General features: G+C 57.8%; 44 protein-coding genes and 1 tRNA gene (1 of these 45 running past the window's edge). 28 read left to right on the top strand and 17 right to left on the bottom strand.

From position 1 onward, the window contains the following. On the top strand, window positions 1-919 hold the final stretch of the coding sequence (locus tag J122_RS15655; RefSeq protein WP_061333138.1) for a DUF349 domain-containing protein. The gene continues 1547 nt to the left of window position 1, outside the view; the window shows 919 of its 2466 coding nt (coding positions 1548-2466); its start codon lies off the left edge, out of view; it ends in the stop codon at window positions 917-919. A 2-nt stretch (window positions 920-921) separates the two neighbouring features. Here the strand turns inward: J122_RS15655 and J122_RS15650 are convergent, their stop codons facing one another. Continuing rightward, a complete protein-coding gene (locus J122_RS15650; protein WP_058090209.1) occupies window positions 922-1185 on the bottom strand; it encodes a late competence development ComFB family protein in 264 nt (87 codons plus the stop codon). Between the two features lie 190 nt (window positions 1186-1375). Between J122_RS15650 and J122_RS15645 the strand changes: the two genes are divergently transcribed. The 4 genes from J122_RS15645 (at window position 1376) to J122_RS15630 (ending at window position 7969) form a co-directional block, all read left to right on the top strand. After that, window positions 1376-2584: an acetyl-CoA C-acetyltransferase gene (locus J122_RS15645; RefSeq protein WP_058090210.1), complete on the top strand. Its 1209-nt coding sequence runs from the start codon at window positions 1376-1378 to the stop codon at window positions 2582-2584. Between the two features lie 29 nt (window positions 2585-2613). Further along, the gene (locus tag J122_RS15640; RefSeq protein ID WP_061333137.1) at window positions 2614-4764 is read left to right on the top strand and encodes a 3-hydroxyacyl-CoA dehydrogenase NAD-binding domain-containing protein; all 2151 of its coding nucleotides are present in this window, start codon (window positions 2614-2616) and stop codon (window positions 4762-4764) included. 266 nt (window positions 4765-5030) lie between these two features. Then, complete coding sequence (locus tag J122_RS15635) at window positions 5031-7205, top strand: carboxy terminal-processing peptidase (RefSeq protein ID WP_061333136.1); 2175 nt, start codon at window positions 5031-5033, stop codon at window positions 7203-7205. Between the two features lie 5 nt (window positions 7206-7210). Then, window positions 7211-7969 (top strand): helix-turn-helix domain-containing protein, encoded by a 759-nt coding sequence (locus tag J122_RS15630; protein ID WP_061333135.1) that lies wholly within the window; start codon window positions 7211-7213, stop codon window positions 7967-7969. Here the strand turns inward: J122_RS15630 and mtnA are convergent. Continuing rightward, on the bottom strand, window positions 7958-9013 hold the full coding sequence (gene mtnA, locus J122_RS15625) for an S-methyl-5-thioribose-1-phosphate isomerase (protein WP_061333134.1): 1056 nt from the start codon (window positions 9011-9013) through the stop codon (window positions 7958-7960). The genes J122_RS15630 and mtnA overlap by 12 nt on opposite strands. A gap of 194 nt (window positions 9014-9207) precedes the next feature. Between mtnA and J122_RS15620 the strand changes: the two genes are divergently transcribed. The 8 genes from J122_RS15620 to rdgC all read left to right on the top strand — a co-directional run bounded on the left by J122_RS15620 (window position 9208) and on the right by rdgC (window position 15018). Beyond that, complete coding sequence (locus J122_RS15620) at window positions 9208-10536, top strand: TRZ/ATZ family hydrolase (RefSeq protein WP_061333133.1); 1329 nt, start codon at window positions 9208-9210, stop codon at window positions 10534-10536. Between the two features lie 23 nt (window positions 10537-10559). Further along, window positions 10560-11276 (top strand): bifunctional 2-polyprenyl-6-hydroxyphenol methylase/3-demethylubiquinol 3-O-methyltransferase UbiG, encoded by a 717-nt coding sequence (ubiG, locus tag J122_RS15615; protein ID WP_061333132.1) that lies wholly within the window; start codon window positions 10560-10562, stop codon window positions 11274-11276. Next, window positions 11266-11931, top strand: coding sequence for an HAD family hydrolase (locus tag J122_RS15610; RefSeq protein WP_061333131.1), 666 nt, complete (start codon window positions 11266-11268; stop codon window positions 11929-11931). Before ubiG ends, J122_RS15610 begins: the two co-directional genes overlap by 11 nt. Window positions 11932-11996: 65 nt before the next feature. Then, window positions 11997-12749: a YciK family oxidoreductase gene (locus J122_RS15605; RefSeq protein ID WP_061333130.1), complete on the top strand. Its 753-nt coding sequence runs from the start codon at window positions 11997-11999 to the stop codon at window positions 12747-12749. After that, the gene (locus J122_RS15600) at window positions 12749-12982 is read left to right on the top strand and encodes a glutaredoxin family protein (protein ID WP_058090219.1); all 234 of its coding nucleotides are present in this window, start codon (window positions 12749-12751) and stop codon (window positions 12980-12982) included. The genes J122_RS15605 and J122_RS15600 overlap by 1 nt, the downstream gene beginning before the upstream one ends. Window positions 12983-12994: 12 nt before the next feature. After that, window positions 12995-13765, top strand: coding sequence for a peroxide stress protein YaaA (gene yaaA / locus J122_RS15595; RefSeq protein ID WP_061333129.1), 771 nt, complete (start codon window positions 12995-12997; stop codon window positions 13763-13765). Between the two features lie 26 nt (window positions 13766-13791). Then, window positions 13792-13992 carry a DUF2788 domain-containing protein gene (locus J122_RS15590; protein WP_058090221.1) on the top strand — a complete coding sequence of 67 codons (201 nt, stop codon included), beginning with the start codon at window positions 13792-13794 and terminating at the stop codon, window positions 13990-13992. A 99-nt stretch (window positions 13993-14091) separates the two neighbouring features. Then, window positions 14092-15018, top strand: coding sequence for a recombination-associated protein RdgC (gene rdgC, locus J122_RS15585; protein WP_061333128.1), 927 nt, complete (start codon window positions 14092-14094; stop codon window positions 15016-15018). Between the two features lie 15 nt (window positions 15019-15033). On the opposite strand, the gene J122_RS15580 is transcribed toward rdgC, so the two are convergent. Next, window positions 15034-17781 (bottom strand): GNAT family N-acetyltransferase, encoded by a 2748-nt coding sequence (locus J122_RS15580; RefSeq protein ID WP_061333127.1) that lies wholly within the window; start codon window positions 17779-17781, stop codon window positions 15034-15036. Window positions 17782-17988: 207 nt separating this feature from the next. Between J122_RS15580 and J122_RS15575 the strand changes: the two genes are divergently transcribed. Further along, window positions 17989-18915 carry a histone deacetylase family protein gene (locus tag J122_RS15575; protein ID WP_061333126.1) on the top strand — a complete coding sequence of 309 codons (927 nt, stop codon included), beginning with the start codon at window positions 17989-17991 and terminating at the stop codon, window positions 18913-18915. 15 nt (window positions 18916-18930) lie between these two features. On the opposite strand, the gene J122_RS15570 is transcribed toward J122_RS15575, so the two are convergent. Continuing rightward, window positions 18931-19857: a flagellar protein MotY gene (locus J122_RS15570; protein WP_061333125.1), complete on the bottom strand. Its 927-nt coding sequence runs from the start codon at window positions 19855-19857 to the stop codon at window positions 18931-18933. 159 nt (window positions 19858-20016) lie between these two features. On the opposite strand from J122_RS15570, the gene pyrC reads away from it, so the two are divergent. Beyond that, complete coding sequence (pyrC, locus tag J122_RS15565; RefSeq protein ID WP_061333124.1) at window positions 20017-21048, top strand: dihydroorotase; 1032 nt, start codon at window positions 20017-20019, stop codon at window positions 21046-21048. Between the two features lie 37 nt (window positions 21049-21085). After that, window positions 21086-21751, top strand: a complete 666-nt coding sequence (gene rnt, locus J122_RS15560; RefSeq protein ID WP_072676981.1) for a ribonuclease T — start codon at window positions 21086-21088, stop codon at window positions 21749-21751. A 57-nt stretch (window positions 21752-21808) separates the two neighbouring features. Here rnt and J122_RS15555 read toward each other — a convergent pair whose 3' ends face one another. Further along, window positions 21809-23794, bottom strand: a complete 1986-nt coding sequence (locus tag J122_RS15555; RefSeq protein WP_061333123.1) for an SDR family oxidoreductase — start codon at window positions 23792-23794, stop codon at window positions 21809-21811. A 378-nt stretch (window positions 23795-24172) separates the two neighbouring features. On the opposite strand from J122_RS15555, the gene J122_RS15550 reads away from it, so the two are divergent. Then, entirely contained in the window at window positions 24173-24472 is a 300-nt protein-coding gene (locus J122_RS15550) for a hypothetical protein (RefSeq protein ID WP_061333122.1), read from the top strand. Window positions 24473-24508: 36 nt separating this feature from the next. Beyond that, window positions 24509-27361 carry an insulinase family protein gene (locus J122_RS15545; RefSeq protein WP_061333121.1) on the top strand — a complete coding sequence of 951 codons (2853 nt, stop codon included), beginning with the start codon at window positions 24509-24511 and terminating at the stop codon, window positions 27359-27361. Here J122_RS15545 and J122_RS15540 read toward each other — a convergent pair. Further along, complete coding sequence (locus tag J122_RS15540) at window positions 27358-27999, bottom strand: TIGR04282 family arsenosugar biosynthesis glycosyltransferase (protein WP_061333120.1); 642 nt, start codon at window positions 27997-27999, stop codon at window positions 27358-27360. The genes J122_RS15545 and J122_RS15540 overlap by 4 nt on opposite strands. Then, the gene (locus J122_RS15535) at window positions 27986-28705 is read right to left on the bottom strand and encodes a TIGR04283 family arsenosugar biosynthesis glycosyltransferase (RefSeq protein ID WP_061333150.1); all 720 of its coding nucleotides are present in this window, start codon (window positions 28703-28705) and stop codon (window positions 27986-27988) included. Before J122_RS15535 ends, J122_RS15540 begins: the two co-directional genes overlap by 14 nt. A gap of 94 nt (window positions 28706-28799) precedes the next feature. On the opposite strand from J122_RS15535, the gene J122_RS15530 reads away from it, so the two are divergent. Then, window positions 28800-28876, top strand: a tRNA-Arg gene (locus J122_RS15530). A gap of 77 nt (window positions 28877-28953) precedes the next feature. Here J122_RS15530 and J122_RS15525 read toward each other — a convergent pair. Further along, complete coding sequence (locus J122_RS15525) at window positions 28954-29508, bottom strand: PEP-CTERM sorting domain-containing protein (protein ID WP_061333119.1); 555 nt, start codon at window positions 29506-29508, stop codon at window positions 28954-28956. Window positions 29509-29723: 215 nt separating this feature from the next. Here J122_RS15525 and J122_RS15520 point away from each other — a divergent pair, with 215 nt between their 5' ends. After that, a complete protein-coding gene (locus J122_RS15520) occupies window positions 29724-30398 on the top strand; it encodes a spermidine synthase (RefSeq protein WP_061333118.1) in 675 nt (224 codons plus the stop codon). 64 nt (window positions 30399-30462) lie between these two features. Here J122_RS15520 and J122_RS15515 read toward each other — a convergent pair whose 3' ends face one another. Next, complete coding sequence (locus J122_RS15515) at window positions 30463-31494, bottom strand: hypothetical protein (RefSeq protein ID WP_061333117.1); 1032 nt, start codon at window positions 31492-31494, stop codon at window positions 30463-30465. Window positions 31495-31708: 214 nt separating this feature from the next. Between J122_RS15515 and J122_RS15510 the strand changes: the two genes are divergently transcribed. After that, entirely contained in the window at window positions 31709-33553 is a 1845-nt protein-coding gene (locus J122_RS15510; protein WP_061333116.1) for a diguanylate cyclase domain-containing protein, read from the top strand. A gap of 6 nt (window positions 33554-33559) precedes the next feature. Here the strand turns inward: J122_RS15510 and J122_RS15505 are convergent, their stop codons facing one another. From J122_RS15505 to J122_RS15490, 4 genes are read right to left on the bottom strand one after another with little or no spacing between them, the layout of a single operon-like run. Beyond that, window positions 33560-34183: a condensin complex protein MksE gene (locus tag J122_RS15505; RefSeq protein WP_197463858.1), complete on the bottom strand. Its 624-nt coding sequence runs from the start codon at window positions 34181-34183 to the stop codon at window positions 33560-33562. Next, on the bottom strand, window positions 34176-35603 hold the full coding sequence (locus tag J122_RS15500) for a hypothetical protein (protein WP_061333115.1): 1428 nt from the start codon (window positions 35601-35603) through the stop codon (window positions 34176-34178). Before J122_RS15500 ends, J122_RS15505 begins: the two co-directional genes overlap by 8 nt. Then, window positions 35596-38538 carry a hypothetical protein gene (locus J122_RS15495; protein WP_061333114.1) on the bottom strand — a complete coding sequence of 981 codons (2943 nt, stop codon included), beginning with the start codon at window positions 38536-38538 and terminating at the stop codon, window positions 35596-35598. The genes J122_RS15500 and J122_RS15495 overlap by 8 nt, the downstream gene beginning before the upstream one ends. Continuing rightward, window positions 38531-39313, bottom strand: coding sequence for a Wadjet anti-phage system protein JetD domain-containing protein (locus J122_RS15490; RefSeq protein WP_061333113.1), 783 nt, complete (start codon window positions 39311-39313; stop codon window positions 38531-38533). Before J122_RS15490 ends, J122_RS15495 begins: the two co-directional genes overlap by 8 nt. Window positions 39314-39372: 59 nt before the next feature. On the opposite strand from J122_RS15490, the gene J122_RS15485 reads away from it, so the two are divergent. Beyond that, window positions 39373-40020, top strand: coding sequence for an MBL fold metallo-hydrolase (locus J122_RS15485; protein WP_061333112.1), 648 nt, complete (start codon window positions 39373-39375; stop codon window positions 40018-40020). Window positions 40021-40044: 24 nt separating this feature from the next. On the opposite strand, the gene J122_RS15480 is transcribed toward J122_RS15485, so the two are convergent. Then, window positions 40045-41661, bottom strand: a complete 1617-nt coding sequence (locus tag J122_RS15480) for a methyl-accepting chemotaxis protein (RefSeq protein ID WP_061333148.1) — start codon at window positions 41659-41661, stop codon at window positions 40045-40047. A gap of 267 nt (window positions 41662-41928) precedes the next feature. Between J122_RS15480 and J122_RS15475 the strand changes: the two genes are divergently transcribed. After that, complete coding sequence (locus tag J122_RS15475) at window positions 41929-42591, top strand: hypothetical protein (RefSeq protein WP_061333111.1); 663 nt, start codon at window positions 41929-41931, stop codon at window positions 42589-42591. A gap of 27 nt (window positions 42592-42618) precedes the next feature. On the opposite strand, the gene J122_RS15470 is transcribed toward J122_RS15475, so the two are convergent. Together J122_RS15470 and J122_RS15465 are read right to left on the bottom strand one after the other, a co-directional pair. Further along, a complete protein-coding gene (locus J122_RS15470; protein WP_061333110.1) occupies window positions 42619-43242 on the bottom strand; it encodes an L-threonylcarbamoyladenylate synthase in 624 nt (207 codons plus the stop codon). Then, on the bottom strand, window positions 43239-43595 hold the full coding sequence (locus J122_RS15465) for a BolA family protein (RefSeq protein WP_061333109.1): 357 nt from the start codon (window positions 43593-43595) through the stop codon (window positions 43239-43241). The genes J122_RS15470 and J122_RS15465 overlap by 4 nt, the downstream gene beginning before the upstream one ends. Before the next feature lie 148 nt (window positions 43596-43743). On the opposite strand from J122_RS15465, the gene J122_RS15460 reads away from it, so the two are divergent. The 4 genes from J122_RS15460 to J122_RS15445 all read left to right on the top strand — a co-directional run bounded on the left by J122_RS15460 (window position 43744) and on the right by J122_RS15445 (window position 50979). Then, a complete protein-coding gene (locus tag J122_RS15460) occupies window positions 43744-45888 on the top strand; it encodes a DNA topoisomerase 3 (protein WP_061333108.1) in 2145 nt (714 codons plus the stop codon). Window positions 45889-46019: 131 nt separating this feature from the next. Continuing rightward, window positions 46020-46748, top strand: a complete 729-nt coding sequence (locus J122_RS15455; RefSeq protein ID WP_061333107.1) for a response regulator transcription factor — start codon at window positions 46020-46022, stop codon at window positions 46746-46748. Further along, window positions 46741-48378, top strand: a complete 1638-nt coding sequence (locus J122_RS15450; RefSeq protein ID WP_061333106.1) for a FecR domain-containing protein — start codon at window positions 46741-46743, stop codon at window positions 48376-48378. Before J122_RS15455 ends, J122_RS15450 begins: the two co-directional genes overlap by 8 nt. 33 nt (window positions 48379-48411) lie before the next feature. Next, window positions 48412-50979: a CHASE2 domain-containing protein gene (locus J122_RS15445; protein WP_061333105.1), complete on the top strand. Its 2568-nt coding sequence runs from the start codon at window positions 48412-48414 to the stop codon at window positions 50977-50979. Window positions 50980-50993: 14 nt separating this feature from the next. On the opposite strand, the gene J122_RS15440 is transcribed toward J122_RS15445, so the two are convergent. Then, window positions 50994-51287: a fibronectin type III domain-containing protein gene (locus J122_RS15440; RefSeq protein ID WP_227510239.1), complete on the bottom strand. Its 294-nt coding sequence runs from the start codon at window positions 51285-51287 to the stop codon at window positions 50994-50996. Between the two features lie 547 nt (window positions 51288-51834). On the opposite strand from J122_RS15440, the gene J122_RS15435 reads away from it, so the two are divergent. Next, window positions 51835-57303: a hypothetical protein gene (locus tag J122_RS15435; protein ID WP_061333104.1), complete on the top strand. Its 5469-nt coding sequence runs from the start codon at window positions 51835-51837 to the stop codon at window positions 57301-57303. The last annotated feature ends 368 nt before the right edge of the window (window positions 57304-57671 follow it).

Here is a 57671-nt window from a genome sequence, read left to right as displayed (position 1 = left end):
TCACCAAACCGCCCGTCAGGAATGGAAAAGCGCCTGGCCGGTGGATTTCAAAGACAATCGCCTGGTTCAGAAGCGTTTCGACGAGCTTCTCAAAAAACTGGAACGTCCTCTTGACGATGAACGCCTGAAGAACGAAGCCCTGAAGCAGACCATTGTTGACCGCGCAAGGGCACTGATCGAGCACGAACCCCTGCAGGAAGCCATGGAGCAGGCGAAGGCACTGCAAACCGAATGGAAAGCCATCGGCATTACCCGCCACCGGGAAGATCGCAAAATGTGGCAGGCATTCCGCAAAGCCTGTGACCAGATTTTTGCGCGCCGGGATGCCCAACGTTCAGCACGTCAGCAGGCGACAGAAGAGGCGGACCAGGCCGCACAGGCCGTGCTGGCCCAATACCAACACCTGGGCGCAGAAGCCGATGACGCCGTGCTGAGTGACGCCCGGGGTGCGGTAAAGCAGATTGCCGGCGGCGCGCTTTCGGGTGAGGTTAAAGAACAGGTTCAACAGCTGCGGCAACGGCTGGACAGGATTACCCAGGCCAGAGCAATGGCCAATACTCTCGAGTCCTGGAAAACGCTGATCACCGACAAGGCCCAGGGACGCCTGGCCGACGATGCCCTGCCATCCCATTGGGCCAAATTGTGCAACGGGACCGACCGATTAGCTGGCAGAGATCTGGCCATACGGGCCGAAATTCTGGCGGGTGCACCCACTCCGGAACAAGACCAGCAGCGCCGGATGGAAATTCAGGTTCAGAGGCTGGCAGAGGGGCTTGGTAATGGTGAGACCGAAACGCCGCTCAAAGAGCTGGAACGACTGGTGGCCCTATGGTGCAGCCAGCCTGGCGGCGATGATGTAACGCCGGAAAATGCCGACCGTCTGAACCGGGCGCTGGATGCCATGCTTGCGTCAGACTGAACTCAGTCCCGCTGGTGCTCACTGACAAAATCCCTGGCCTGCTTCACCGCGGCCAGGGATTTTTGTTTCATCTCTTTCAACTCTTCATCCGCCAGATAAAACATCATATCAATCGTGTGCCGATAGTAGCGGGCGGGCAACCGGTTCAAAGCCACACACATCACGTCTGTCAGGTAATCCGCCGTGTCCGTTTCCTGCCGAGTGGCATCAATGGCGTCCAGCACCAGCCGTTCGTAGAAGTTGTCGATCGCGTCTCTCAGTGACATAACCACACCTATGCCTGCTTGCTGATGATCTACTCTTCAACATAGAAGGCGAACCGCCTGCTGTCATTGTGACTGAGCAATTTAGCCAATGGGATTGGCAGCGCCTGTCATTACCCAGCGCAGCGAGTAACCGCTATGGTTACTGCTCTGAATCTAACGTGCCCGGAAAACAATCAACAGAGGAACAACCATGACAACCGAGGCGTACATCTTCGATGCCGTCCGCACGCCACGCGGCCGCGGAAAGAAAGACGGATCTTTGCACAGCGTCAAACCCATCTCCCTGCTGACCACCGTGCTCAAGGCGCTGCAGGAGCGTAACCAGCTCGATACCGCCCAGGTAGACGACATTGTGATGGGTTGTGTCACCGCCGTGGGCGATCAGGGTGCGGATATCGCCAAGACCGCAGCCCTGGCCGCCGACTGGGACGAAAAAGTGGCCGGCGTCACCTTGAACCGTTTCTGCGCCTCCGGCCTGGAAGCCGTTAACCTGGCTGCCATGAAAGTGCGTTCCGGATGGGAAGACATGGTGGTTGCCGGTGGTGTAGAGGCGATGTCTCGCGTTCCGATGGGCTCCGATGGCGGCGCCTGGGCCACAGACCCGGAAACCAACCTGCACACCGGTTTCATGCCTCAGGGCATCGGTGCCGATCTGATCGCCACTCTGGAAGGCTTCAGTCGCGAAGATGTCGATGGCTTTGCTGTGAAATCCCAGCAAAAAGCGGCCAGCGCCTGGGATAAGGGCTACTTTGCGAAATCCATTGTGCCGGTCACCGACCAGAACGGCGTGGTCATCCTGGACCGGGACGAGCATGTACGCGGTAACACCACCGTAGAATCCCTGGCCGGCCTCAAGCCCTCGTTCCAGATGATGGGCGAAATGGGCTTTGATGGCGTCGCCCGAGAGAAGTATCACTACGTAGAGAAGATCAATCACGTGCACCACGCCGGCAATTCCTCCGGCATTGTCGACGGCGCCACCGCCATGCTGATCGGCAGCGAAGCCAAAGGCAAAGAACTGGGCCTGAAGCCCCGCGCCCGCATTGTCGCCACTGCGGTTACCAGCACCGACCCCACCATCATGCTCACCGGCCCTGCCCCCGCCGCCCGCAAGGCGCTGGAGAAAGCCGGTATGACGGTGGACCAGATCGACCTGTTTGAAGTGAACGAAGCCTTCGCCTCGGTGGTGATGCGCTTCCAGAAAGAACTGTCCGTTCCGGACGAGAAAGTGAATGTAAACGGCGGCGCCATCGCCATGGGCCACCCGCTGGGCGCTACCGGCGCCATCATCCTTGGCACTCTGCTGGATGAACTGGAACGCCGTGAACTGCGCTACGGCCTGGCCACCCTGTGTGTGGGCGGCGGCATGGGCATTGCCACCATCATCGAGCGCGTCTGAACACCACTTTCAAAAAAAAGGAACCGACCATGAGTGCCATCCAATACGACCTGGGTTCAGACCAGATTCTGACCCTGACCATCGACATGCCAGGCCAGTCCGCCAATACCATGAATGGCGAATTTCGGACCGCCCTGACCGACACCGTCAATAAAGTCAAAGGTGACCTGGACAACATCAAAGGTATCATTCTCGCCTCCGCCAAGAAGACCTTCTTTGCCGGCGGCGACCTGAACGAACTGTACAAAGTCACCCGCGAGCAGGCCAAAGAATTCGAAGATATGGTCAACGGCCTGAAAGCCGACATGCGGGTGCTGGAAACCTGTGGCAAACCTGTGGTGGCTGCCATCAACGGCACCGCTCTGGGTGGTGGCCTGGAACTCGCCCTGGCCTGCCATCACCGTGTAGCCATTGATGACGACCGCACCCAACTGGGCTTGCCAGAGGTGACCTTGGGCCTGCTACCCGGCGGTGGCGGTACCCAGCGCCTGCCCCGGATGATCGGCCTGGAAGCCGCCTTCCCGTTCCTGATGGAAGGAAAGAAGGTGAATCCCAAAGCGGCCCTGAAAGCCGGAATCGTGAACGAGCTGGCCAGTTCACCGGAAGACATGATCGCCAAGGCGCGGGCCTTCATCGAAGCCAACCCCAAGTGCCAGCAGCCCTGGGACCAGAAAGGCTTCCGATTCCCCGGCGGCGCCCCGCACCATCCTGCCATGGCGCAGAAGCTGGCCATCGCACCCGCGATGCTCAAGCAAAAAACCAAGGGCTGTTACCCTGCCCCTGAGCGGATTCTGGCCGCCGCCGTGGAAGGCGCCCAGGTGGACTTCGACAACGGCAGTCTGATTGAAACCCGTTACTTTGCCGAGCTGGCCACCGGTCAGGTGGCCAAGAACATGACCGGCACCTTCTGGTTCCAGCTCAACGCCATCAAGGCTGGCGGCAGCCGCCCGGACGGTGTTGAAAAAGAAACTTTCAAGAAAGTCGGGGTATTGGGTGCCGGCATGATGGGTGCCGGCATTGCCTACTCCACCGCCAGCCGCGGCATTGAGGTGGTGCTGAAGGATGTTTCCGTGGAAAACGCGGAGAAAGGCAAACGCTACTCCGAAAACCTGCTGGCCAAGAAAGTCAGCCGGGGCCGCATGACCGAAGCCCAGAAAGACGAGGTGCTGGCCCGCATTAAAGCCACGGGTTCCGCCGACGATCTGGAAGGTTGCGATCTGATCATCGAAGCAGTCTTTGAAGACAGCGATCTCAAAGCCAAGGTAACCCAGGAAGCCGAGCCGAAAATGGTGGCCAACGGCATCTTTGCCTCCAACACCTCCACCATTCCCATTACCCAGTTGGCCAAGGCTTCTGCCAAGCCGGACAACTTCATCGGTCTGCACTTTTTCTCCCCGGTGGACAAAATGCAGCTGGTGGAAATCATCGTTGGCGAGAAAACCTCCGATGACACCCTGGCTCGGGCGTTCGACTACGTGCAGCAAATCGGCAAGATCCCCATTGTGGTGAACGACAGCCGCGGCTTCTTCACCTCCCGAGTGTTCGGTACGTTCGTGAACGAAGGCATCAGTATGCTGGCTGAAGGCATTCATCCCTCAAGTATCGAGAATGCAGGGCTTCTGGCCGGCATGCCGGTGGGGCCACTGGCCATCTCCGACGAAGTCAGCATGACGCTGATGCAGCACATCCGCGCGCAGAGCAAGAAAGACACCGAAGCCGCCGGCGGCACCTGGCAGCCACACCCGGCCGAAGCGGTCATCGATGCCATGGTCGACACCCATGGTCGCAAGGGCAAAGCCGCCGGTGCCGGTTTCTACGAGTACCCGGAGAAAGGTAAAAAGTACCTGTGGCCGGAACTGGAGAACCTGTTCGTAGACCAGGCCAAGGCTCGCAGCGCCCAGCTGCAGGACCTGAAAGACCGCATTCTGTTCATGCAGGCGATCGAGACCATCCGTTGTCTCGAGGAAGGCGTGCTGAGAACCGTGGAAGATGCCAACATTGGCAGCATCTTCGGCATCGGCTACGCCCCCTGGACGGGCGGTGCCATCCAGTTCGTCAACCAGTATGGAGTTCGTGCTTTCGCTGAACGGGCACAGCAGCTGGCGGACCAGTATGGTGAGCGCTTCACGCCACCAGCACTGCTTCTGCAAAAGGCAGAAAACAACGAGTCCTTCGCCTGACCCAACCGGCCGGAGGGATTCCTCCTCCGGCCATTTTACGCCCCCTCCTCTTTACTTCCTGCAACCTGCCCCAATCTGAAAAGATAGGCAGCAACGTATATGGACATATTGTCACGAAGCGATACCCATGGCCTATGGCAACAGGTGTAGCGGTTGCCTACAATAAATTCATTACGGGTCAGAGCCGTCGTCACAGTCATCGGCGTCTGAACATGTTAGGCTGAAATCCGATTGTTCAGCCGTCCAGTATCGTCAGGTATGCATTTATGGCCATTGCGGAAAAACTCATGCAGCGTCACACCAAGCCATCCAGAGCCAGCAGGGTGGGCGCTTGCACAGCACTGACACTCTCTTTGCTGATGTCTGGCATGTCCGTCGCGCAGGCAAAAATTGACGACACGGCGGTTTACCAGCCTGTGGCCCCAACCATTGACCAGGCCCGGGCCAACATCCTGATCGCCCGCCAACTGCAATTCACACATTTTCGTAATCTTGGCATCAGTGATGAGCTGTCTGGCGATGTATTCGATGCGTACCTGAAATACCTGGATGGCCAGCGCATCTATCTGTCCCAACAGGATATCGACCTGCTCGCCAAGGCAAAATCCCGGCTCGGTTCCGCCCTGAAAACAGGCCAGCTTCAGCCAGGGTTCGAGATCTACAACCTGGTCCAGCAGCGCATCATCGAGCGGCTTCAGTTTGCCCTGAACGTTATTGATAACGGCCTGGATGAGCTTGATTTCAACACCGATGAGCGCATTCGGGTGGATCGCTCCAAGGCCGACTGGGAACCAGACCAGGAAGCCCTCGATGCCCTCTGGATCAAGCGAATCAAGAATGCCGTACTGGCCCAGCGCCTGAACGGTACGGAAGACGACACCATCAAAGACAACCTGCGCCGCCGGTATGAAGGTCAGCTGAAACGCGCCTACCAGGCCCGCAGCGAGGATGCGTTTCAGGCGTATATGAATGCCTTTGCCAGCATGTGGGACCCGCACACGTCCTATTTCTCACCGCGCACGTCTGAAAACTTCAACATCAATATGAGCCTGTCACTTGAGGGCATCGGTGCGGTCCTGCAATCCGACAACGAATACACCAAAGTGGTTCGCCTGGTGCCGGGTGGCCCCGCCGCCAAGCAGGGCCAACTGCAAACGGCAGACCGTATTATCTCCGTGGCTCAGGAGGGCGAAAAGCCGGTAAACGTCATTGGCTGGCGTCTGGACGAGGTGGTTGACCTGATACGTGGTCCCCGTAACTCCACCGTTACCCTGGAAGTGATTCCTGCCAACGCCGCCGACGAGAGCGTCACCCGCACCATTGCCATCAGCCGGGATGAAGTCAAACTGGAAGAACAAAGCGCCAGCAAGGACATCATCGAGCTGGACCGTTCCGGCGAAACCTACCGTGTTGGCGTGATCACCATTCCGACCTTTTACGCCGACTTCCAGGCCATGCAGGCCGGCGACCCCAACTACAAGAGCACGACCCGTGACGTTCGCAGGCTTCTGGACGATCTCAAGGAACAAGGTGTTGACGGCGTCGTCATGGACCTCCGCAACAACGGTGGCGGTGCCCTGCATGAGGCCAATGACCTGGTAGGCCTGTTTATCGACAAGGGCCCCACCGTGCAGATTCGTAACGCCAATAATGATGTGCAGATTCTTAACGACGAAGACCCCTCGGTTGCCTACGACGGCCCCCTGGTGGTTTTGGTGAATCGCATGAGTGCCTCGGCCTCGGAGATCTTTGCCGGCGCCATTCAGGATTACGGCCGCGGCCTGGTGGTGGGCTCTCAGACGTTCGGCAAGGGTACGGTTCAAGCCGTGCGGCCACTGAACCACGGCCAGCTGAAGATCACCCAATCCAAGTTCTATCGGGTGTCTGGTGGTTCTACCCAACATAAGGGTGTCATTCCGGATATCGAGATTCCGTCACGGGTCGACACGTCGCGAATTGGCGAAGACGCGCTGGATCATGCCCTGCCCTGGGACCAGATCGAAGCCGTGCCCCACACCCGGTACTTTGATTTCAGCGGTGTTATTGACGAGCTGCGCAGGCGCCATGAAGCCCGTTTCTCGGCCAGCCCCGAATTCAGCCTGCTGGAGCAGGAAATTGAGTTCCTGACCAAACAACGTGAAATGACCTACGTCAGCCTCAATATGGATGAACGCAAGGCACACCACGAACAGATTGAGAGAACTCGGCTGACCATTGCCAACGCACGTCGGGAACTGCGCGGAGAAGAGCCTTTCAAGACCCTGGATGAGCTGGAACAATGGCAGGACGAACAGGCCGCAGATCTCGACAGCACCGATGAAGAGCTGGACTTCGTGATCCGCGAGGGTGGTCATATCATGGCCGACCTGCTCGAGCTTGATCAGCGTACCGCGTCTATCCTGAAGCCAACACAATTTGCCGCCAAGGCTGAAGCCAGATAATCGCCATGGCTGACCGGGCAACGAAGGATCAACCGGAAAGCAGCCAACGGGCCCGCGTCCTGCAGGACATGCTGCTGGACGCCCTGCATGCCATGCGTTCCATGGAGCAGGTGGAAAGCATTGAACAGCCCGGCGGCCGGAATAAAACCTCCGACGGCATTATCGATCGCATCGTGGGCTTTACCGGCTCGGCACTCCGCCTGGGTGCCCGGGCCACCGACACCTCATTGCGGGTGGGACGGGCCCTGGTCAATTCCCAGGACCAGCTGCGAACCATGCTCGCTGCCGGCCAGTCCCTGAAAGACATCCGGGAGGTGGCCGGCCTCACCCTGTCTGAGATGAGCGAGGCGCTGAACCTCAAGGATAAGTCCCTGCTTGAGGCCATCGAAAACGGCACCTCTACCCTGTCTTTCGAGCTGATTCTGCGCCTGGCGGCGCTGATCGCCAGGAACGACCCCATTCCGTTCATCATGCGTACCACCCGGAACTATAATCCGGAGGTGTGGCAGATTCTGAACGATTGGGGCATCGGCCGCATTCCCCTGCAGTTCGAGCGGGAAAGGGAATTTATCAATATCTTCCGGCGCCACGATGACGCCCGCAATCTCTCGGACGAGGGGTTCCGCAAGGTATTGGAGTTCACCCGCCATAGCTTCGAGATGTCGATGCACTTTATCGAACAGCAGGAAGCCGAGATGGAGGAGCTGAAGGCAAGCCTGCAGCCCTCCGGACCTACAGAGAAAAAAGCGCCCTCAGGCAAATAATGCACGCATACCGGTGATGTTCGGATTCCTGACAGCGCCTTTTTCTGTAACAATCGCATCAATCAGGCTGGCTGGCGTCACATCAAACACCGGGTTGAACACCTCCACGCCAGCCGGTGCCAGCGGAATTCCCCGAATTTCCCGCACCTCGGTGCCATCACGTTCTTCGATAGGAATATCCTGGCCGGACTCCAGCGCCATATCCACTGTGCTGGAGGGTGCCACCACCATGAAACCGACCTTGTGATGGCGGGCCAGAACGGCCAGATTGTATGTACCTATCTTGTTCGCCACATCGCCATTGGCGGTAATCCGGTCGGCCCCAACGATCACCCACTTAACTCTGCCGGAAGCCATGATGGCCGCCGCTGCGCCATCGGCGTTCAGGGTGACCGGAATTTTGTCGCGGGTGAGTTCCCACGCCGTCAGCCTGCTGCCCTGCAACCAGGGCCGGGTTTCGTCCGCGTACACCCGGCTCAGCAGCTTTTCCTCGTGCAACCGGCGTATCACGCCGAGCGCCGTGCCATAGCCGCCGGTTGCCAGGGCACCGGTGTTGCAGTGCGTCAGCACCGACATGGCCTTTTCAGGCGCCATGACTTCCAGCGCATGGTCCGCCATGGCAAGGTTCGCCGCCAGATCTTCCTCATGAATGCGCACTGCCTCGGCGGCCAGCTGACGGGTGGCTTCGGCCAGGGATTCACAGCGCTCAAACACGCCTTTCATGCGTTCCAGGGCCCAGAACAGGTTTACCGCCGTTGGCCTGGATTGCGCCAGCTCGTCAATGGCCTTGTGCACCTCTGCCCGCCAATCGCCTGCGCCCGCATGCCTGGCGGCCAGGGCAACACCATAGGCGGCACTAATCCCGATCGCAGGGGCTCCGCGCACCACCATATCGGTAATGCACTGGGCGACACCGGAAGCGCCTTCCGCTTTAATCCAATGCTCTTCTGCAGGCAGCAGGCGTTGGTCCAGCAACTCGAGGCTATCGCCATGCCAGCGCAGGGCCACGGTGCCCATCGATCGATTGGCGGTGTGTTTTGCCATAGTCAACTCCATTCCGGTGGCTGAAAGCCGCCAGTATAACGCCAAGGCGCCCGTTTGCCTGCCCGGTTTGAGCATCAATGCCCTTCTGGCAAGGCATGACCTTGCCGTCGGGGTAGTTCTGCCATCGGCAGCTGGTTATACTTTGCAGCTGAATTTCAGGGCTTGGCCAAGCCCCTCAACACAAAGGCAGGTTAATGACGGCAGACACCATCACCGCAGCCGATATTCGAATCAATGCCCGCTGGCTGATTCCCGTAGAACCCTTCGGCATTGTGCTGGAGCACCAGGCGGTGATCCTGCAGGGCTGCCGCATTGCAGATGTGCTGTCGCAATCAGAGGCAGACCTGAAATACCGCACCCGCGAGACCGTCAACCTTGACCGGCATGTGGTCCTGCCCGGGCTCATCAACCTGCACGGCCACACCGCCATGTCTCTGTTCCGGGGCCTGGCAGACGACCTGCCGCTGATGACATGGCTGAACGACCACATCTGGCCCGCCGAAGGCAAGTTCGTCAGCGAGCCGTTTGTGCTGGACGGCACGCGGCTGGCGATGGCGGAAATGCTGCGCACCGGCACCACCACCTTCTCCGACATGTACTTCTTTCCGGAAGTGACTGCCCAGGTGGCCCACGATGCTGGTATGCGTGCCCAGGTCTGCTTTCCGCTGATGGATATGCCCACGGTCTGGGGTTCCGGGCCGGACGAGTACCTGCGTAAAGGGGCGGCCCTGATCGAACAATGGCAGGGTGACGACTACATCATGCCGACGATTGGCCCCCATGCCCCCTACACGGTTTCTGACCAGCCACTGAAAGACGCCGTCAACCTGGCGGAGAAAACGGGCGCGGCGATCCAGTTGCACCTGCACGAGACTGCCTTTGAAGTTGATGAGGCAGTGAAAGCTTCAGGCAAGCGACCTGTCACCCGGATGGCGGAACTGGGAGTTCTTGGCAGGAACACCCAGTGTGTGCACATGACCCAGATTGACGATTCCGACCTGGAACAACTGGTGCGCTCAGGGGCCCACATCGTGCACTGCCCGGAATCCAACCTGAAGCTGGCCAGCGGCCTGTGCCCGGTCCAGAAACTCATGGACCACGGTATCAATGTCACCATCGGCACGGATGGCGCCGCCAGCAACAACGACCTGGACCTGTTCGGTGAGCTGAAAACCGCAGCCATGGTCGCCAAGGTGGTGGCCGGGGATGCCTCGGCGTTGTCGGCCCACCGGGCGCTGGAAATGGCCACCCTGAACGGTGCACGGGCGCTTGGACGGGATCAGGAATTGGGTTCCCTGGTGCCCGGCAAGCTGGCAGACCTGATTGCCGTGGACCTGAGCGACCCCTTCCTGCAACCGGTTTACGACCCGGCATCTCACCTGGTTTACAGCAACCATGGTCGGGCAGTAAGCCACAGCTGGATTCACGGCGTACCTCAATTACAGGACGGTCGCCTGACCCGTATCGACGTGCCTGACCTGATGCTTCGGGTCAGTGAATGGCGGCAACAGATTCTCAGTTAACCTTTTCACCCAGGTGTAGCACCATGAGCAACCAGAACGTAGACCAGAACGAGATTGCCAAGTTTGAGGCTCTGGCCAGCCGTTGGTGGGACCCCACCAGCGAATTCAAGCCATTGCACGACATCAACCCTCTGCGCCTGAATTACATTGACGAGCGGGTAGCCCTGGCCGGCAAAAAGGTGCTGGACGTCGGTTGCGGCGGTGGCCTGTTGTCGGAAGGCATGGCCCTGCGCGGCGCCCATGTAACCGGTATCGATATGGGCGAAGCACCCTTGTCAGTCGCCAAACTTCACGGTTTGGAATCGGGCGTGAACGTTGATTACCGGCAAACCACCGTCGAAGAGCTGGCGCGTGACCCGGAACATGCCGGCCAGTACGACGCCGTCACCTGCCTGGAAATGCTGGAGCATGTGCCGGACCCAGCTTCGGTTATCCGCGCCTGCGCCGCCATGTTGCGCCCGGGTGGCCACATGTTTGTCTCCACGATTAACCGGAACCCGAAGTCTTTCCTGTTTGCCATCGTGGGCGCGGAATATGTGCTCAACATGCTGCCCAAGGGCACCCATGAGTGGAAAAAGTTTATCCGGCCTTCGGAGATGTCCGACCACTTGCGCCATGCTGGCCTGGAAGTCCAGGAACTCACCGGCATGACCTACAACCCGCTAACCAAGGTGTACAAACTGGGCCGGGATGTCGACGTCAACTACCTGATGCACGCGCGGGATATTCGTGAAGACTGACGCTCTCCCTTCAGCCGTACTGTTCGATCTGGACGGCACGCTGATTGATACCGCCCCGGATTTCATCCGCTGTCTGAATATGCTGCGGCAACAGCACAAGCTGGAGGCCTTACCGGCGGAGCATATCCGGCGTTCGGTATCTAACGGCGCCCGGGCGATGATCCGGGTCGGCTTTGGCCTGGAGCCGGAACACCCGGATTACCTGGAAAAGCACACGGCGTTTCTGGACCTGTATGAAGCAGGTGTCGCCATCGAAACCACCCTGTTCGAAGGCATGGACGAGTTGCTGCTTGATCTGGAAAGCCGGTCTATTCCCTGGGGCATTGTCACCAACAAGCCCGCCCGGTTTGCCATTCCCCTGATCGAAGCCCTCGGGCTTGCAGAACGATGCGCCACGCTGATTTGCCCGGACCATGTGACCGAGCGTAAACCTCACCCCGAACCGCTGTTCCTGGCATGCCGTGAGATTGGCGCAGAGCCGAAACAAGCGATCTACGTGGGTGACCACGAACGGGACATTGAAGCAGGCCGGAACGCAGGTATGCGTACCATCGCCGTTCGCTACGGCTACATCGAGCAACCGGAATCGGTTGACCTGTGGCAAGCCGATATCATCGTTGATACCGTCAGCGACCTGGCAAAGCTGTTACAATAGCCGCCGATTCATTTTCATCACCGGCCCCAAGCTGGCCAGTAACCGCCTGAACACGGAGACAGGTTATGCAAGATTACCAGGCACCCGCCGATCTTCTGAAAGACCGCATTGTCATGGTAACCGGAGCCGGTAGCGGCATCGGCCGCGCCGCTGCCAAAGCCTATGCTGCCCATGGCGCCACCGTCATTCTGGTTGGCCGCACCGTAGGCAAGCTGGAAGAGGTGTACGATGAAATTGAAGCCGCCGGCCACCCGCAACCGGCCATCGTGCCGATGAACTTCGAGGGTGCGGCGGTCAAGGAATACGAAGAGCTGGCGATGACCCTGGAAGAGAACTTCGGCCGGCTTGATGGATTGCTGCATAACGCCGGCATTCTGGGCTCCCGCAGCCCGGTAGAGCTGTATGATCCAGAAATCTGGAACAAGGTGATGCAGGTAAATGCCACTGCCCCGTTTTTACTCAGCCGGGCGATGATTCCCCTGCTGCGTAAATCCGATGATGCTTCCATGATTTTTACCTCGTCTGGCGTTGGTCGCCAGGCCCGGGCCTACTGGGGTGCCTATGCGGTATCGAAATTTGCCGTCGAAGGCCTGAGCCAGCTGCTGGCGGATGAACTGGATGACAACCGCCACAATATCCGGGTAAACAGTCTGAACCCCGGTGCCACCCGTACCAATATGAGAGTGCTGGCTTATCCGGCAGAAAACCCGAACCAGAACCCGGCGCCGGAAGAACTGATGCCGGTGTACCTGTACCTGATGGGCAAAGACAGCCAGGGTATCAACGGCCAGCAAATCGACGCGCAGCCGAAGAAATAATGGAACTCCTGTTTTACACCACTTCCCAGTGTCATTTGTGCGAGCTGGCGGAAGCGCTTTTGGTGAGCACACCCATGCCAGAGCCAATCCCTGTGGACGTGGTAGACATTGCCCAGTCTGAAGAACTGGTTGAGCGCTACGGCACACGCATTCCGGTGCTGCGCCGTAACGACACCGGCGCGGAGCTGGACTGGCCGTTCACCAGGGACCAGTTACTCACGTTTCTGCAATGAGGATCCGCTGACATGCTGATGATCATCTCCCCCGCCAAGACCCTCGACTACGACAGTCCGTTGGCGACGGAAACCTACACTCAACCGGATTTTCTGGACGATGCCTGCGAGCTGATCGACCAGCTCAAAGAACTGGAGCCGCATCAGGTCAGTAACCTGATGAGCATCAGCGACAAACTCGGCCAGCTCAACGCCGACCGGTTCCGCACCTGGCACACGCCCTTTACACCGGACAATGCCCGCCAGGCGATCCTGGCCTTCAAGGGCGATGTCTATACCGGGCTGGACGCCGAAAGTTTTTCTGAACAGGATTTCGCCTTCGCCCAGAAGCATCTGCGCATGCTTTCCGGCCTGTACGGCCTGCTTAAGCCGCTGGATCTGATGCAGCCATACCGCCTGGAGATGGGCACCAGGTTCGAGAACCAGCGAGGCAAAGACCTTTACGCTTTCTGGGGCAGCAAGATTACCGAAGCCCTGAACGAATTGCTGGCGCAAGACGACCAGGTGCTGGTAAACCTTGCCTCCAACGAGTACTTCAAGAGTGTGCAAAAGAAGCAGCTCAACGGCCGCCTGATTACGCCCCAGTTCAAGGACTGGAAAAATGGCCAGTACAAGATGATCAGTTTCTACGCCAAGAAGGCCCGGGGCCTGATGTGCCGTTACGCCATTCAGAACCAGATTACCCAGGCCGACGACCTCAAGGGCTTTAACCTTGAAGGCTATTATTTCAGCGAAGACCAATCCGATAAAAACAATTGGGTTTTCCTGCGGGATGAACACTAACCGTACCTGTTGATATCGGAGTAACCATGAACGAAGCAGTCTTCTCCCAGATCGCCATGCTGGTGTTTCTGACGGGCCTTATTGTCTGGATGGGTTTCATCGTTTGGGACCTGGCCAAAAAATCCCAGGCCGGGAAGTTCGGCACCATTGCCCTGTTTACCGTGCTGGGCGCCGGCGTAGTGGGCTTTATCGTGAAAACCGTGCTGGTAGAGATCATGCAGATCTGATCTGCCCGGATAGCCGTCACTTTACGGCCACCACCGTGTGGCCGTATCATCCTCTGCCCTTTTGCAACGCTCCGAACAAACAGCAAGGATTCAGCCCCAATGTGGTTTCGTAACGCCCGGATTTTCCGTTTCACCAAGCCCTTTGATATCACCGCCGAAGCCCTGGAAGAAAAGCTGCAGGCTGATGCTTTCAAGCCCTGCGGCCCCCAGGAAACCACCCGCCAGGGTTGGGTGCCTCCCCTTGGAAAACACGGTGAGCAATTGGTGCACAGCGCCAACGGTTACCACCTGATCGCTCTGCGCAAGGAAGAGAAGATTCTGCCGGGCCCTGTGGTCAAGGAAGCCGTAGAAGAGCGAGCCGAGGCCATCGAGCTGGACCAGGGCCGAAAAGTGCGCAAGAAGGAAAAAGAGGAAATCAAAGAGCAGGTGATGCTGGAAATGCTGCCCCAGGCGTTTTCCCGTAACCGCCGCTGCTTTGCCTACCTGGCACCGCAGGACGGTGTACTGGTGGTCGATGCTGGCTCTGCCAAGCAGGCGGAAGATCTGGCATCCACCCTTCGAAAAAGCCTGGGTTCGCTGCCCGTTCGCCCACCGGCAGTAGAGCAGGCACCTGCCTTTACCTTCACCGGCTGGCTGACGGAAACCATCGATCACCCGGCCAATATCGTGCTGGGCGGCGAGTGCGAACTCAAGGATCCTTCAGAAGACGGCGGTGTGGTGCGGTGCAAGGGCCTGGACCTGAAAGCCGATGAAATTCGCAACCACCTCGAAACCGGCATGCAGGTGACCAAGCTGGCGCTGACCTGGGATGACAACGTCTCTTTCGTTCTGGATGAGGAACTGGGCATCCGCCGGCTGAAATTCGGTGAAACCCTGCAGGACCAGCTGGATGATGTGGACGTGGACGACGCCGTGGCCAAGTTCGACGCCGCCTTTACGCTGATGACCCTGGAACTCTCCCGAATGATTCCCGGGCTGCTGGAAGCGCTCGGCGGTGAAGACCGCTCCGCCATCGTCGAGGAATAAGGCCAAAGGGGGTACTTACAGGTGCCCCCCTTTCCCCAGCCGCTCTTTTTGCCAGTCTTTTACCGGCTCATTCAGCACCAGTCGTAGATCCATCACTTCTTCTTCCGGGTTGTACTTGATTTCAAAACCCAGATGCTCTGCCAACTTTAACATTGGGCGGTTATCCGCCAGCACGTTGCCGATCATTTCCATGGTGCCCCGGGCACGGCAGTAGTCGATCATCTTCTGCATCAGTGCCACGCCCAGCCCCTCACCTTTCATCCGGTCGTCCACCATCACAGCAAACTCACAGCGCAGGTTGTCTGCGTCTGTCCAGGTGCGAACAGTGCCCAGGGTTTCCTCTCCCTCACCGTCCAGCCGCGGTGCATTGGCGATAAACACCATTTCACGGTCGTAATCGATCTGCACCATCTGGGCAACGTCTTCCCGGGAGAAATGTTTTCGGTACTGGAAGAACCGGTAACGAATGGACTCTGGTGACTGATGTTCGTGGAATGAACGGTGGGCCGGCTCATCTTCCGCCAGCACCGGGCGGATAATGACTCGCCGACCGGATTTTGGCAGCACAATCCACTCTTCCAGCTCCCTCGGGTATGGCTGGATGATCGGTTTGCCCCGGCGGTCATCCAGATCAATGGCAATGTTTACCGCCACCGCCCCCTGCTCATTGAACAGCAGTGGCGCAATCTCCAGGCCCCGAATCTCCGGGATGTCGATGACAATCTGGGACAGGGTGACCAATGTCTCCGACACGGCACGAATGTCTTCCTCAGGCTTGAGGCTGTGCTCCTTCAACAGTTTGTACATGTAGGTGCGGCGCAGCAGCTCGCGGGCCAGCACCATGTTCAGCGGCGGCAAGGCAATTTGCCGGTCGGTCATGATGTTGATCTGAGCCCCCGCTGCACCGCACACCACCAGCGGGCCGAACAAGTTGTCCCGAGTGATCCCCACACTGAACTCAATGCCGCCCACATGCTGATACGAACGCTGCACGGCAAAACCGAGAAATCCGCTGCGGGGGAAGTGCTCCCTGTACTCATCCATCAGGAAGCGGCAGCTATCGATAATGGCTTGCTCACTGTTGAGCTTTTTGACCGTGCCTTTGTAACGGCGCTGGGTAGGGCTCAGGTCCAGAAACGGAAAGCAGCCCTGTTCATGCACCACCGTAATATCAATGGGCCGGCGCTCCACCGCAAACACCTCAAGTACTTCTTCGACATCGTCACAGTAAACGGTGTCGATGGTGTTGATGCCATAATCACAGATCACCCGCCGGGCTTCGCGGTTGGACAGATGCCTCCGGCCATCGCTCAGTGCCCGGGCCACGAGTTTCCGGGTATTGGCACGGTCGGCGAAATGGTCGGTGAAGGATTCCGGTGTTTCTGTCAGCAGCCTCTGCACCCGCTGGTGACGAACGTGCTGCATAAAGGCCATGACCGCCTTCTCCGGATTGAAGAACGACGGCAGGCCGGCACGATAAAACTCTTCACGGGAATCCATCACCGTGCTCTGCCCCAGCCAGCAGGTGAAAATGTTCAGCCGTGTGCCCTTGGAAGCCTGCACCACCGCATCGGCAATCTGCAGGCTGTCCTCGATCAGGGTTGGCGCATACATCACCAACACGTTGGCCACGTTCGGGTCTTTGGCGAGAATCTTGATCGCCTTGCCATAAAGTTCTGGCGTGGCGTCGTAGTTGAGGTCGATCGGGTTTTTCCGGGTCCAGTAGGCCGGCAACAGCTCCGCCAGGGCATCAACGGACTGCTCCGACAGTTCCGCCAGTTCGCCGCCCAGGTCGGCCAACCGGTCCACCGCCAGCACACCGGGGCCAACCCCGTTGGCCATGATCGCCAACGATTCGCGCCGCAGCGGGCGCATTCGGGTCAGGGTTTCCAGGGCATCAAACATCTGGCCCAGGCCGTCCACCCGTAACACACCGGCTCTCTGCAGCATGGCATCGTAAATCGGGTCACTGCGCTTGATGCCGGCCGGTAACTCATGGGCGAACCACTCCGACTCCGGCACCCGGCCGGATTTCACCGCAATAACCGGTTTGGTCCGGGAGGCTACCCGTACCGCCGACATAAAGCGGCGGGGATTGGGAATATTTTCGATGTGCAAAAGGATAGCGCGGGTCTGGGTGTCCTGGGCCAGGTAATCGATCAGGTCGTCGTGATCAATGTCCATGCCATCGCCCAGTGTCAGGAAGTAAGAAAACCCGACACCCCGGGCAAAAGCCCAGTCAATCACCGAACTGGCAATGGTGCCGGACTGCCCCACAAACGCCACCCGTCCGGGAATGGCGCCCATGTGTGCATAGGTGGCGTTAAGATGACGTGCCGGCACCATCAGGCCGATGGTATTGGGCCCCAATACCCGAATGCCGGTTTCCCGGGCCGCGTCCCGCACCGAATACATCAACGGCTGCCCGGTTTTACTGTGGGTACGTGACATACCGCCGGTCATCACAATGGCAGTACGCACACCACATTCGCCGAGCTTTCGAATCATTTTCGGCACAGTATCCGGTGGCGTACAGATAATGGCCAGATCCGGGCTAAAATCCAGTTTCGAGACCTTCTTGACGCAAGGAACCCCGTGCACGTTGTCGTAGTCGGTCTGGTTGACCACCACCAGGCGGCCTGGATAGCCACCACCCAGCAGGTTCCTGAGTACCATACCACCGAGGTTCTCGGCCCGTTCGGAAGCACCAATCACAGCAATGGATTCAGGATTGAACAGGCTTTCCAGATAGCGGGTACTCAAGGTGACTCTCCCTGACCATGGGCGACGAAGATATGGATAAGAATCTCAATAAAACAGGATACTTATCAATGTATAACTTATCTTAGATGGGTATTTCCTGATGTAAATCCGGTATCACAACCATTAGACCAAAGAAATACGACAAACTTCGGTTTTCCCTGATAACATGGCCTGAAAAATAAGCATATTCGGGTTCAGGCTAGACGTATGACCACGGCATTTTTCTCCCACGATGACTGCATGAAGCACAATATGGGCCCGGAGCACCCGGAATGCCCTGAGCGAATCTCCACCATCCTCGCGTATCTGGCAGACACTCACCTGGAACGGGATCTGGACTGGGTTCGACCGGAAGAAATTACCCGTGACCAGCTGTTAACGGTGCACCCCGAGACTTACCTTCAACAGCTGGATATGATGCAGCCTACCCGGGGCCGGGTGTTTACCGATCCGGACACCGCCATGATGCCGGATACCCTGCGCGCCGCCCGACTGGCCGCCGGCGGCAATATCCAGGCGGTCGATATGGTAATGAGTAGTCAGGTGACCAACGCGTTTGTCTGCGCCCGCCCACCCGGGCACCATGCCGAGCGCTCCAAATCCATGGGGTTCTGCTTCTATAACAACGTGGCACTGGCAGCCATGCGCGCCCTCACCTTCCATCACCTGGAACGGGTTGCGATCGTTGATTTCGATGTGCATCAGGGCAACGGCACCGTGGACATCGTTGGCGGAGACGAACGCATCCTGATGTGCTCCAGCTTCCAGCACCCTTTCTATCCGCACTCCCATGTGCATCGCCAGGCGGACAACATTATCAATGCGCCGATCGAGGCCAACTGCTCGGCTCTGGACTACCGTAAAACGGTGGAAGCAGCGTGGCTTAAGAAATTGCAGGATTTCCGCCCGCAGCTGGTACTGATTTCCGCCGGTTTTGATGGCCATAAACTCGACCCGATGGCAGAACTGAATCTGGAAGTCGATGACTATCGCTGGTTGACGGAAATGCTGATCAGCGTGGCCCATGACCACGCAAACGACCGGATTGTGTCAACTCTGGAGGGGGGATATCACCTGAAAGCGCTGGCCGAAAGCGTCACCGCCCACCTGGACCTGCTCAGCACGGTTTACTGACAAGTCCCGCTCCATTCAGCCTGAGAAATCCATACCCGGGCCGTTCGCCTGCTGTAACTCGGGGCGCTCGCCCTGCCGTTGCAAGCGAATGGTGGTACGGCGATTATCCGCATGCCGGCGGGAAACCGGGAACTGGTCACCGTGCCCACGCACAATCAGAAGGTCATCATCGATACCGCGGGATCGCAGATAGTCCGCCACCACATTCGCCCGCTCTTCGGACAGCGCCCGGTTATCGATGCGGCTGCCAACACTGTCTGAATGGCCGTCCACAAATATCCGCTCAACGGTGGAATCCGCCATTACGTAGGTCACGATGTTATCCAGCAGCTGCCTGTCGGTATCAGACAGGCTGGTACTGCCGCTGGCAAACGGCACTCGGGAACGACGAATCTGGTCGTAGTTCACCGGCAGCAGGCTGGATACGCACTCCCGGTAGCCCGAGTACGGGCCTGAGAAATTAACGTTGGAAAGTTGGACCCGCACGGGCCGGTCATCATAACGGGCAGCTCGTGTGACGGTCGGGCGCATCCCCTGCAACAAGCCCTGAGTCATCAGCGTTGCCTCACGACTGCTGACCGTGACCGCCCTGGGCTGGTCAGAGACCGTTACCGAGCCGATGGCCCGGGGCGCCACGCCAGGACGCCAGGCTGGCGCTTCCACCACTAGCTGGCCGCGACCAGGGCGCATCACCGGGATCTCGGATTCCAGATAGAAACTCAACGCTTCGCCGGCCCGATGGCGGAAAACCGCCCTGCCGTATCCCGGTACCTCGTGTACCAGGGAACACTCAAACACAGATTCCGACAGGTACCACTGGCTGTTCTCAATGCCGGCACCGTAGCTTGTCGCCAAAACAGGCGTAGCTGTCACTGAAAGCAAAGCCGACACGCCTGCAGCTGCCAGTTTTTGATGAAGCAAATGGTGAAGCGAATAAGTCATTGTGAGAGCGCCTCGAAAACCGGGTCTGTTTCCAACATGACTGTTTAACGGCGTTCAAAATGATTACTTGAGCCACAAAGGGACTGGATTAGCAAAAACATTCCCATCCGCCTTCTGATATAATCCGCAAAATTTTTTGGCTGCTTAGCGGATACCATCATGACCAGAACACTCACCATCACCCGCCCCGACGACTGGCACCTGCACGTGCGCGACGGTGCTGTACTGAACAGCGTGGTGCCGGCCACCGCCGCCTGCTTTGGCCGGGCGATCATCATGCCCAATCTGGTGCCACCGGTAACCGACGCCGCAGCCGCCGTGGCCTACCGTGACCGGATCCGGGCAGCCGCCGGCAATACCGCCTTCGAGCCACTGATGACGCTGTACCTGACCGAAAGCATGACCCCCGAAACCATTCGGGAAGCCAAGGCCGCCGGCGTTGTCGCTGCCAAACTCTACCCCGCGGGCGCCACCACCAATTCAGAATCGGGTGTTACCGATATCAGCAATATTTACCCGGTACTTGAAGCCATGGCCGAGTGCGGCATGCTGCTTCTGGTTCACGGCGAAGTCACGGATGCCGACATTGATATCTTCGACCGGGAAAAAGTGTTTCTGGAACGGGTCCTGAGCCCAACCATCGAGGCCTTCCCGACCCTGAAAGTGGTCCTGGAGCACATCACCACGGCGGACTCCGCCGAGTTTGTGCGCGCCCACACCGGCGGCAACCTGGCCGCCACCCTGACGCCCCAGCACCTGATGTACAACCGCAACCACATGCTGGTGGGCGGTATCCGCCCCCACCTGTATTGCCTGCCGATCCTGAAACGCAACAAGCATCAGTTGGCCCTGCGCGAGGCGGTTGCCAGCGGCGATCCGCGCTTCTTCCTGGGCACAGATTCCGCCCCCCACGCCCGCGACAAAAAGGAAGCCGCCTGCGGCTGCGCCGGTTGCTATTCTGCCTACGGCGCCATTGGCCTGTACGCAGACGTCTTTGAGGAACTCGGCATTCTCGACAAACTGGAAGCCTTTGCCAGTTTCAACGGCGCCGACTTTTACGGCCTGCCACGAAACACCGACACCATTACCCTGGTACGTGAGCCCTGGACCATGCCAGAGCAACTGCCGTTGGCCGACGGTAACATCGTACCCTTGAAGGCCGGTGAAACCGTTCACTGGCGCATGGCGTAACTCATCATTCATTCATAACACGAACATCGGAGTTCGAGTGTCAGAAGAAAACAAGCCGCCACATCCTATGTCCCAACGCTTCCGTGGCTTCCTGCCTGTGGTTGTCGATGTTGAAACCGCCGGTTTCAATCCGGAGCGGGACGCCCTGCTGGAAATTGCCGCCGTCATACTGACCATGGACGACGATGGCTTGCTGCGCCGGGGGGAAACCCACGTACAGCAGATTGACCCCTTCGAAGGCGCCAACCTGGAGCAGTCTGCCCTGGACTTCACCGGCATCGACCCCTGGAACCCGGAACGTGAGGCAGTTCCTGAGCGGGAAGGCCTGAGCGAAATATTCTCCCCGATCCGCAAGGCGGTGAAAGCCCACGACTGCAAGCGTGCGGTTCTGGTCGGCCACAACGCCACCTTTGACCACAACTTTGTGTTTGCGGCTGCCTTGCGGGCCGACATCAAACGTAACCCGTTCCACCCGTTCTCCACCTTTGATACCGCAACCCTGGCTGGCCTTGCCTATGGCCACACGGTGCTGGCGCAAGCCTGTAAGCTGGCGGGCATCCCCTTCAGCAACAAGGAAGCCCACTCCGCAGCCTACGATGCAGAAAAAACCGCTGACCTGTTCTGCGGCATCGTGAACCGCTGGAAAGAGCTGGGCGGTTTTCCGCCGCCGCTCATTGAGCCAGAGGAAGAAGCGACAAGCTGATAACCGCCAGAATCAAAAAAACCCGCCGAAGCGGGTTTTTTCTTGCCTGGAGACAGCTTACCAGTAGATACCTCGCATAATGGCCGCGAACGCCACCTGCTCGGTCGACACCTTGGGCTTTTCACCCGACTTGCTACCAGCGGCAGACGGAGAATCCGGGAACATCCGGTAACCGGTGTTCATGATAATCTCACCCATCTTCGGCGCCAGGGCGTGCAGAACCTGGGCAAAGACACCCAGGCGAGTCGCAATACGCTTCGGCCGGTAAACGATGGCATCCGCCACCATCTGCGCAGCTTCATCCGGTGACAGCGTGGGTACCGAATCGTAAATCTTGGTCGGCGCAATCATCGGCGTTTTCACCAACGGCATGTTGATGGTGGTGAACGTCAGATTACGGTCAGACCACTCCGCCGCCGCACACCGGCTGAAGGCATCCAGCGCTGACTTCGACGCCACATAGGCCGAGAAACGTGGTGCGTTGGTCAGTACCCCAATGGACGAGATATTCACCACATGGCCACGGCGGCGCTCCAGCATGGCCGGCGCAAAGCCCATGATCAGGCGCACAGAACCGAAGTAGTTCAGCTGCATGGTGCGCTCGAAATCGTGGAAACGGTCAAACGACAAGGACAGCGAGCGTCGAATAGACCGGCCGGCATTGTTCACCAGTACGTCTACATGGCCGTGATTATCCAAAACCGTCTTTACAAAGCGATCACAGTCTTCCATGTCGGAAAAATCGCACTGGTACGCGTGGATATTACCGCCACGGGCTTCCAGATCGGCTGCCACTTCGTCCAGGGTTTCCTTGGTGCGGGCGCCAATCACCAGGATTGCACCGGCTTCCGCCAGCTTCTGGGCAGTTGCCAGGCCAATACCGGAAGTGGCACCGGTGACAACACACACCTTGCCTTCCACTGTTCCCTTCAGGGTGCGGTCCTTGAACAGATCCGGGTCCAGGTTACGCTCCCAGTAGTCCCAGATCACAGGCGCATAGCTTGGCAGGCGCGGCACGTCGATGCCGGTGCCTTTCAGCGCCCTTTCAGTTTCACGGGCATCGAAACGGGTCGGATAGTTGATGAACGACATTACCGACGGCGGAATGCCCATATCATCCAGAACGGCACTGGCGATGCGCTTAACCGGTGGCAGATTCTTGATGCTCTGGCGAATGAACGGGGGAATAAAGCCAAACATCCGGGAATCAATACGCATCCCCATTTTGGGAGCGTGGCCCGCCTCGCTGAAGATATTGAGGATTTCACCCACTTTATAGGGATCAGAGTCCACCAGGTGGAAACACTTGCCGTCTTCCCCTTCGAGATGGGCAATGTGATCCATGGCGTTCACCACGAAATCGACCGGCACAATGTTCAGGCGGCCGCCTTCAATACCAATGGTGGGAACCCATTGCGGCAAGGCATGGCGAATCTTCTGGATCATCTTGAAGAAGTAGTAAGGGCCGTCAACCTTGTCCATCTCGCCGGTTTCGGAATGGCCAATCACCATGCCGGGGCGATAGATACGGAACGGCACCTTGCACTCATCCCGCACCACTTTTTCGGACTCATGCTTGGTGCGCAGATAGGGGTGGTCCAGCTTCTCGGCTTCCTCAAACATGTCCTCCCGGAAGGTGCCCTTGAACAGGCCTGCCGCCGCTATGGATGACACATGGTGGAAGTGCTTGGCCGCCATGGCCTCAGCCGCCTGAACCGCCGCCCGGGTGCCCTCGATGTTGGTGGCCGCCTGGGACTCTTCATCGGCGCCCATGTCATAGACCGCCGCCAGATGGAAAAAGTGATCGACATTTCCCTTGAGGGATTTCAGGGTCTTGGCGTCGATTCCGAGGTTCTTGCTGGTCAGATCACCAATGACCGCCTTTACCCGGGACTCATCCACACCCCACCGCTCGCGCAGTTTTTCGAGTTTGCCCTGGGACTGTTCACGTACCAGGACATACACGGTACCGCCTCGGGCGAGCAGCTTTTCAACCAGAAAGCGGCCGATAAACCCGGTACCGCCTGTCAGGAAATAATTCATAGGTACTCCATCCTGCCTGTTGCTCTGTTGTTGTCATTACACCAGCACGAGTAAGACTAAAGTCTTACCTGCATTCCATTGGCCGGCATTGTACTTAATTGCAACTTTCATGTATCGAACTTTTTTAGAGCTTTTGCTCTGTAACCCTTTGTTTTTGTTAGAGCCTTTACTCTAAAAACCGGCCTTCCGCCTGGCAGAAAATGTCCCTGTTGCCGACACACTGAGTTTGAGATTAGCACAGTAAACACCTGCTGCGAGCCTTGCGACCACAATTACCGATGGGCAATGCAAGGCTCGCCCGGCAATGCGATAATCGGGAACTTACCGCGCCAGACGGCGTCACTAACTAGCCACGATCCTGAGAGTTACCAGACCAGCATGCAAAACGACAGCCCCAATACCGAACGCTACATTGCCATCGCCCGCGCCTGCCTGAAGGCCATCAACGACACCGCCGCTAACAGTGGTAGTCGGGAGGAGAAGATCCAGGCGGTCTATCAGGCGATCGACAAAGCTTTCCAGGCGGAGTTTTCCGAATATCGGCAATCCGTTGCCATCATGGCAACCGTACTTGAACGTATCGCTTCGGGCGAACTGGACGCCGACAAAGCCGCCAGCCTTGCCCGCAAAACCCTGGACCAGCAACCCGCTGGCACCCAATCCGGGATCATGCACTGAGCAAAACCCCCACTTTGACCGGACAGAAGAGGCACCATGACAGCTGACCGCCCCGTGTTCCAGAACCTGTACCGTTTCCAGTTTGTTTTGTTATTTTTACTTGGCAGTGTGCTGCTCAGCCCTCTGGCTGTTGCCGGCGCATCGCCGACCAAAAGCCCCAACGACCCTAACGAATACCGGTTTCTGGAACTGGACAACGGCCTGCGGGTGATTCTGGCCTCAGACCCCGAAGCCGACAAAGCAGCCGCCTCAATGAATGTCGCCGTTGGCAGCGGCAACGACCCCGCCGACCGCGAGGGTCTGGCACATTTCCTGGAACATATGCTGTTCCTGGGAACCGAGAAGTATCCGGACCCGGGCGAGTACCAGCAGTTCATTCGCAGCCATGGCGGCAGTCATAACGCCTTTACCGCATTTGCCGACACCAACTATTTTTTTGATGTCGAGGCAGAATTCCTTGAGCCGGCCCTTGACCGCTTCGCCCAGCAGTTCTCCCACCCGCTGTTCACACCGGAGCTGGTCGACCGGGAACGTAACGCTGTGCACTCGGAGTACACCGCCAAACTCAAGGAAGATGGCCGCCGGTTCCTGTCTGTTCTGAAGGCCGGGGGCAACCCCGATCACGCCTTCAGTCAGTTTGCCGTCGGTAACCTGACAACCCTGGAAAACACTGAAGAGAATCCCCTGAGACCAGACCTGATCCAGTTCTGGCAGGACCAGTATTCCGCCAACATCATGACACTGGCAGTTTACGGCCCGCAGCCCCTCGACCAGTTAGAGCAGATGGTCCGGGAACGCTTTATCGCCATCGAAAACCGAAACCTGACGGCCAAGACACACCCACAGCCGCTGTACGTTGAGAGCAGATTGCCCGAACGCATTACTGCTGAAAGCCTGCGAGATTCCCGCAGCATGACGCTGTCGTTCCCGATCCCATCGCAGCGGGACAATTACCGGACCAAACCGGCATCCTATGTGGCCAATCTACTGGGCCACGAGGGCCCCGGCAGCCTGTTTGACACCCTCAAACAGGCGGGTCTGGTGGAGTCGTTGTCGGCCGGGCTGGGAATGGATACCGGGGATCATGCCACGCTGGACATCCGTATGTCTCTCACGCGCGAAGGCCTCGAACGGCAGGACGAGATCATCGCGCTGGCGTTTCGGTACATCGACAAGGTCCGGCAATCCGGAGTTAACGAAGACCGCTTCGAGGAAATGAAACAGCTTGCGGTGATTGACTTCCGGTTTCGCGAGCGCAGTGAGCCGATGCGCGAAGCCATGCGCCTATCCAGCCTTTTACGGGACTATCCACCGGAAGATCTGTTGAGCGCGCCCTGGCTGATGGATCGTTACGCTCCGGAACAGTACAAAGCGCTTCTGGAACGCCTGACACCCGATAACCTCAAAGTCTGGGTGTTTGCCCCCAACCGGAATTTCGAAGCGCCACAGTTTACGCAGTGGTATCAGACACCCTGGCAGAGAGCGCCGCTCAGCGTCGAAAGTGAAGTAGAGTCCACGCTGGCTGAGCGCCTGGCCCTACCCGCCGCCAATCCGTTTGTTCCGGAAAACCTGGAGCTGGTGCCCGGAAACACCATGGCCCAGCCAGTGCTGCTGGACGAACTGGATGGCCTGGCTGTCTGGTACGCCAGGGACACCCAGTTCAACACGCCCAAAGCCAACGTGTTTATCAGCCTGCGCACTCCGCAGGCGAGATCCTCCGCCCGCAACGAGGTGCTAACCCAATTGCTGGTGGACGCCATCGATACCAACCTGAACGCCTGGGCCTATTCTGCGCGGCTGGCCGGGCTGGACTACAGCATTTACCCACATCTTCGGGGTGTGACCATCCGGGTGGGTGGCTATAACGACAAGCTCTACAAGTTGGTGAACCGGATTCTGCTGGAATTTGCAGATCCCAAGTTTACTGAGCAGCGTTTCGACGTTGCCCGGCAGAGACTGATCGATGGTCTTGAGAACAAAGCCAAAGACCGGCCGGTTCAGCAAACCTCGGAATTCATTCAAACGGCCCTCATCGATGGCACCTTTCCGGTACCGGATAAACTCGCTGCCGCGCGTGAAGTCACCCTGAACGAACTGGAAGCCTTTGGCGCCCGCCTGGTTGCACAAACAGACCCGGTAATGCTGGCCCACGGCAACCTGACGGAGGCAGCGACACTGAATATGGCACGGCAGGTTCAGGCCATGGTATTGAACAATCGGGAGCGCACCACGGTAGACCGCTCGCGCATGCGCCAGCTGCCGCAGGGTCAAACCCTGGCGACGCTGACTCTGGAACACCCGGATACCGGCTATACGCTGTACTTGCAGGGGCGCGACACCTCCTATGAGGAGCGGGCAAGGTTCCGCCTGCTGGCGCAGATTCTGAGCAGCCCCTTCTATGAGGACATCCGTACCAACCGCCAGCTGGGCTACATCGTTTACGCCACCGCTTTCGAGATACTGGAAACACCGGCCCTGGGGCTGGTTGTGCAATCTCCGGAAGCAACGGCTGAAGCCATTGACCAGGCGGTGATGGAATTCGCTGAAGGGTACGCAGACCGTCTGGCAGAGTTAACGTCCGAGCGACTGGCTCGGGAGAAACAAGCGGTGATCAGCCAGTTGCTTCAGCGAGACCGGCAGTTAGGTGAGGTGTCGGGCCGTTACTGGCGGGAAATCGACCGGGGGAACACCGCCTTCGACAGCCGGGAGCGCCTGGCGGACGCCATTCAAAAAGTTACCCTGGATCAGCTGAAAACGACCTTCCGCAACGCCATGATAGAGCGCCAAAGGGCACTGCTGGTGGTTACGGGCGATGATGGCGAGAACAGCCGGTCCGTTCTTGACCGACTGCGCCAGCGGGATGCCGTGCCAGCCCGAGTAGAACGCTAACGTTGGCCAACCATACGCCGGAAGCGCTGCCAGTCTTCCGGCTCGTCCACATCCCAGCGGGGTTCCAGCAGGTAAACGCTGAGCCCCGCCGCATCCATCCTCTGCAGGGTTTGCTGCATAACATCTGGCGTACCCCAGGCAATACCTTCCAGCGCACCGGGCGCCAGCCTGCGAGCACCGATTAACACGTAACCACCATCATCCGACGGGCCCAGCACCACATCGTAATGCTCCAGAGCCGCTACCGCGGAGCGCACATAACCGGGGTCTACTGATGGACAATCACTGCCAATCACCACCGCCCGGTGATGAGATGCAATACCCTGCCCCAACGCCCTGGCCATTCGCTCCCCCAGATCGCCACCTTGCTGAAAAGACTGGGGCAATTTGGCTGCTTCGATATTGGCCAGCAAGGGAGCAGCTTCTTCAGGCGGCTGATCCAACGGACGATCCCACCAGAAGCTGACGTCATAGCCCGTGGCACACAGATTATCCAGTACCTCCAGACTCAGGGTGATATGGGCCTGTAGCGCGCCCTCAATACCGAGGGCCGGAATTAACCGGGTTTTGACCCGGCCCGCCTGCGGCCATTTGGCAAACTGCATGAGAATCGCCGGTGAATGATCAGTGTCTAGCATGGCGCACGTTCCTCCGCCAAAGGGCAGCCAGGGATTCGGGACTGTCGCCCCGCCAATAACGCCAACGCAGGCGCCACATCAGCACAATTGTGGGCCACACACCGCCCTGCTCCCAGCGCCGGCTGTCGGTAATTACCACCGAAGAAATACAGTAAGGGCGTGCCACCAGTTTCAGGCGTTTGGACAACTCCACATCTTCCATCAATGGCATGGCGCGATAGCCACCCAACGCCTCGAACACGTCCCGACGCACGAAAATACCCTGGTCCCCCGTGCAAACGCCGGTGAGCCGGGAGCGCCAGTTCATAAACCAGGCAATCACAGAAAACATGACGTGCCGGCCGCTCAGGCGAACGTCAAATCGCCCCCAGGGGCGACCAAGGCGTTGGCTTTCAGTTAACTGTTCGAGGGCATCGGGGGGAAGGCGCGTATCCGCATGCAGGAACAAAATCAGGCCGCCACGGGCAGCGGCAGCGCCCGCGTTCATTTGCACTGCCCGCCCAGGTTCAGATACCAGCAACCGGTCACACAACGGGCGCGACAAGTCAGCCGTGTTATCCGGGCTGCCGCCGTCTACCACAATCACTTCGTGACCGGCCTGGCGGATGGGCTGTAGCCTCTGCAAAGATTCTTCAATACCGGCCGCCTCCCGCCACACGGGTACGACCACGCTTAAAGACAAAGCAATCCGGGTATTGGCATCCATAAAAGCGACAGACCAAGAGAACAAGGCCCAACCATAACCGGACACCCCTTGAGCCACAAGCCCTTGCCGGCTATCATACCGCCTCTTCTGAAATGCCCCCGTAGCTCATCTGGATAGAGCGTCCCCCTCCTAAGGGGAAGGTAGCAGGTTCGAGTCCTGCCGGGGGTACCAAACAACCTTATTCAAGTGTTGTTATTACCCTCGACCACTGAACACTCTTGCACCCTGAGAGAGAAGGTCAACCGCCTCTAGCAGGGTACCCGGGAAACGCCCCTGATTGACTTGACCCATCGGTACCCGGCAATCCCCAGCAAACCCGCAAGCAACAGCAATAGACTGGAAGGCTCGGGGACCTTGGCCGGCGCAATCTTCTTAAGGCGACCAGTCAGCCAGTAGTAGTCCCCAGAGTCCCGATTACCGACGTGCGCACCCTCAAACGGTGCGGTGAGGTGCAGGTTGTCGAAAATATCCTTGCCGGCCTCGAGGTAAAACAGGTCGAGAAAAAGGAAAAACTCAAAGTTATCTACCACAAAGGGTTCGAATCCGTTCTCGTAAAGGGCGTCGGTATCGGATATCGGTTGGTCATACATCAACGGTACAAGCCCAGTCCAACTGAACGTTATCGGGTCACTGGTAAACTGAACAGAAACCAGGCCACGCAGCACCGAATCAACCTCGATTATCGCGGTGGCATTATGACTCTCGTACGGGTTCATAATGGGGTGGTCGTAGCTGTAGGTGATTAGCGCGGCGTTTGCGGCCGGCGCCAAACAGGCAAGCACAATAGTCAGTAGATTCTTCACGCGTTCAGTCCCTCGATTTACCTATGATCCATCAGGGTAATTTAAAGCAATTATCGAACCATGGCACGTATCACTGGGTTTTCAAACGGCCAGCAAAACGGCGCACCACTCACATGTAAAATATTCTGACACCGAATATTTGGAGCGCTCACGCTTAGCTGCGCCCAGTTTGGGGTTACAATGCCGCCTACCCTGTCACCACCGGAATCCATCGAATGGCCCGCTTTAACGAAATTGGCACCGCAACCATCCCCGGCAACGGCACCCGCTTGCGCCTGCTGCAGCGCAATGACGAGTTTTCCATCAAGATCGCTGGGGCGCCTGGTGAACTGATGAACAGCCGGTTGCATGGTTCTGAAGATGCCCTTGCCACGCTGGCCTGTGAACGCCTGAGCCATCTGCCAGAGCCGCGTATTCTGATTGGCGGGCTGGGGATGGGTTTTACCCTGGCGGCGGCACTGGCATCAACCGGTGAAAAAGCGCGGGTGACGGTGGCGGAGCTGGTCCAGGAGGTTGAAATATGGAACCGTGGCCCCCTGGGCTCGGCGGCCGGCTATCCGCTGAACGATGCCCGAGCCCAGGTGCACATAGGCGACGTGGCAGAACTTCTGAGACAGGGTGATGGCAACTGGGATGCCATTTTGCTGGATGTTGATAACGGCCCGGAAGGCCTTACCCGCAAGGAAAACAACTGGATTTACTCACCCGAAGGCATTGCTGCTGCCCAGAAATCCCTGAGTAGGGACGGCATTCTGGCCTACTGGTCCGCCGGCCCGGAACACGCCTTCACCGAACGCCTGCGCCGTGCCGGGTTCTCGGTGGAACCGGTGGTTGTGCGGGCCCTGCGCCCCGGCAAGGGAGCCAGGCACACTATCTGGCTGGCCTGGTAATTTGGGGTCAGACCCCAGAACATTTCACCGCTTCAAATGTCTTGGGGTCTGACCCCAAAATTTATTACTGCACTCGGGAGCGCCTGGCGGGAACAAACCACAGGCAAACCCGCGTCATCCAGCGTAACAGCAACAGGAACGGCAGCAGAATCAGGAACCAGCCGGGTACCTGTACCATCCACGGTGGCACGCCGAGTACTTTGGCAGCGCCGGCGAACAGGTCGTTCAGCACCAACGGGTGTCGAACGGCCACATAGGCCAGGGCAGCCACGGCGGGCCATTTGGCATGACCAACCATAACCGAGGCCATGCGCCCGGCCCGGGCAAGGCGCGTGCTGTAAGCCGCTGAACGGGCAGTGACGGTAGAAGCCCGCGCCGTGGTGGCTGCCGCCCTGCCCGCTTTCAGAAACTTCACCGCACTGCCGATAACAATGGCATCCACGGCGGCCCAGCCCACATCGCTGGCACGAATGGGCTGATCGGTGCGATACCGGGATTCCAGGGTGCGAATGCCGCTGGTAAAGAACTGGGTAACGCCTTCGGTGATGCGATCGGTCCAGATCCACTCGACATTCCCGTCCGGGCCCACCACAAACTGACCGGTGAAATCCTGCCCTTCCTTGTTGGCAAAATTGACGGCATACCAGGCGCGCTGTTCGGGTGTGAGGGTTTGGCGGGTTCCGGCCACGCGATTCATTACTTCGATGGACCGAACTGGGTTCTGGTAGAAGTGAATCACAGGGGGAACCAGATACTCACCGTGGGCTTTCAAGGCATCCTGGAACTCGGGTTCCTCCCCGAATAACTCCATCAGAAACCTGGTGTGTTCCGGGTACACCTGCAGCGCCGCCTGGGCCTTCAACAACAGCAGGCGGTCGTCCCGATAATCAAGCAGCAGGGCCTGCACCGGCAGTGGCTCGGCAAGCACCGTCGAACCTGCGCCAAATACATCCTGGGCATGCAGGCGTACCAGCCGCTCTTCCACCGGTTGCGGCTGAAACCGAACCGCCACCAGCACGGCAACAGCCAGCGCAATCAGTGCCAGCCAGAGCACACTCCGGCGACGGTGGGTTCTGAACAGCACAGGCTCTTGCATCGAGTACTCCCGGCAACCTGAAAGGTTTTAGTCTACACGGAACGCCGGCACCATAGGAGTCATGCATCGCTAACCGCTGTCCCTTCAAGGAACACAGGAGAGTGCAAGCCATTTGACCCGTAGCAGTTTATTACATAAAAGTACCGCAATCCGCTTTACGGTTTGCAAGAAACGGATACCATTGCCTCAGGTAGTGCTTTTCGGACCCGTCTTGATGGATATTTTTGAGCAGAAACGCCGCATCATCACCACCGCCATTGTTGCCGTGGTTATGACGGGCATCATTATTGCCGCAGTGGTTTCTGCTCCACTGATCAACCAGATTCACACCCAGGCGGCACAGACAGCTGAGGGCGTTGCAGACGCGAAAGCAGAGAACGTCAGAGCTGTTTTTGATCAGCACCAGGACCTGGCCCGCCAGACCGCCAGCCGCTCAGAACTGGCAAAGGTGCTGGGCCAACACGCCAAAGGTGAGGTTTCAGCCGGTGTTGTGCACACGTTTTCCCGCCCGAGACTGCAAGACGCAGCCCGAATCATAGAAGACCTTGCAGTATTAATCCGATACGACGCTGCCGGCAACGAACTGGTCAGGGTCGGGCCCTGGGCCAATGATCTACCTGCGGATATCCCTCTCTCCGATACCCTGGACATCAATGCATTCGCGCTGGTGTCCGGCGAAACCAGCGGCCCGCTGCTGCAGGCAGCAAGCCCAATACTGGCCGAAGGACGGGTGGTAGGTTATGACCAGCTCCTGTTCTCGCCGGACTCTCTGGCGCAGGTCTTCCAGGGTCAGCCGGATTCATCACTTTGTCTGCTCGACAGCCAGAGAACCAAGCGTATTATCCTGAACCCACAGACGGATCAGATCGAGCTAACGGCCCCTGAGGGCTGCCTGGCTGTCAGGCAGGGAGTGTCCACCCGAGACCGCTCCGGTGCTTTCCGGGCAAGGCTTGACGATGGTTCCAGAGTGCTCACGTTCCACCGGCCACTGGCGGGTTATGGCTGGGAACTGCATATGTACACCCGAACCTCACGGGTTTTCGCCGACGTTATCGTTGATATCATGATCAGTATTCTGGCTATCCTTATGCTCTCTGCGCTTGCGGGGTTGCTGGTCTGGAGGTCACTGAAACCGATTGTCGGCGCGATGGTAAAGCAAACGTCTCAGATCGCCCGTTCCACCGAAGAGCTGCGGCTGGCCTACCAGGTGTTCGAACACACTCATGAGGCGATTCTGATCACCGATGCAAACTTTATGATCGTTCGGGCCAACCCTGCTTTTTCCGACATTACCGGTGAAGCAAACAGAGCGTTACATCGCAAGCCACTGACAGACTTTCTGGACTGTCAGAAAGGAAAAGGTGTTGTTCTGGAGGAGATTCGGAAACAGCTGGTCACGGTGAACGCCTGGCAAGGTGAGGTCTGGCTGAAGGGCCATCAGGGCCTCACCATTCCCAACCTGATGACGGTGTCACCCGTCAGAAACAAAAATGGCCAGATCCGGCAACTGGTGCTGACCTTCAGCAATATCACGGAGCGGGTACAGGCCGAGAAACAGATGATCCGGCTTGCCCATTACGATGAACTGACCGGCCTGCCTAACCGGGTGGCACTGGAGAACCACCTGGAGCAGGCCATTCAGCAGGCGCGCCGGGATAACAGCCATTTTGCCCTGATGTTCCTGGATCTGGATAAGTTCAAGCCTGTGAATGATAACTATGGCCATCAGGTGGGTGACGAGCTGCTACGCAATGTTGGCAAGCGTCTGAAACACTGCATTCGCAGCAGCGATGTGGTGGGCCGGCGAGGCGGTGACGAGTTTGTGGTGATTACCGGGCCGCTGCATGGCGATGACGACGCCAAGCCTATTGCCGACAAAATCGTCGCCGTTCTGAACGATGTTTTCCACATCCAGGGGCACAATATCCAGATAGGCGCCTCTGTTGGCGTTGCGCTCTATCCGGACCACGGCTTGGCGGCGGAAGACCTCCTGAAACAGGCGGACGCCGCCATGTATCGCGTTAAAACCAGTGGCCGTAACGCCGTGGCCTACGCCTGAAACCGCTCAGGCCTGCTCATATTCCTGCACCAGCTGGCCGAGAAAATACAGGCCTGCAGAACTAAGAAAATACCGCCCGGCACCAGCCCGGAACACCAGATTTCGCTTCTCCAGGTAATCCAGGGCTTCCGTGAGGCCTTTCTCGAACCGGGCGGCCCGGAGAATGTCCTGGTACTCGTCGTCTCCGGCCATAGCTTCAAGGTCCTGCTCATTCAGGCCGGCGTCTGGCCGCCCCAGGTAATCCAGATCCCTCCCGCTGCGGGCAAAGTAACGACCAATCAACAACAACACTACTTGTACCCTGAAGGCGTTCTCATCGTGCTCTTCGCTCTCATCGTCGCTGCTTTCTTTCAGGAAGAAAAATGCGCCGGTTTCATTGAATACAAGCTCACTGCCCAGGTGTTCGTAAAAGGTGCGAAAGTGGGATAAGTGGTTGTACAGCAGGTTGTATAGTGGATTGGCCCGCAGCTCCGAGCGGTTGTTGTCCCACACGTCCCGCACGATCACCCGGCCGGCCTGGAACTCACGGTAGATGGCGGCGCTGTGGGCGGGCAGGATCTGCTCGAAGCTGCCGACGGGCGCTGCGCTAAGGCTGTTTTCCGTCTCGGTCATGTCAGAAAAATCAGGCATGGCTTGGCTCTTGTTTGATGTCGGTTACGCCGGGTTCAAGCCGGCGTTTTCGGTAGACGAATTGCTCGCTGTCCGGCGCCTGCTCCAGGGTGCGGAAGCGGTTGGTGGTGACCACCTGCATACCCTCAGGTGGCGAATTCACCAAGCGGTTCAACGCTGCCAGCAGGTCCGGAAAGCGGTAGCCGGGAATAAAACCATCCAGCCGGCCGTGCAGCTCCCGCACCAGATCCGCCGTAGGCCTCAGCTCCAGCGTTTCCAGCCACTGGTAAAGCTGGTTGATGCGCTGAACGTCGATACGACTATGGCGGCCGCTGCCATCCACTTCCTGCAGCACCGGCACTTCCGCTTTGCGGCGAAGATCACTCAGGCGCAGGTCCAGTTCGCTGAACAACAGCTGGTAGTAGCTGGAAGACTGGCCAAAGGCATAATGCTTGGGCCGCTGTTGTGCCCGCAGCCCCACCAGAAATCCGGTGCTGCGGGCAAACTCCCCACCTTCCAGCCACTTGCGGCGCAGGCTGAGGGTTTCGGTGTCGTCTTTGAGCGCCCGCAGCTTGCCGTAGAAGTGCTCCATAGCATTGTACTGGGCCATGCCCCGGCGGGTTTTGCGCAGGAAGTGCTCCACTTCCTGGGCCACTGCCTGAATGGGTTTGTACAGCGCGTTCAGGCTGAGGGACGAGCGGAAAATCTGGTCCGCCAGGCTGTGGTTGTCGTTGGTTTCCAGCAAACGGACCATGGCTTCCAGGGTTTCGAACAAATTGCTGCCATCGGGCAGACGGGTGTCCGGGTTCAGGAAGACCAGGGTGGGTTTAATGTGCCGGTCGTAAAGGGTCACGATTTGTTCAAACAGGTTATGGCGAAACTCCAGGTACTTTTCCGGTGCCCGGCTGGCATCACCAGACAAGTCCGCCAGCTGGGCACTGATGGTTTGCATCCGCAGCACGTTCTGGCGCAACAGGCCGATGAGCTGGCTAACCCGTTCGTTCAGGTCGTCCCGCAGTTCGGTGTAATCCGGGTCTGCTTCACTGAAACTGCTGATTTCAAGGCGGTTGCGTACATCCCGCAGGGTCACCAAATGGCCCCGCAGGCGGGCGTCGGTCAGCTCCTGATACAGCGAGGCGTTACAGGCGCGCATCAGATTGATCAGGGCGTCCTGGAACACCAGCCGGCGCTCGCCGTCGGCCTTGATGATGTCGATGATCAGGCCGCTACGGAACAGGTTGTCGGTGTTCATGGCCAGCCGGACCCGGTCCCGGTCGGCCTTACCGAGGTTACCGGTATAGTCCATCACCTCGGTCACCAGGTCGCTTTCACGAATGTAGCGGGCCTCATTCCGGTCCATGCGTTCGATCATTCGGAACAGGATCTTCGGGTGCTCGAACAGCAGCCGGGTGGTATCCAGGGTGCTGAAGCGCTTACTCATCCACCGGCTCCAGCAGGCTGTTTTGGGTCTGGTCCGCCCAATGGCTCAGCGGTTCGCCGCCGGTGAAGCCTTCGGCGCCGCCCCAGAACACCAGGGTCCGTTGCGGGCTGTATGGCCGCGCCGTGCGCATTTGCCCCACTTCCAGGTGCCGACCAATCAGGTAGATCACTTCGGCACTGGCACTGTGAGTGGCGGCGGAGAACAGGTTGAAGCCCTGTCTGCGCAGCCGTTCCAGCAAGGACGGCATCTGGCTGATATCTACACTGGCCAGCTCATCCAGCACCATGGGGAACGACAACTGCACGCCCGGGTACAGCACCCGCTTGAGCAGCCGGTACACCAGTTCCAGGTTGATCAGCGCGGTGGTGGAGGTGGACTGGCCTTTCTTGTCCAGGTTCGCGGCGTTTTCCTTGCGGGTGCGGTAGGAAATGCCGGTGATCACCTTGTCCATGGTCAGGCGTTTGCTGCCGCCCTGCTCGCCGAAAAAGTCGGCCACAAACACCCGCAGGCGGTCGTAGAAGGCGTCGGACTGCAACTGGTTGCCGTACGGGTCGATGTTGTTGGCTTCTTCCACCAGGTTGCGGAATTTCGGGTCGGTGTGGATGTCCACCCGAATTTCCACCAGGTCGTTGATGCGAACGCCGTCCAGCTCCCGATTGAGCTGGGCTTCAAAGCGCGCAATGTGTTCGTGGTTGGATTTCAACGCCTGGCGGTAGCTGGCCACGGTCTCGTTGTGGATGGCAATCTGCTCTTCCAATACCTGCCAACGCTCGGCCATACCGGCGAACAGGTCCGCAAGACTCTTGAAGGTCTCACGAATAATGGACGACGCTGGGCTATCTTTCTGCAACTCGCCGTCGCTGTCCTCGTGGATGCCCAGATAAACGAACTGGCGCAGGTGATCGAGTATGTTGCGGCGCCGTTCTTCCAGATCGTCCAGCTGGGTTTGCAGGTCGTCAAAGGCGGCAGCGGAGACTTTCTCAATGGCCAGTGGCTGTTCCGCGTCCACCGCTTTCAGGTGCGGGAAGCGGTGTTCAACGGTGCCTACGCTACGGCTCAGGCCCGCCAGCTCCCGCTCCCGTTCCTCGATGCGGTCTTTCTCAGCCTTGGCCTTGGCGGCCTTCTGTTGCACCGCGTCCTGTTTTTCCTGCTCCAGGCGGGCTTGCTCGTCCAGTTTGGCGAGCTGTTCTTCCGCCGCCAGCTTTTCCTCCGTCGCGTCTTTCAGGGTAGTGGCCGCCGCCGGATAGCGCTGTAGCGTTTCCAGGTCTTTCTCAATAGCGCGGATTTCTTTTTCCGTTCGCTCAATCAGCCGGGGCCGGTCGTGTTCCTGATTGGCGGTGTCCGCGAGCTCTGAACGTTCTCTTTCAAGGCTGTTTCGTTCACTTTCGATGTGATGCCGCTGTTCGGCAAAGTTGGTGTGGCGAGCGGGTTGGCTCTGGTATTCGGCGTCAAACCAGTCAAAACCCTGATCGTTGGGTATGAACAATCGCGCGAAGGCTTCAATAGTGGACTTGCTGTCCGCATCCAGATCCTGACCCGGACTGGCCATCATCAACCGGGGATCGACAGCACGAAGCGGCGCGGCGGTGGCTTCGTCCAGCTGGTTCTGCAACTGCCACTGCTGCTTGCTTTCCCGGTCTCTCAGACTTTCCAGCTGTCGTTCCAGGTCCAGCTTCTTGCGCTGGATCTGTTCCAGACGAATCTCCGCCTGGGCGGCGCTTTTCAGGGCGGCGAGGTGGCCCTTCTTGCTTTCCAATTCTTCGGTCTGGATGTCCGCGATTTCCTGCAGGGTCATCTCGCCGTATTGCGCAACCAGCAGCTCGCCGTCTTTCTGACTCTGCTCCGCCTGCTTGATGCGACGGTCAGCGGAGCGGATCTCGCCTTTCAGTCCGCTGACTTCCTGTTCCAGTTTTTTCAGGGTTTGCAGCACGTGGCGCAGGGTGTCGTTCTGTTCGTTAAAGGCGTCCAGCGCCACCCGCCGTTTGGCGCCGATGTCCGCCAGGGCACTGGCCACGCCGTCCCGAAAGGCGGCAAAATCGTGCTGGCTGCGCAGCAAAGTCTGATAGGCCTGGTAGTCGCGGTTCAGCTTCTCAAACCTTGGTCGCTCCTTCTCGATTCGGTTGAGCTGGCTTTGCTGCTGTTTCAGTTGGTCATGGCGATTCAGAAAATCGTCGATGTTGAAATCGAAGGCATCATCGGCAAACTTCTTGTCCGCCTCGATGATACTGGCCACCGCATTGGCCATGGCCTGGTCGTCGGCCTTCATCTCGAACAGCAGCAAAATCAGCGTGCGCAGGGACTGCACCCGGCGCTCGTCGGATTCCCCCAACGGCAACACCGAATAGCGCACGGCATTGGCGTTCATTAGCTCGCTGCTGTAGAGCATGGATTTGAGTTTGGCGGGGTCGTTGACCAGCTTCGTATCTTTCGACAGCTTTTTCAGGGCTTCGGATAACCGGCTAAACGACAACTCCGGCACCGCTTGGCCAATGCCATCTTCATCGTCGCCATTCCAGAACAGCGGCCGCAGCTGGTCGTAGCTCACGGGCACAAAGGCCCGGCCATAGCTGAGCTGGCTGGCGTTGTCCCGGTATAGAATCTGGCAATGGGTGCCCGCCGGGTTCTCCGCTTCCATGATGAGAAAGCTGAACTGGCTGGGGAAATAGTGCTGGTAGCTTTCTTCGTTGGTGTAGAAACTGCCGGCACTGGCGTTGCGGAAAGCAAACTTCTTGCGGCTGTTCTTGAAGTTGTTCTCCGGCAACAGGAACAGGCGCAGGGAGTTCAGCAAGCTGGATTTACCCAGATTGCCCGGCCCCAGAATCAGGCCATGGTTATCCACCGGAATTTCCACATAACAGAAGCCGGCGGAATCCACCAGCACCAGGCGGCGAATGCCGAAGGTAAAGGTGCTCGCGCTCGCCTGTGAATCACTCATCCAGAATCATCTCCTGTTCCATGAATTTGCCGGTGGCCCGGAAAGCCTGCGCCAATGACACAAACCCCAGATCTTCCGCCAGCATGATGGCCTTTGTAAACCTTTCGGTGGCGTCCGGGGTTTTGCGGAAGCGGCTCAGCCAGAGCTGCCAGTCAGCCGGCTGCAGATAGCAGGCTTTGTTGCCCAACGCCGATCGCACCGATGCAAACATCTGCAGGCCGCCGGCATCGTAATCAAAGGCGCAGAGCACCTCATCGTAACCGGCCAGCCAGTTCAGGTCTGCCGTGCGGGTAATCCGGTTACCTCCGCCAAGTACTACATCACAATCTTTCAGAGCCACGGGCTCGCCAAGGCACTCCCCGGTAAAGGCCAGCATCTGGCGGTAATGATAAAAATTGCGTTCGTTTTCCACCACCAGCACCCGGGATGCAGGCGTATAAGCAATATCCACCGAATCCCCGGCAATCACTACCGAGTCCGGCCGGTGGCCGGTCAAGGCGTGATGATACACCAGCAGGAAACTCACCTCGGTGCCATGGCGGTGGGAATCGCCCTTCCTCGCCGCATCTACCCGGCTCACCGGGGCTGCAGCCTGCTCCCGAAGCGCCTCAAAGGCAGCCTCATCCAGAACGGTTACCCGCCAGCGGTTCGGCCCCGCCTTTTCCGTTGAAAAAAGCTCACGATGTCGCTGGCGCAGGACATCCGGCAACTTTTTCAGAAAGGCCTCGTAGTTGATGGCCTGGCCCTGAAGGATTTTCTCGAGGTAGTTGTTCAATGGCTCACCTGTTGTCGCCTTGGTAAACTTGTCAGAAAGTTTACAACCCGAGGCAGATTATGTCCCTGAAGTACCGCGTGATTCCCGTCACTCCCTTTGAACAGAACTGCACCCTGCTCTGGTGTACCGAAACCCATAAAGCAGCGGTCGTAGACCCGGGCGGGGATCTGGATCGCATTCGGGCAGCAGCGAAAGCCGAAGGCGTTACCCTGGAGAAAATTCTGCTCACCCACGCCCACATTGACCACGCCGGCGGTACCGCCGAGCTGGCAAAGTCGGAAGAACTGCCCATCGAAGGCCCCCATAAGGAAGATAACTTCTGGATTCAGGGCCTGGCCATGCAGGCGCAGATGTTCGGGTTTCCGGCGCCGGAGGTGTTCACGCCTAACCGCTGGCTGGAAGACGGGGATACGGTGACCGTTGGCAATGAAACCCTGGAGGTGTTGCACACTCCGGGCCACACGCCGGGCCATGTAGTGTTTTTCCATCGTGGATCAAAGCTGGCCCAGGTGGGTGACGTGCTGTTCAATGGCTCTATCGGCCGAACGGATTTCCCGAAAGGCGACTACAACACTCTGATTCATTCCATCCGGGAAAAACTGTTCCCCCTGGGGGATGATGTGAACTTCATCTGCGGCCACGGCCCTATGTCCACTTTCGGCCAGGAACGGGCTACCAACCCTTTCGTGTCGGATCACCGGGGCTGAGCGCCCCAGTACCAGCGGCCGGAATCAGTGTTGTGACAACCGGAACTGCTCGATGGTCTTACGCAGAGTTTCGGCCATGGCCAGGAGGTCACCGGCAATACGGGCGGTTTCCTGGGCGTCGCTGGAGGTTTGCTCCGCAGAACGGCTGATTTCAATCACGTTGTGATTGATGGATTCCGACACATCGCTCTGTTCATTGGCCGCGCTTTCCATTTCTTCGTTCAGGCCGGTGATCTCGCGCACCGCCGCCGCAATGGTCTGCAATTCCGTTTCCACTTTCAGAATCGACTCCACCTGATGCTGCGCCAGCTCAGAGGCATGGCGCATGGTGCCCACGCAATCCACCACCTCTTTTTTCAGGCCATCTATGGTGTTGCGAATCTCCTCCGTGGAGGCCTGGGTGCGGGACGCCAGCGCGCGCACTTCATCAGCGACTACCGCAAATCCACGGCCCTGTTCACCGGCGCGGGCGGCTTCGATGGCGGCGTTCAGGGCCAGCAGGTTGGTCTGGTCTGCAATCTCGGAAATCAGCTCCAGCCGGGTGGCCATTTCGGTGGTGCGCTGGTCCAGCTGTTCGATTCGCTGGGCACCGCTCTGCACCTCGGTGTTAAGTGTCTCAATACCTTTCACGGCGTTGTGAGCCAGTTGTTCACCGGTCTCCGCCGCCTTCGCTGTGTCTGCGGATTTGCGAGCGGTATTCACCGCGTTCTCCCGCACCTGAACTGCGGATGCCGCCATCTCTGTAGTGGCGCTGGCTACCTGATCGGTATTGTCTCGTTGAGCGAGAACCTCACGCTCCGTGGTCTCTGCCTTGCCGGCAATGGTTCGTGCGGCGGCTTCAACCTGGGCGGCATTGTCCATCACCGTATGCATGCTCTCCCGAATCTTCGCCACCATTCGGTTAAAGGCGCGGGACAGTGAACCAATTTCATCGTTACGGGTAACATCCAGCTCGATGGATAGATCCGAATTCCGGGAGATTTCATCCATCCTGTCATGCAACCCACGTAACCGGGAGAACACCAATCGCCCCAGAACCAGCGCGGTCAGGAAGAAAATCACAACGAAAATGACCACCTGAACACCACCGCCCACCAGTAACTGCTGTTGCAGGCGGGCATCGCTCTGGGCCAGGGAATAATCCACCCGGATGGCACCGAGAATGTCGCCTTCCTGGGCCTGGTGGCAGCCCAGGCAATTCACGCCCTGATAGTCTGCCTCGGCAATAACCGGCTCAATCAGGGTATAAACCCGGCCCTGGTCATTTGCCGAGTAGAGCTCCACCCGCTCGCCACGCAATGCTCGAAGATCTTCAGGTTCGCGACGTCTCTCCTCCGCATTGCCGGCGCCGTACATCGCATTCAGTTGGTCACTGCGCACCACCCGGATATCCAGCACGTCCTCGGATGCCTTTGCCCGATCGCGCAGTACTTCCCGGTTGTTGATGGTGCCTGTAACCATCATGGTGTTGAGCCCGTCAAAGTAGGATTTTGCCAGCCCGTCCACATACTTGTGGCTGTATTCCTCAAGGTGCGCGCGCTGCGAATGGGCGCTGTAGACAACCGTAAACGCCAAAATGATGGAAAACGCAACGGCCAGGGCCGCAAGCAGCAGAAAACGGATCGAGTGTTGTTTTTTCATGGTACCCCGGCAGCGGAAGATCAACTGAACAACCATCTGTTATGACGGCAGTTTCGGGCATAACTTTATAGACATACGTCAATTTTTATATGACCCAGATCAGCCCGATGCGATCCCTATGACACTCGTTGCAAAGTTTTACATTTCCGCGCAAGTACAGACTGCCGAACCTCAAGAACAACCTGGCCCAAAACCTGCTTATTACTCACAAACACAACCCATAAACGGATTTCCGGCAGTTATTTACCGCCGAGGAGGAAATACACCATGTCTTTGCTGACATCCCTGATACAAGCCAGCACACGCTTTCAGCAAGCCATGGACAGCCGCCAGGCACCGGCAGCCAACCCTGATGGTGAGAAACCCGCTGCCACGAAGCAACCCGAAGCCGCCGGTAGCCCGGGTGATGACCGCTTTACCCCGTCCGGGCAGTCAGAGCTGGACCCCGGCAGCCTGAAAGCTCGCAAGCTCCCACTCGGCCAGTACAAACAGACCGTTGCACAGGATCTTTCCTTTGTTCGTGAAACCCTCCGGCACAAACTTGCCGAGTACAACCTGCACCCGGCAACGGCCCTGAGCGTGGGAAAAGGTGAGAACGGCAATGCGGTAGTTGAGGGGAAGCTGCCCGAGGAGCTTCGCGAAAGAATTGAAATGGACCTGAACAACAACCGGGGCTTCCGGGAAGCCTTCAGTCGGCTGAGCGTCAGCGAACCGACACTGCACTTTATGGATAACGCCCTGAAGCTCAATCAGGCCTACGGCGTGAACAACTCCCTACTGGATTCACTGCTCAGCGACAACCAGCAGTTCAACGGATTACAGGATGTCATCCACCGTTACGACAGCCTGAAACGCAACGCCAACAGCGGCCAACCCGACTTCGGTAACAGCGTACAACGCTACGCCTTCAACCTGAACACCCGGGCCTGATACCCGGGTGGCATTGGTCTTTGACCGTTAAACCTGAAACGGGGCGGGATCGCCCTTACCAACCCGGGTGACCTCGGGCGCATCCCCAAGAAAGTTCACCACTGTAGTCGCTTCCATCCCACAGAACCCGCCATCAATGATCAAATCCAGCTCATGTTCCAGAACATCCCGGATTTCATAGGGATCGGTCATCGGCTCAGTTTCATCGGGCAGAATCAGGGTACTGCTCATGATCGGCTCGCCCAACTCGCCCAGCAGCTCCCGAACAATCTCGTTATCCGGCACCCGCACACCAATAGACCGACGCTTGGGATGCAACAACCGGCGCGGCACCTCACTGGTGGCTGGCAGAATGAACGTATACGGCCCCGGTGTGAACGTCTTCAGCAAACGGTACTGAGTGTTATCCACCTTGGCGTACACACCAATATCCGACAAATCCCGGCACACCAGCGTAAAGTTATGCTTGTCATCCAGCTTCCGGATACGCTTGATACGATCCGCCGCCTGCTTGTCACCCAGGTGACAACCCAGCGCATACCCGGAATCCGTGGGATACACAATCACCCCACCCTTACGAAGAATATCAACCGCCTGGTTGATCAACCGCTTCTGCGGATTCTCAGGATGGATCTGGAAAAACTGACTCATGAATTCACTCCCTGTCCCAATTTTTCAGCCATGGCGTCATCGCCCTTAGACCCACCCATACAACCGGGCGAATCCGGCGCCGCCTGACCACTGGCCGCCCACTCCTCCGGCGTATACAAATGCAACGCCAAAGCATGCACAGGCCCCGCCAGCTCATCCGCCAACACTTTATAAATGGCCTGATGCCGCTTAACCTTCATCTGACCGGCAAATTCCGGCGACACCAGCGTCACCTTGAAATGGGTTTCCGAATTCGGCGGCACCGAATGCATATGGCTCTCGTTCTCCACAGCCAGCAGCTGCGCGGCAAACCCGTCTTTAAGTTTTGCTTCAATTGCGTTCTGAACTTTCATAACTACTCCACAACCGTCCGTTTAAGTCACCACAGCCGCCTCCCCCAACACAACCAGTCTACTACACAACAAACGATAAGCCCGAAGCCCTTGACACAAAAGCCCCAAACAGACACATTCCGATGCCTCTCAGCGAACCACCAACACCATGCATCTGTACATCGCCGAAAAACCCAGCCTGGCCAGAGCCATCGCCGCCGCCCTCCCCGGCCCGCACCAGAAAGGCCAGGGTTGGATTCGATGCGGAAACGGCCAGGAAGCCGCCACCGTCAGCTGGTGCATCGGCCACCTGCTGGAGCCGGCCGAGCCCGCGCGCTACAACCCGGCATGGAAAAAGTGGCGCCAGGAAGACCTGCCCATGTTCCCGAAACAATGGCAGCTTATCCCCAAAGACAGCGTAAAACAGCAACTCAAGGTGCTCGAATCCCTGATTCGACAGGCCGACATGATCACCCACGCCGGCGACCCCGACCGAGAAGGCCAGCTCCTCGTCGACGAAGTGCTGCGCTACGTTGGCACCACCGTTCCGGTCAAGCGAGTACTGATTAACGACCTGACTCCCAGCGCCGTTGCACGCTCCATTCAGGCACCGAGAGACAACAAGGAATTCCGCCGGCTATCCCATTCTGCCCTGGCCCGACAAAGGGCCGACTGGTTGTATGGTATCAACCTCACCCGGTTCTACACCCTGAGCTACCAGCAACAGGGTCAGGACGGCGTTTACTCGGTTGGCCGAGTACAAACGCCGGTGCTTGGCCTGGTCGTGGAGCGGGACAATACCATCGAGAACTTCGAGCCCAAACCCTGGTACCGCATTGAAGGACAATTCCAGGCATCCGAAGAGGACGCGGACCAACGCCCGTTTACCGCCCGCTGGCTGCCGGATGAAGGCTATGAGGACCACCTGGACGAAGAGAAACGCCTGCTCAGCCGAGAGGTAGCCGAGCAAATTGCCCATGCCGTGAACGGTCGGCCCGGCACCATCACTGAGTCCCGCTTCCGGGACCGGCCCGAGCCACCGCCCCTGCCGCTGTCCCTGTCGGCACTGCAGATAGAAGCCGGGCGGCTGTTGCGGATGGGCGCCAAAGATGTGCTGGACACCGCCCAGAATCTGTATGAACGGCACCAGTTGATCACCTACCCCCGGTCCGACAACCGTTACCTGCCCGAGGAACATTTTCATCAACGGGAGCAGGTGATTCGCGCCATTGGTCGGGTATCCGGCGAGCTGGAAGCGCTTACCGGGCAACTGGACAGTAACCGGCGCTCCGCGGCCTGGAACGACAAACAGGTGGACGCCCACCACGCGATCATTCCGACCGTCCGCCCTGCCCCGAATGGCAAGCTGACGGCCGCCGAGGAAAAGATCTATAACCTGATCAGCCGCTACTATCTGATGCAGTTCGCCCAGGATGCAGTTCACCGTGAGGGAAAACTGACGGTGCAGGTTCAGGAACACAGATTCCGGGCCACCGAGACGGCGATACTCACCCCCGGCTGGAAAGCCCTGGAGCTGAAACTTCGGGAGAACAACAACGAGCCGGAAAAACCACCGCTGCCAAGGCTGGAGAGTCGTGAGCCGGTCACCTGCAGCAACGCCACGGTAACCGAACGCAAAACCCAGCCACCCCAGCACTTTACCGATGCCACCTTGCTGTCGGCGATGACCAACATCGCTCGTTTCGTGGCGGCCCCGGAACTGCGCAAAACCCTGAGGGAGACCGATGGCCTTGGCACGGAAGCCACCCGCGCCGCCATTATCGACACACTGTTCCGGCGAGATTACCTGTACCGGGAAAAGCGATTCATCCGCGCCACCGACAAAGGCAAGGCGCTGATTGCGGCGCTGCCGGACACTATCCGTACCCCGGACCGTACAGCGGTCTGGGAAGCAACACTGGAGAGCATCCGCCGTGGCGAAGACGACCCCAGGGCATTTCTGGAGTCGCTAAAGCAGGAAATCCGCGAATTCATTCATCGGGCGCCCGATGCGACCGGAACTCCGGTCAGCGAAACGTCGGTGCATTGCCCAAAGTGCCGGGCGCCCATGGTCGAGCGGGAAGGAAAATTCGGACGTTTCTTTGCCTGCACCCGCTACCCAAAATGTAACGGCACGCGCCCTCTGGAAGACAGTGCACCGGCAGACGGAACCGGGCAGAAACCCGTGCCGTGCCCCCATTGCTTTTCACCCCTGGTGAGGCGCCAAAGCAAAAAAGGCTGGTTCTGGGGCTGCAGTAATTTCCCCGCCTGCCGACAAACAGTGAACGACGCCAACGGCAAGCCTGCGCTGTAGTTACGGAATTCTACATATCACTACTGAACGCAGCCTCATTTTTTGGGATACTTGGCCTCTAATGCAGAGGATTTTCACTCCGCTCTGTGCCAAGACCACGAAATCGGCAACACCATCGAGGGCCAAGCTTAATGCGCATTGCTCTGCTGGAAGACGAACACGAACAAGCGCAACACATTCAAGCCATTCTCTCCGAGAAGGGTCATCACTGTGACAGCTTCCCCACCGGTCAGGCCTTTCTCGGTGCCGTTCTGCACCGCAGTTATGACCTGATTATCCTGGACTGGCAGATTCCAGACATGACCGGTATCGACGTACTGGAGAATGTGCGCGCCCAGTTGGACTGGCCCATTCCGGCCATTTTCCTGACCCAGCGGGACAGCGAGGCGGACATCGTCCGGGCGCTGGATGCCGGCGCCGACGACTACCTGTCAAAACCAGCCCGGGCGGCCGAGCTTACCGCCAGGATCAATGCCCTGGCCCGCCGCAGCAACCCCGACAGCGACAAAGAAGTGCTGATTTACGGTCCGTTTGAAGTTAACACCCGGCAACGAATCATCCTGCTGCACGGTGAACCGCTTACCCTGACCGACAAGGACTTCGACCTCACCCTGTTCCTGTTTCAGAATCAGGGCCGGCTCCTGACCCGCGAGATGCTGCTGGAACGCGTGTGGGGCCTTGCCCGGGATATCAACACCCGGACCGTTGATACCCACATGAGCCGGTTACGCCGTCGGCTGGGTGTCAACCCGGAGAACGGATTCCGCATCAAGACCATTTACCAGCGCGGCTATCGCCTGGAAGCGATCAAAGCCACTGAAGCTGACGAGCCCCGGGAAGACAGTGCAACCAATGCTTGACCGCAAACGCCAAAGCGTCACAGGTTTGCTCCTGTTGATTGTAACCAGCCTGCTGCCCGGCGTAGCTGCCGCCGAGATATCGGTTGCCCGAGGCTCTTCTTCCGCCGCGCCCGCCCAGCAATCGGAAAGCGCCCCGGAATGGGTGTATACGCTCCGCTCCGGTGAGACACTCAGCGACATCGGCCAGTCCTTGCTGATGGACCGGGTAACCATTGGCCAGGTGCTGCAATACAACAACCTCCCCGGTAACGCCAGACTGTCTGCCGGGGAACAAATCCGCATTCCTCTGGCCTGGTTGAAGCGCCAGCCCGAGCCTGCCAGGGTTAGCTCCGCCAGCGGTAATGTTATGCACGTATCTGGCACTACCGGCCAGAAAACGCCACTGACCGAAAATTCTGTCATCCGGGTGGGCGATGAAGTGATCTCCTCTGCCGGCACCGCGACTATCGTCCTGGCTGATGGCTCTGAACTGCGCATGGCGCCCAATTCCAGACTCATTTTCAACCGCCTCACCCAATACGGCAAAGCCGGCATGGCAGATACCCGTGTTCGCCTCCAACGGGGCGAGGTGCATACCCGAATAAAACCGGTGCTGGAAGATGGTGCCCGATTCGAAATCGAAACCCCGTCAGCGGTCGCCGCTGTTCGAGGTACCGTGTTTTCCATGCAGACATCCGCCTCTGGCAGCAGCGTTCAGGTAACCGAGGGCGTGGTTGATTTCGGCCAGCCGGGCCAGGTACGCCGGATTCCTGCGGGCTATGGCGCCAGCGTATCCACCGCGAGCGCCATCCCCATGAACATCCGCCGGCTACCACCGGCCCCGGTGCTCAACCCCATCACCCCGGTTCTCACACAGCTACCGGCTGAACTCAGCTGGCAGCAGGACGGCGCCAACCGGTATCGCGTCGATATTTTTGAAGAGGATGGCGGCACCTGGCTACAAAGTCGGGAAATGCCTGGCCATCGCTTTGACATTAGCCAGCTGGACAACGGGCGCTACGAACTCCACCTGGCCGCACTGGATCGTCAGGGCATCACCGGAATGCCGGCCATCACGTCGATCGAAGTTGACCTGCAGGCACGAACGCCCGATCTGATTTCGCCAGAACCCGGTGAGAGCGTGAATGACGACATGCCAGAGTTCCAATGGCGCCTGAACGGTACCAACGAAGTTGCTCGGGTTGAAATCGCAGAAGATGAAGAATTCCGACGGCTGATTACCTCCAGTGAATGGGCGCCAGACAACCGAGCCCTCCCCTCCCGACCGCTAAGCCCCGGCCAGTACTACTGGCGAGTGGTCAGCGAGGCCGGCGGTAACTCCGTGGCCGCGTCCCAGCCCCGGGCACTGGTTGTGAACGGCACCTTGCCGCCGGTACGAATCATCAGCATCAACTACCTGGACAACCAGGTGCGCGTGTTCTGGGAGAAGGTTGATACCGCAAAAGACTATCGTCTCCAACTCGCGGAAGAGCCCGGATTCAACAACATTATCAAGGAAGCAAACGTGGCGGATACCACAGCGGCCTTGCGTCTGATTCCCGGAAGAAGGTATTTTGTGCGCGTCAAAGCTCTTTCTGATGGTCCGCTGGCAAGCCGATGGGGCCCGGGGAGGGAGCTTTACCTGGATTAAACACCTCCACAACAAGAACGAACCGCACGGCCCATGAGAAGGGATTGGTTAACCTTAAAGACGACACCCTGGTCTCTGGGCTTGCTGCTCACAGGCATCCTGCTATTACTCCAGTTAACCACCCTGGAAGAGCGCATCAATTTCTGGCTTTACGACAAGGCCATCACCACCTGGTCCGCGCCCATTGATGACAACCTGGCTCTGGTGGGCATCGATGAACACAGCCTGGACGCACTCGGGCGCTGGCCCTGGGACCGAAACCTCCATGCCCGGCTGATTGACCAGCTTGCCGATGCCGGCGCGGAAGTCATTGTGCTGGACATCCTGTTTCCTGAACCCTCCTCCAGCGACCAGGCCCTTGCAGACGCCATGGAGCGCCATGGCCGGGTTGTGCTGCCCATACACTACTCGCCGGCAACGCCAAAACAACGGATGGCCGAACAATTGCCCGCACCGCTGCTGGAGAAGACAGCTTCTGCACTTGGGCACGTGCATGTTGAGCTGGAAGACGATGGCGTGGCCCGCGGCCTGTACCTGTACAACAGCCTGGGCAATCATCGCAGGCCCGCGCTGGCACTGGCGGCACAGGATCGGGTCAACCCCAGTGGCCACGCACCTGATGCACCTGCCTATACCAACGTCCGCAGCGAGTTCCGCTTTGTGCCACTGGCCGGCGGAGCAGATACAATCCCTGCCCATTCCTACGTCGATGTGCTGAACGGCGCGGTATCCCTGGAGAACTTCGCTGGCAAGACCGTCTTCATCGGAGCCACCGCGGTCGGTTTTGGCGATATTCTTAGTACACCGTTTTCCGGCCTCGGCAGGCCCATGAGTGGCGTTGAGTTCCACGCCAACGTGTATTCCGCCAGTCGCCAGAACACACTGATCTCCTCCGCACCTGGCTGGGCCTCCATTGCACTGGCACTGGTTATCCTCCTTGGCCTCGCCAACTCCCTGCCACGGCTCAAGCCCGCAGCCACCGTCCTCGCTTGTAGCGTCAGTTTTGCTCTGGTATTGGTCACCTACTTTGTGGTCCTACGCAGCTTGCATTACCACCTGTCGGCCGCCAATGCCTTATTGTTGCCCATGATCGCTTTGCCGGTGGCCAGCGGCCTTCGGCTTGCGATGGCCAACCGTTTCCTGAACCGTCAACTGGATGACTTGGCCAGAACACCGCAACTTGCCTTGCCAGACCCTTCACGCAGGCACCCTCACCAACTTCTTGAACACCTGAGCGCGCTACTCCAGCCCCAGGGTTGGCTGCTGGCGGAAGGCAGAGACCTGCTGGCAGTCAAAGGAATGACACTGGCCGATGTCCCGACCAACATCCAAGTCGGGCAATGGAGTCATCATGGCAACCAGAGCTGGATACGCCTTATTCGCGGCGGCAGCGGGTACCTGCTCGGGCTCACCCTGCCGGATGACCTGAGCCGGGAAGTTATCCAGCTGTACTTGCAGAACCTTAAACTGGAAGACCCAAGCGCGCCCGCCCTTGAGCCGGGCGCCCAGGAGAACCTGTCCCGGCGTATTGAAAAAGTCCGAACCGCCACCGAGCGCCTCAGCCAGATGCAGGCATTCATCAGCCACAGCTTCGAGCGCATGCCAGACGGCATCATCGTAACGGATGAGCTGGGTGTTATCCGCTTCGCCAACCGGCACATTGAAGCCTGGTTCCGGGAGCCCATGCCGAGCCTCAGCGGCTTACCCCTGACGCGCCTGCTGGAAGGCCATGACCCAAGGGACGCGGCGCCCTGGTATGAAACCGTGTCTGAGACGCTGACCCTTCGGCAAAGCCGAACCGTTGACCTAAAAATTCACAACAAGGATTTCCTGATTCACCTGGCACCGTTCGCATTGCCAGACAGCAATCAATTCGGAATCATCGCCAACATCTCGGACATTTCCGAGCTTCGGGAGCAGCAGCGGCAGCATCGGGAAGCCATCGACTTTATCTCTCACGATGTTCGCTCTCCGCTGGTGTCTCAGTTGGCATTGATTGAGCAACTGAAACGAGACCCTAGCCATATTGATGAGCGCCAGCTTGAACAGCTGGGCAGACTGGCCCGGCGCAGCTACCACCTGGCGGAAGAATTTGTACAGCTGGCGCGGGCAGAGCAGCTGACGGAAACCCGGTTCTACGAGTGTGAGTTTCTGGCGATTGTAGAAAACGCACGGGACAGCGTGTGTGAGCAGGCACAGGAAAAGCAGATAAGCCTGCAGGTGATTGGCACCGAAGACCTCTGGCTGAAGGGGAATGCGGAATTGCTGGAGCGGGCAGTCATTAACCTGATGACCAATGCAGTCCAATACAGCCCACCGGGATCTGCGATCACGGTTCAGGTATACCGCGCTGGCCACCTGGCATGCCTCGCCATCGCCGATGAGGGTAGCGGGATAGATCAGGCAGAACTACCGATGCTGTTCGATCGCTACCACCGGCAGAAGCGCAGTGAGCTGGCAGGCACCCACGGCACCGGGCTGGGCCTGTCGTTCGTGAAAACCGTTGTTGAAAAACATCGGGGCGACATCTCTGTTGAATCCACCGCAGGCGAAGGCACCACTTTCATCCTGAAACTGCCCATTGCCGACCCAATGCCATGACTTGCTCACGCCCCTCAGGAGCGAATGGTCTTGCTGACAGGCGCTGAGGGCTCACTGACCAGGCCCTGCTTATCTTGCACCTGAATCGTGAAGTACCAGGTACCGGAATCCAGATTGTCCACCGTGTAGCTCATCTCCGGGTAGACGTCGGCCTCGCCAATGATCACCTCACCAGACAGATTTTCAACGTCCTGACCATAACGGATTACGTACTTGTCGAGCTCGCCCATGGCAATACCGTCGCCGTTGACCCGGGTAGAGGGTGCCGACCAACTCAGGACGGCTGCACGGACCGGCTCAGGCTGCACACCCGAAGGACCTGACCCTACATTACCGGAGGTATTGGAGCCCGAGGTATTTGCATCACTCCCGGCATCGGAACCGCCTCCGCCACAGCCGGTGAGAAGAACTCCTAGTAAAAACGCGGCAATCCATGCCTTTGACATTTTGATGACGCGTTTCATTGGCTATCTACACCATTTTTCCGTCGACTTTGTGAAATTCTATAAAATCGGATCGGATGATGATGCGAATGACGTCATTTTTGAAGTTATAAAATTGTCATTTTTTTGACTTTACAGTTGATGAAAAATTGTGCAGGCGATCAGACAAAACGCCAAACGCGGATTGTATAAAAGGTGGGCTCAGGAGGTTTTCGGGCACAGAAAACGAAAAAGGCCGACTAAAAAGCCGGCCTTTTTCTGATTGGTAGCGGGGGCTGGATTCGAACCAACGACGGTTATGAGACTGATGATTTAGACCCACTTTTTTTGGGCAGAAATGCTGTTATTTGTCTTAAATTGATGTGTGATCTAGAATTTTGGGTAAAAGGGGGAGTGGAGACTAAGTACAATAATGCCAAGTAACGACAAGCAGAAATGGCACGGGGCTGATCAATCAGACAACGATGACTTGACCTTAAGGCATCCAGGCCCTCACCTTCAAGCCATCCGTTCCTGGGCTGAACAAAACAACGTCTCGGACATCTTCAACGCCATAGCGCTCACCTTTGGCTTCACTGAAAACTTCACGATCATCGGAAACCTGTATCGCGAACTCTCTAACCCGGACTCAAAGGCCATTCTGCATCAGTGGGTTGACAATCCCTACATCAGCCACCTAAACAGGCTTCTTTTCTCATTAAACCAAGATAAAGACTTTGCCAATAACTATTCCGGTCTTCACCAGGGCGTATCAAGAGGCAACACGAAAACCATTCTGCGGTCGGCAGGAGCAGATCTGAAAAACGAGCATTTTCTGCTCGAACTGGTTATCCAACCACAGCCCCCTTCCGACAATAAACTACTCGACCGATTACGAAGAACTCTAAAAATATGGCTGATCGTACAGGCACTGGAAAGAACCGCAGAGCATAACTGCCCACACGATAACCAGATTCAGCAGGTCGCCAGCACACTCTGCCTCCCCGGAGAGAACAGCAAATGGACACTTATTGACAACATTCTTGAAATGTCATTGAAAGCCTGCCCGTCAGACCACTACTCCTACTCCCAATTCAACCTGGCCATCCGACACGCTGCATCTCAGTTAATTGCCAGATACTCAGGGCCAGAAACCCGTAAAGAGCTGCTGCTTCTTAAAGCCATCCAACGGGTTGCAGAGGGCCAACTCAACCCCACCAGAGTTCAAAAAACAGAGACCGCTTTTCAAACTTCCTTTACAAACCTGCTCAAAGCAACAGAGAGCGCATTGGATCTGAGTAGCTCGGCGGGGGGGCCTCAACTTCTTGCCTATTCAGACAGCGAAACAGACTCTGCTGATGAAGAAGCCCTGCAACAAATGCTGCTGTTCGGCATCAACCCGGAAGAAACACCAGAACAGCAGAAACTCTCGGGCCGAAGCATACTAATGCAGACGGCAGAACTGTCGAACTATCTTCCCTGGTCATGGGAGAAACCTCTTCCCCCAGAAGCTCATCAACTCGATCAGTGGATTAACTGCACTCTGGCTGATGACCGTCCTGAAGACAAACTGGGGGCTGCGTTAGTCTGGCTGGCCGTTCATCTTGAACGCTCCTTGGAGTTCATACAGGAAATTGAAATAACGGATGACTTACGCGATGAATGGAGCATTTCCCAAGACCTAGTAACAGCCCATAGGGAACGACCAAGGCGACACAGCTCTTGGCTTCCGGATGCCGAAGCTCAACCTCTGATCGAACCCTTCCAAGACAGTCTCCGCGTCACTCTGCCAGAGCAGATACAGAGCGTTCTCCGAGAGGCTACTCATGTTTTCCCAGACATCTCCACTCTGCGGCAACTATGGGCGAGGGCCAGCCCTCTTGCTCTAACAACCTGGTTCAGGCAACACGCAAATCGGCATTTCCCGAGACTCACCAGCGCCAAACTCGCTAACGCACAGTCCCAAAGTGTTTTCGATCAGTCGGGCGATCATTCATTGGCCCGCATACTTTCTGCCCACCCTCGAGCAGCGCTACCAGCAGCTTGTGGGTACGCCAACTGGAGCATCGCTCAAGTCCAAAACGGATTTGGGCTTCCATTGCAGAACCCCGCATTAGGCGATGAGAGGACCAATCTCCTCGGGAGTCTCCTTACGCCACTCGAGTCCATTTTGGTCGAGGGCGTTCGGGAAGCCACCCAAACAGTGCTGGATAGCTCGCAAGGCGACCCCATCATTTTCCACAACCATCTGGTCCAATACACTGTCACGGCACTGAATGCCGCAACCGGTTGCCGTAACCTGTCAGAGCCTTTCGAGTCGATCGCCCACTTTTGTGATCACCCTCCGGCCGTCTTTATCAACGATAAATCTGACGACGGCCTTCATTGCGGACGAATGGTTCCGCTTGCAGGTGGCGCAAACAGGCTATTGGCGGACTATCTTGAGCACCTTCGTCGGTTTAAGGCGAGCCTTCCAGATCAACACAAAAACCTTGCACATCGCATCCAACAGGTTCTGGAAGGAAACTCCGACACCCTGCCCCTGTTCTTCCTGCTCGATAGCCATGGTGCCTGGCATCCCTTAAACGATTTAGCTGTCCCAGGGACGGAACTCTTCTCGTGGCCTCTCCCAAAGAACTTGTTTCGGCACAGGTTTGCCCAGCAGCTGGCTCGAATGAACGTTCACCCCGAAGTCATAGACGGCTGGATGGGCCATGGGGAGCGGGGAACAACCTCCTACAGTGATCACTCGGCGATGTGTTGGCGAGAGGACCGTGAACGGTATAAGGACGCCCTGGACGACTGCTTTGACCGGCTAGGTTTTATGGTGCCGCTACCCAAAGCCAGCTACGGCATCACTGCTCTTGAACCCAAACAAACCGTTGATACTTACCGGGAGCCTGATTGTTTTGGCCAGGCACGGCGACACACGGAACGGCTCCGAGCTCGTGATCTGGCACGCTCTGCAGCCCGGAAAGAATTGGACTTGGCGCTAGATGCCAGGCCAGCAAGCGATGAGCACGAACTAAACCAAAGCGACGTTGATGGCCTGGTAAAAAGGATGATCACCCGCGAAAACGGGATGCCGCACCCTCAGGCGGCTGTTCGGATGGAAGTATTGGTCCAATGGCTGGAGGAACACAGTCCCCATACACGACAATTCATACGACATAGAACATTGAGGCTAGGCTCCGAACGCTCACTGGTCAGAGACACTTGCCCCAAAGCGCTTCAAATCATGCCTAATCTTGAACGGTGGGCACAGGACACCAAGCAGGCCATCCGGCAAGCCCGACTTTCAAAGTCTGATAGTCTGGCTCTGGCCACAGCATTCGTTGCAATCGAAAAGCGCATTTCCTATCTCGGACTGCTGGAAGATCTGGTTCAAGGAAAAAATTTCCGGGTCATACAACACAAGCAACGAGTGTACGTGGAATACTCCGAGTCCTTGGAGCTAGAAAATTACAATCAACCGGTTCAACGGCATCAGATCGACCACACCACCGGACGACTGCTGGCAAAAGGACTCGGAATCAAAGACAGCAAGGATCTCGACACAGCACCCTGCCCGAAGTCGTTACAATCACTGGCCACAATACTGGCGGAAACCAGACACCTTGATGATGTAAAAAGAAACGAGCGGTCGGTAGGCGCGCTGTTAAAAGAGCTGAGCCGGTTAATTGAACAGGCCAACCTGATTGACCTTCCAGGTATGGTGGCAGGCGCTCTCAGCAATAGAAACCCTCCTACCAGCCTGTGCTTGTACGATTATTTTCGTCTGACAGAAGGTCAACGATATCAGCCACCGGAGTCCGCTCCAGAGCAGAGCCTACCAGACACTGAAAATTTACCCCCGATTCCAGCATCAGCCTCTGGCACTTATCCAGAACCTTTTTACGACTCGGCGAAAGCTTTTCTTGGAGGGCTTCAGGACATCCTGAACCAGTACACAAAAGCCAAGTCGCGAGAGATAGCAAAACAGGTCGAACAGCACTGCCGGGCCCATACTCACTCTGTCAGCAGTGCCGTCTTACTACTTGGCTACTGGGTTGCACACCGAACCAGAAAAGGTAAAGGTCGAGCTAACCACGCGCACAAAGCCTACGCGGCTGGGTCTATCAAACGGTACTTAGGTGAACTGTCTGGCCCATTTTGTGGTTTCGCCTACAAGGCGGATTTGCTGTTGATGGCCGAGGAGGACGTCACTGAGCTTTGCGCCAAAATGCTGTCTCACTGCGCTGACAAACTGAAAGATCTGCCGTACTTCTCGGCACGCCTTATTGAGTTCTTCGACTGGGCGAGTGAGCGCGGAGTATCCTCTCCCGACTGGGACGAACTTGATCTCGGCAGTGTCCGACGCTCGGTTCGCCCCAGGCTCTTTTCAGAAAGCGAGTACCTCCAGGCCCTCCAACTGCTCCTGCATCCTGACACCGATGATATCGAACGGGGTATGCAAGCCGCCTTTGTACTTCTGTTAGGTTTCCGCTTCGGGCTCAGGGCTCAGGAGGCTATTGGCTTACTCCGCTCGGACTGGTGCGAAGCCGCTGGGTTGACCTGGGTACTGGTTCAAAGCAATTCCATACGTGGCCTGAAAAACAGCGTCCACAGCCGGCGGGCTGTACCGCTGGTATTTCAACTGAGTGCTGTCGAGCGGTCACTGGTTACATCAATACTGACACGATATACGACCAGGCTGGGTAAGGCCGACAATAAGCCGATCCTTGCCGACAAAGAGGGCAACCTCACGCCGTTTGCGGGACCCATTCCATCGGATATTGCCCGGACGCTTAAATTGGTGACCGGAAACACCCGCATGAGCCTGCACCAGGCCCGCCACGGATTTTGTAATGTGCTAAGCAGTGCCTTGTTTGAGATAGACACACCGCTTGCGCAACAACTCACTGAATCGGTCGATAGGGAGAGCCTCCGAAAAATACTGCTCGGCAACCACGGGCTGCCGTCAAGACGCGGCTCTATGGCGATCGCCCGGGCGCTCGGGCACCACTCGCCTCGAACGCAATTTCGCTCCTATAACCGCATGATGACAGAGTGGGCAGACAGGCTCACTCCGGTAACCACCCACTACGCCGGCACTATTTCAAAGGCCCTCCAGATTGATCGTTGGCCTGTTAAATCCGCCAGTGAAGTGGAGAGTCCCGCCCCCGCCATTTTTGCACAGCGAACCAGACTCATGCCCCTTATAGTGATGGAAGCTCTTAGGCTGATGGCGCTTGGGTACGCGGCTCGTGGAATCGAACCGTTGCTTCGCCTGCCACCAGGAGAACTTGCCGATGTGGAAACTCTGGTTGACCGGATAAATGCAGGGCTGCGGTTCAAAGTCTATGACCCGGAACAAATGAAAAAGACATTCGTGTATGGCATCAAATTGCCGAAGTATATACTGAAATCTCGCCCGGCTGGCGTTTGGCCCCGACTGCTACATATGTGCGACGAGCTGCACAACTGTGAGGAACTGGACACCGACCGACCGCTACCTTCTCTCGCCCAGGCATCAAATCTCGTTGGTAGAAATGGCCACTTGCTGATGAACGAGGTCGAAGATGCTCACCTTATGCGGCTTCTGGTGGACGCGTTCAAAATCCCCGAGCATTCGTACAAAGTCGTCATAAAGAGCAAACCGGATTATGCTCCCCGAGCTCAAAGAGTGGTTCTGGCAGGTGAATTTTTACCGGCAGCCGCCTCGCTACAATTGGATACCTTCAACGAGGATTACGACAAAAGCTACACAAGAGCGCGCTCTTACGCAGGCTTAGTACTCACCAGCCCTATGGCTACCCAAATCCATGATCGCCTGGAGTTGGTACTACTTTACATTGCAATTGCAGCGGCCTACTGCCCGAGACCCGCACCACTGACACCGTTACGCACCTACCCCAACTGAAGGTCGAAGCTCTCCGCGGGGTCCACCGCCACTTCTTCCAGCTCAAGAAGAGTCAATACCGTTTTTTGCTTTCTGGCTTCTTGTTGGCTCACCGCTTGAAACCTAACCAAACTGCGATTTGCATAGGCTCGTGCGAAGACACGAAGGTACTCCAGGTCGTGGCACAAAATCTCAGTTCTTCCCTCGAGTTCCGAGGCGTCCTCATCGTTAGCGCCGGGTGTGTCTGGCGTCAACTATCTTGTCCGGTCCGCGACAACTATGATGGCCGGTTGGGTGGTCTTACTTTTTGCTCTTTGAAGCTTGCTTAAGCTGTTGCTGTCGTCGGTAGCTTTCCCCCTCTAATTCGATAATTGTCGCGTGGTGTATCA

This window comes from Marinobacter excellens LAMA 842, from assembly GCF_001574445.1.
Classification (GTDB): domain Bacteria; phylum Pseudomonadota; class Gammaproteobacteria; order Pseudomonadales; family Oleiphilaceae; genus Marinobacter; species Marinobacter shengliensis.
Note: the sequence above shows the minus strand (reverse complement) of the source record. Positions and strands in the feature narration are given on the sequence as shown.

Coding starts and splice junctions, on each gene's coding strand:
- J122_RS15650 (WP_058090209.1), bottom strand. CDS start 1,185: ATGTCACTGAGAGACGCGATCGACAACTTCTACGAACGGCTGGTGCTG.
- J122_RS15645 (WP_058090210.1), top strand. CDS start 1,376: ATGACAACCGAGGCGTACATCTTCGATGCCGTCCGCACGCCACGCGGC.
- J122_RS15640 (WP_061333137.1), top strand. CDS start 2,614: ATGAGTGCCATCCAATACGACCTGGGTTCAGACCAGATTCTGACCCTG.
- J122_RS15635 (WP_061333136.1), top strand. CDS start 5,031: ATGGCCATTGCGGAAAAACTCATGCAGCGTCACACCAAGCCATCCAGA.
- J122_RS15630 (WP_061333135.1), top strand. CDS start 7,211: ATGGCTGACCGGGCAACGAAGGATCAACCGGAAAGCAGCCAACGGGCC.
- mtnA (WP_061333134.1), bottom strand. CDS start 9,013: ATGGCAAAACACACCGCCAATCGATCGATGGGCACCGTGGCCCTGCGC.
- J122_RS15620 (WP_061333133.1), top strand. CDS start 9,208: ATGACGGCAGACACCATCACCGCAGCCGATATTCGAATCAATGCCCGC.
- ubiG (WP_061333132.1), top strand. CDS start 10,560: ATGAGCAACCAGAACGTAGACCAGAACGAGATTGCCAAGTTTGAGGCT.
- J122_RS15605 (WP_061333130.1), top strand. CDS start 11,997: ATGCAAGATTACCAGGCACCCGCCGATCTTCTGAAAGACCGCATTGTC.
- J122_RS15600 (WP_058090219.1), top strand. CDS start 12,749: ATGGAACTCCTGTTTTACACCACTTCCCAGTGTCATTTGTGCGAGCTG.
- yaaA (WP_061333129.1), top strand. CDS start 12,995: ATGCTGATGATCATCTCCCCCGCCAAGACCCTCGACTACGACAGTCCG.
- J122_RS15590 (WP_058090221.1), top strand. CDS start 13,792: ATGAACGAAGCAGTCTTCTCCCAGATCGCCATGCTGGTGTTTCTGACG.
- rdgC (WP_061333128.1), top strand. CDS start 14,092: ATGTGGTTTCGTAACGCCCGGATTTTCCGTTTCACCAAGCCCTTTGAT.
- J122_RS15575 (WP_061333126.1), top strand. CDS start 17,989: ATGACCACGGCATTTTTCTCCCACGATGACTGCATGAAGCACAATATG.
- J122_RS15570 (WP_061333125.1), bottom strand. CDS start 19,857: ATGACTTATTCGCTTCACCATTTGCTTCATCAAAAACTGGCAGCTGCA.
- pyrC (WP_061333124.1), top strand. CDS start 20,017: ATGACCAGAACACTCACCATCACCCGCCCCGACGACTGGCACCTGCAC.
- J122_RS15555 (WP_061333123.1), bottom strand. CDS start 23,794: ATGAATTATTTCCTGACAGGCGGTACCGGGTTTATCGGCCGCTTTCTG.
- J122_RS15550 (WP_061333122.1), top strand. CDS start 24,173: ATGCAAAACGACAGCCCCAATACCGAACGCTACATTGCCATCGCCCGC.
- J122_RS15545 (WP_061333121.1), top strand. CDS start 24,509: ATGACAGCTGACCGCCCCGTGTTCCAGAACCTGTACCGTTTCCAGTTT.
- J122_RS15540 (WP_061333120.1), bottom strand. CDS start 27,999: ATGCTAGACACTGATCATTCACCGGCGATTCTCATGCAGTTTGCCAAA.
- J122_RS15535 (WP_061333150.1), bottom strand. CDS start 28,705: ATGGATGCCAATACCCGGATTGCTTTGTCTTTAAGCGTGGTCGTACCC.
- J122_RS15520 (WP_061333118.1), top strand. CDS start 29,724: ATGGCCCGCTTTAACGAAATTGGCACCGCAACCATCCCCGGCAACGGC.
- J122_RS15515 (WP_061333117.1), bottom strand. CDS start 31,494: ATGCAAGAGCCTGTGCTGTTCAGAACCCACCGTCGCCGGAGTGTGCTC.
- J122_RS15510 (WP_061333116.1), top strand. CDS start 31,709: ATGGATATTTTTGAGCAGAAACGCCGCATCATCACCACCGCCATTGTT.
- J122_RS15505 (WP_197463858.1), bottom strand. CDS start 34,183: ATGCCTGATTTTTCTGACATGACCGAGACGGAAAACAGCCTTAGCGCA.
- J122_RS15500 (WP_061333115.1), bottom strand. CDS start 35,603: ATGAGTAAGCGCTTCAGCACCCTGGATACCACCCGGCTGCTGTTCGAG.
- J122_RS15495 (WP_061333114.1), bottom strand. CDS start 38,538: ATGAGTGATTCACAGGCGAGCGCGAGCACCTTTACCTTCGGCATTCGC.
- J122_RS15485 (WP_061333112.1), top strand. CDS start 39,373: ATGTCCCTGAAGTACCGCGTGATTCCCGTCACTCCCTTTGAACAGAAC.
- J122_RS15480 (WP_061333148.1), bottom strand. CDS start 41,661: ATGAAAAAACAACACTCGATCCGTTTTCTGCTGCTTGCGGCCCTGGCC.
- J122_RS15475 (WP_061333111.1), top strand. CDS start 41,929: ATGTCTTTGCTGACATCCCTGATACAAGCCAGCACACGCTTTCAGCAA.
- J122_RS15470 (WP_061333110.1), bottom strand. CDS start 43,242: ATGAGTCAGTTTTTCCAGATCCATCCTGAGAATCCGCAGAAGCGGTTG.
- J122_RS15465 (WP_061333109.1), bottom strand. CDS start 43,595: ATGAAAGTTCAGAACGCAATTGAAGCAAAACTTAAAGACGGGTTTGCC.
- J122_RS15460 (WP_061333108.1), top strand. CDS start 43,744: ATGCATCTGTACATCGCCGAAAAACCCAGCCTGGCCAGAGCCATCGCC.
- J122_RS15455 (WP_061333107.1), top strand. CDS start 46,020: ATGCGCATTGCTCTGCTGGAAGACGAACACGAACAAGCGCAACACATT.
- J122_RS15450 (WP_061333106.1), top strand. CDS start 46,741: ATGCTTGACCGCAAACGCCAAAGCGTCACAGGTTTGCTCCTGTTGATT.
- J122_RS15445 (WP_061333105.1), top strand. CDS start 48,412: ATGAGAAGGGATTGGTTAACCTTAAAGACGACACCCTGGTCTCTGGGC.
- J122_RS15435 (WP_061333104.1), top strand. CDS start 51,835: ATGCCAAGTAACGACAAGCAGAAATGGCACGGGGCTGATCAATCAGAC.